Raw genomic sequence first — 57,671 nt, 5'->3', positions numbered from 1 at the left:
TCCGGCGGCGAACCGGGCACCGTGCCCGAGGACGAGCGCGAGCTGTTCGCCGACTCCTACCGTGGCATCGTCGACTGGCTCGTGGAGAACGAGGACGAGCACCGCCTCGCCTACGCGTTCCATACCGGCGACCTCGTGCAGAACCACACCATCGCCACCGACGACGAGGAGTGGATGGGGCTCATCCACGACGAGTACCGGTTCGCGAGCGAGATGCAGTCGATCCTCGACGACGCCGGAATCCCGAACGGCACCCTCCCGGGCAACCGCGACAGTATCTACGGCGCGAACAACGATATGTTCAACGAGTACTTCGGCCCGGAACGGTACGGGGCGCTGTCCGATGGCTGGGAGAACGCGGAGTACGGCGGACCCTGGCAGCCCGGTGACAATTCGGCGCACTATGACCTGTTCACGGCCGGGGGCCTGGACTTCATCGCGGTCCACCTTCCGTACTGGACCTCGGACGCCCAGCTGACCTGGGCGCGCGAGATCCTCGCCGAGCACCCCGACCGCAACGGCATCATCGCGACGCACATCTACATCCGCTCGTCGTCGTCACGCGACGGGCGCGGCGCGGCCTTCGGCACTCCCGACGGTCAGCGGATCTTCGACGCGGTCGTCTCGCAGAGCCCGAACGTTTTCCTCACGCTGAACGGCCACATCGGCGGGGTCGGCACGAACGTTCGGACGGACGTGGCCGAGCCCGGGCACCACGTGGTCGAGCTGTTGGCGAACTACCAGAACTACGAGGTCGACGACCTGCGCGCCACTGGGTTCTTCCGGCTGCTGCAGTTCGACGTGGACCGGTCCGAGATGACGGTCGACACCTACTCGCCGCGTCTCGACGATCACGGCGCGACCGAGTTCGACACCCACAACCGCTACAACGCGACGGCGGACGATATGACGCTCCCCGTCAACCTCACCTCGCGGACGACCTCGATCGCGACGGACGCCGTCTCGGTGGCCGTGCTGTCGGACGAGACCATCGGTGCCGACGAGGTCGCCTCGGGCGAGACGGCGTCGGTCGAGTGGACCGGTCTGGCGCCCGGGACCACGTACGGCTGGTACGTGGTGGCGGAGAGCGAGAACGAGGACTCGGCCGTGTCGCCGGTGGCGACGTTCACGACGACGGGTGACGCCGGTGAACCGGGGGAACCGGGGGAACCGGGGGAGCCAGGTGAGCCGGGTGAGCCGGGGGAGCCGGGGGAGCCGGGGGAGCCGGGGGAGCCGGGGGAGCCGGGGCCGGGTGAGTCGGTGGTGCCGGCGCCGGGGATCGGGTTCTTCCTGAACAACGGTTGGGATGGCGTTGCGGACGTGGTCTTCGAGTTTGGCCGCGTCAGCGATGAGGTGTTCGTGGGGGACTGGGACGGGGACGGGACCGACACCCTGGCGCTGCGCCGGGGGAATGCGATCCACGTGACCAACGACCCCGCCGCGGCGACCGCGGAGCCGGCGTTCACGTACGGGCGTGCGGGTGATGTGCTGCTGGCGGGGGACTTCGACGGCGACTCGGCGGACTCCTTCGCCGTGCGGCGGGGGAACGAGTACCTCGTGCTCAACACCCTCGTGTCCGGCGATGCGGACGTCGAGGTGGCCTACGGGCGAGCTGATGACGAGGTGCTGGTCGGTGACTGGGACGGGGACGGCCTGGACACCTTCACGGTCCGGCGGGGCAATGGGTTCTTCGTGGCCAACGAGGTGCGGGACGGGTGGGCCGACCAGGTCATCTCCTACGGCCGCGCCGGCGACGTCGTGCTGGTCGGTGACTGGGACGGTGACTCGGTGGACTCGTTCGCGGTGCGTCGTGGGAACGCGTACTTCGTGAAGAACGAGATCGCCGGCGGGTACGCGGACATCGAGCTGACCTATGGCCGCGCCGGTGACCAGGTGCTCGTGGGTGACTGGGACGGCAACGGCACCGACACTCTCGGAGTCCGCCGCTGACCACCTCTCACGAGTGAGGGGAGTTTTCCACGAGTGAGCGGACGTCCGCTCCACCGATGAGCGCCGCCCGGACCGTGGTCGGGGCGGCGCTCATGTATCGGGCAGGCCCCGCACCCATCAGGATGCGGGGCCCGCCCCTCGTCGTCGTGCCCGGCGCCGGCCCGGTCTGGTCGGTGAGTCAGCGAGGTAACCACCGAGGCAGTTCCCCGGGGGGACTGCCTCGATGGTTACCCGATTGACTGGGCGACGGCGACACCGCGCGACACCGCGACCCGCTCCCCGATGAGCAGAAGTCCGCTCACTCGCCACTCGCCACCCGGAACGCACCGCGCTCACTCGTCAGGTGGAGCGGACCGAACCCCGCTCATTCGTCATCCGGAGCGGACAGAAGTCCGCTCACTCGTCGGAGACGAGGCGGGAACGCTGCTGGCCTAGGCCGGACACCCCCATCTCCATGACGTCCCCGGCCGCGAGGTAGGGGAAGCGACCCGACAGCGCGACGCCCTGCGGCGTTCCGGTGCTGATGAGGTCGCCGGGCTCGAGCCGGACGTACTGCGACAGCTCCTGGACGATGGTGGGCACGTCGAAGATGAGGTCGGCCGTGGTCGAGTCCTGCCGCGCCTGCCCGTTCACCGTCGACCAGATCCGCAGGTCCCCCGGGTCCACCTCGTCGGCGGGGACGAGCACGGGCCCGACGGGGCAGAACGTCGGCGCGGTCTTGCCCTTGGACCACTGTCCCAGCGAGGTGACGAGTTGGTGCTCCCGCTCCGAGACGTCGTTGCACACGACGTACCCGGCGATCGCGGCCTCGGCCTCCTCGCGCGAGGTGAGCCGACTCGCGGCGCTCCCGATCACCACGCCGAGCTCGACCTCCCAGTCGACCTTCTCGGCGCCCGGGGGGATGACGACGTCGTCGAAGGGCCCGACGACGGTGTTGGGGTGCTTGAGGAAGACGATGAGCTCGCTGGGCGGCTCGGACCCGGACTCCGCGGCGTGCGCCGCGTAGTTCTGGCCGATGCAGAGCACCGCGGTGGGACGGGCGATCGGCGCACCGACGCGTTCGCCCTCGACGTCCACCTGGGGCAGCTCCCCGGCGGCGAGCGCGCGGGCGACGCGGCCGATCCCGTCGTCCGCGAGGAAGGCGCCGTCGATGTCTGTCGTGAGGCCGTCCAGCGCGTAGGTGGTGCCGTCCTGCCGGACGACGGGCCGTTCGCTGCCGGCCGCGCCGATGCGCATGAGCTCCATGCGCGTCACGCGCCCGGAGACAGGGCGACGACCGCATCGATCTCGACCAGGAAGCCGCTGAGGTCGGCCTGGATCGACGTGCGCGCCGGGTAGGGCTCGGACAGATGCTCCTTCGAGACCTCGTTGAACTCGGGCCAGTCGGCCATGTCGTTGAGGTAGACGCCGATGCGGACCGCGTTCGTCATCGACGTGCCCGCCGCATTGGCGACAGCCTCGAGGTTGGCGAACGTCTGCCGGACCTGGTCCGCGAACGTCTCACCGACCAATTTGCTGTCGGCGTCGAACGGGCCCTGCCCCGCGAGGAACAGGAAGCCGCCGCTGACGATGCCGGACGAGTAGGGGCCGGCGGGTGCCGGTGCGGTGGGTGCTGAGATCTGCTGCAACGTGGTTCCTTCCTAGTGGCGGCCCAGGACGGGCCAGACGTCGACGACGATGCCGCCGTCGACGGCGAGGACGTGGTCGTGCATGTTCGTGAGCCCGCAGGCGTGGTTCGGGCGGATCCGGACGAGGTCACCAACCCTCAGTGGCGATGCGCCGCGGAGCACCCCGTGCTCCTCGTAGCCGGTCGCCAGCACACCCCCCGAGTCGGAGACGACGGTGCCGATCCTCCCGTCGCCGTGCAGGGAACCGTCCGAGCTCATGGCCTTGATCCCGGCGTCGACGACGACCGGATCGCCGCGCTGCGTGCTGACGACCCGGCTGAGCACGGTCGACGCGGTGTCGGCAGGGTCGACCGTGCCGATGGCGACCTGGTTCTCGTCGCCGTAGACGTACGTGCCCGGGCGGGCCTCGGTCACGCCCGCCGCGCTCGGGGCGGAGCGCGCGCCGGCGGTCGAGCCGACCGAGACGCTTTCGGGCGCGAGCTCGTCCGCCCGCAGCCGCTCGGCGACCTCCGCGAGCAGCCGACCCGCCGCCGTGCCGACCTCCATGCGGCGCTCGGGGTCGGCGCCGAGCCCCTGGACGTGCCCCTCGTGCGTGAAGACCCCCTCGAGCATGAGCCCCGGCAGGGCCGCGAGGCGCCGGGCGACCGGCAGCGCGTCGTCGGGGTCGACCCCCGTGCGCCGCAGCCCGGTGTCGACCTCGAGGCGGACCTCGACGTCGACCCCCTCGGCGGCGGAGGCCTCGGCGAGCGGACGGGCCGACTCGAGCGAGTCGACCCCGACGATCAGCCGCGTGCGCCGGGCGGCGCGCAGCGCCGTCCCGACGCGGTGGGGACCCACGGGCGGGTACGCCCAGAAGACGTCCCCGATCCCGGCGTCGACGAGCGCCTCGACCTCCGCCGCCGTCGCCGCCGTCAGCCCGACCGCCCCCGCCTCGAGCTGCATGCGCGCGACCTCGGCGCACTTGCTCGTCTTCCAGTGCGGGCGCAGAGCGACGCCGAAGTCGCGCGCGACCTGCGCCATCTGCGCGATGTTGCGACGCACCGTGGGCACGTCGATCAGCACCGCGGGGGTCGGCAGCTCGTCGATCGGGCGCCCGACGAGGTCGGGCAAGGCGGTCGTGGTCACAGACACTCCAGGGCTGATGGTCGTGGTCGTGGTCGTGGTCGTGGTCGCGGTCGGACGATCAGTCGACCGGGAACTCCCGGCGCACGTCGAACTGGGAGTACGCCACGTGGCGCGTGAGCGGGTCGGCCGCCTCGGCGTACTCCGTCAGCGGCAGCAGCGACCGGGTCTCGGCGCGGAACCGGACGTAGGGCTCGGCGAGCGCCACTCCGGCGGAGCGTCCGAACTCGCCGTTGCTCGCCTCGATGAGCTTGCGGGCGAACGGGCCGTCGTAGCCCTGGCTGGTGAAGCAGTCCATCGCCGCGATCTTGCGACCGACGACCGAGCTGATGTCGATGAAGAGGTCGTTGCGGACGCCGTAGGTGGACAGGGCGTCGCTCGCCATGACCGGGAGGCCGCCGAGGAACACCTGCTTGACGTTGACCTCCTCCTTGCCGTCGATGTTCTTGAGGAACTGGGACGCCCGGTCGAGCGCGGCGATGAGCGTCATCGTGGCGATGGTGTGGGCGGAGTTCGTCACCGCGGGGTTCTGCGGGTAGTCGGCGATGATGACGTCCGGCCGGTGCTTGGCGATGAGCTCGGCGACCTCGTCGACCATGTCCTCGCGGACGACGCTGATGGCGTCGTCGTGGTCGAGGAACTCGATCGTGCCGATCCCGACGAACTCGGCGGCGCGGCGCAGCTCGCCCTTCTTGTTCTCGATGATCTCCGCCCGGTCGGCCGCGAGGAGCGCCTGGTCGGCGTCCGACTTGCGTGCCTCCTCGGCGTAGACGTTGGGGTGGATGCGGCCGCCGTGCGTGAGGATCACCGCGACGATGTCGTCACCGGCGTCGGCGTGCAGCGCGAGCGTGCCTCCGCAGTTGGTGATGGTGTCGGCGGGATGGGCGTAGACGGTCATGACGCGCATGGGTGTGCTCCTTGGTCGGACTGCTTGGACTGCTTGGACTGCTCGGACCGATCAGGCTGATCGGACTGCTCGGGTGGATCGGCCAGCTCGAACTGCGCCGGCCGATCGGACTACTCGGACGGTGTTAGACGGTGACGGTGTGGCGGGCCCGCTGACGGGCGGGGTCGGGGATCGGCGCGGCGTCGATGAGGCGGCGCGCGTACGCGGTCTGCGGGTCGTTGAGGACCGAGCCCGCCTCGCCCTGCTCGACGATCTGCCCGTGCTGCAGGACGACGACGCTCTCCGAGAGCAGCTCGACGACCGCGAGGTCGTGACTGATGAAGAGGCACGAGAAGCCCAGGCTCTGCTGGAGCTCCTGGAACACGTCGAGCACGGCGGCCTGGACCGAGACGTCGAGCGCGGAGGTCGGTTCGTCCGCGATGAGCAGCTCGGGATCGAGCGCCAGTGCGCGGGCGATGCCGACGCGTTGCCGCTGGCCGCCGGAGAGCTCGTGCGGGAAGCGCGTGCTCCACGCGGCGGGCAGCTGCACCTGCTCGAGCAGCTCGACGACCCGGGCGCGGCGCTCGGCGCGGGACATCTCGCGCCGGTGCGCCACGAGCGGCTCGGCGACGCACTCGCCGATCGTCATCCGTGGGTTGAGGGACGACGCCGGGTCCTGGAAGACCATGCCGTAGTTCGCGCGTGATCTGCGCGCGGCACCGCCTCGCAGGTCCTTGAGGTCGACGTCGCCGACCCGGATGCTGCCGGACGTGATCGGGGCGAGCCCGACGATCGCCTTGCCGATCGTCGACTTGCCCGATCCCGACTCGCCGACGAGCCCGACGACCTTCCCCTCGGGCACCGAGAAGCTGACGCCGTCCACCGCGGTGATGCCATGCTTGCGCCAGCCGCGTCGGTACTGCACGACGAGGTCCCTCACCTCGAGCGCGGTCGGTTCCGCGCTTTCCGGCCCGCCGTGCTCCGCCACCTCGCCCGACGGCTGGGGGACGGCGTCGAGCAGCTTGCGCGTGTACGGGTGCTGCGGGGAGGCGAAGAGTGCCTCGGCCTCGCCCGTCTCCACGACCTTCCCGTCCTTCATCACGACGATGCGGTCGGCCATGTCGGCGATCACTCCCATGTCGTGCGTGATGAGCATGATCGACAGGCCCCGTCGCTCGCGGAGCTCGCGGAGGAGGGTGAGGATCTCCGCCTGGATCGTCACGTCGAGGGCCGTGGTCGGCTCGTCGGCGATGATGAGGTCCGGGTCGTTGATGAGCGCCATCGCGATGACCGCCCGCTGGCGCATGCCGCCGGACCACTGGTGCGGGTACTGCTTCGCCCGGTCGGCGGGGTCGGGCACGCCGACCCGCTCAAGGGTCTCGACCACGCGTGCGCGTGCCTCCGACCGGGAGGCACGCGGGTGGTGGATCCGGTACGCCTCCGCGATCTGCGCGCCGATCGAGATCACGGGGTCGAGGGTCGTCATGTGGTCCTGGAAGACCATGGCGATGCGGCGTCCGCGGATCCTGCGCATCCGGCCCGAGCCGAGCGTGGCGAGGTCGACGCCCTCGAAGTCGATGCCTCCGCCGACGATGCGCGCGCCGGGTGGCAGGATCCTCAGCACGCTGAGGGCGGTCATGCTCTTGCCGGAGCCGGACTCGCCGACGACGCCGACGATCTCCCCCTCGTTGACCTCGAGCGCCACGTCCTCGAGGATGCGCGCCTTGCCGTGCGGGGTGGCGATGTCGAGCGTGAGGTCGCGCACGGCGAGCAGGGGCCCGGATGAGGTCTCGTTCGTCATGTCAGCTGTTCTTCCGCGGGTCGATGGCGTCTCGGACGCCGTCCCCGATCGCCATCGCCGACAGGACGGTGACGGCGATCATGAGACCGGCCGGCACCCACAGCCACGGCATGGACGACAGGACGGTGAGGGACTGCGCCTCGTTGAGCATGTTTCCCCAGCTCGACTCCGGCGGCTGGACGCCGGCGCCGAGGAACGACAGGGAGGACTCCAGCAGGACGGACTCGGCCACGAGCAGGGTCGCCGAGACCACGATGGGGGGCAGCACGCCCGGCACGAGGTGCCGGAAGAGGATGAACCCGGTCCGCGAGCCGAGCGCCCGGGCGGCCTGGACGAACTCCTCCTCGCGCAGGCTGAGGACCACGCCCCGGGCGATGCGGGCCGGCGTCGGCCACGCGAGTCCGGCGATGACGATGATGAGCATCGGCACGCTCGGGCCGATGATGCCGGCGAGGACGATGATCACCAGGACCGGCGGCACCGACAGCATGATGTCGATGACGCGGCTGATGATCCCGTCGACGATCCCGCCGAACCACCCGGCGACGACGCCAGCGAGCGTGCCGATCACCACCGCCATGAGGGCGGCGAGGAAGCCCACCATGAGGGAGATCTGACCGCCCGCGAGCAGGCGGCTGAAGACGTCGCGGCCGGTCGAGTCGGTGCCGAGCCAGTGCTCGCCGGACGGCGCCTGCCGGGTGTTCGTCAGGTCGATCTCGTTGGGCGGGTACGGGCTGATGAACGGGGCCAGCGCGCTTGCCAGCACGATGATCACCAGGGCGACCACGCCGATCACCGCGGCCGGGTTCTTGAGGAACCGACGCAGGGCGAGCTTGTCCGGCGAGGACTCCTGCGGGGTCGGGGCGAGGTCGACGGTCGAGGCGGGGAGCTGGTCGTTGCTCGTCATCGTGCTTTCCTCACCCTCGGGTCGATGATCGTGTAGGACAGGTCGGCGATGAGGTTGCAGATCAGGACGAGCACCGCGATGTACAGCCCGAACCCGATGAGGACCGGGTAGTCGCGCTGCCCGAGGGCGTCGATCGCGAGCTGCCCCATCCCGGGCCACGAGAAGATCTGCTCGAGCACGACCGCGCCGGACAGGGCGACCGGGATCGTCATCGCCAGCACCGTGACGAGCGACATGAGGCTGTTGCGCAGCGCGTGCCGCAGCGCCCGCGCCTGGGTCCCGCCTTTCGCGATGATCGTGCGGACGTAGTCCTTGTTCAGCTCCTCGAGCACGCCGCTGCGGACGTAACGGATGAAGTTGGCCGCGTTGGCCAGCGCGAGCAGGCCGACCGGCATGACCATGTGGCGCAGCAGGTCGCCGATGTCGTCCCGGCCGCTGCTGTACATCCCCGAGGAGGGGAGCCAGCCCAGCTGCACCGCGAAGACGTAGATGGCGAGCATGCCGAGGAAGAAGCTCGGGACGGCGATGGCGACGACGCTCACCGAGCTGATCGTGTAGTCCGCGACGGTGTTGCGTCGCACGGCAGCGATGACGCCCGCCGGGATGGCGACGATCAGGCCGATGGTCATCGCGCTGCCCATGAGCAGGGCGGTCGGGCCGAGCCGGTCGGCGAGCAGCTCGCCGACCGGCCGGCCACCGTTGTACGAGTATCCGAGATCTCCCGTCATGAGCCCGCCGAGCCAGTGCCAGAACTGCACCACGACCGGCTGGTCGAGACCGAACCGCTCGCGGACCGACGCGATGTACGCGTCCCGCTGGGCCCCCGCCAGCTCCGGCGGCACCATCATCTCGATGGGGTCACCGGGCGCGAGCCGGGTGAGGGCGAACAGTCCGACGGCGATGAGCAGGAAGACGGCCACGCTCGAGAGGAGACGTGGGACGAGAGCTCTCAGCATGCAATCAGTCCGTCACGGTCCACTCGGCGGCGTTCCAGAAGCCGTTGGCGAAGTCGCCGTGCGGCTCGAAGCCCTGCAGGCGGTCACTCACCGCCCAGGGGGTGTCGGGGACGTAGAGCCACAGGTAGGGCACCAGCTGGTTGTCGAGGCGGACGGCGTCCTGGTAGATCGTCTCGCGCTCGGCCTCGTCGGCCGTGACGGCACCCTGGTTGAGCAGCTCGTCGAGCTCCTCGTTGCAGAACAGGGACGTGTTGCCGCCGGCCGGGAAGATGGCGTCGCAGCGCAGGGCGTTGGCCGAGACCGTCGGGTCGGGGGTGTACGTGCCGCCGCCCGAGATCATGAGGTCGTACTCGGCGTTCTCGATCATGCTCAGCTGGTTCGCCTCCTCGATCTGGTTGGCCACGACGTTGATGCCGATCGCGCCGAGGTTCTCGATGACGACCTGGACGGCCGCGTCACGGTCGGCGGTGCCCGGGATCCAGCTGATCCGGAGCTCCTGGTCGAAGTCGAAGCCGGCCTCCTCGAGCAGGGCCGTGGCCTCCTCGGGGTTGTAGTCGTAGGTCTCGAGGTCGTCGGGGATCGCCCAGGGCGTCATGATCGTGCTGTTGAGGACCTCGCCGTGGCCCCCGAGGATCCCGTCGATGATGCCCTGGCGGTCGATGGCCATGAGGAGTCCCTGGCGGACCCGCTCGTCGTCGTACCGCTCGAAGTTGACGAGCAGGCGGAGGAACCCGGGCGACGGCGCCGAGCTGACGGTGACGCCGTCGAGCCCCTCGACCGTCTCCAGGTCCTGCGGCGCGATCTGGACGAGGTCGGTCTCGCCCGTGGCGAGCTGGGCGGTCGCGACGTCGCTGGTGAGCATCTGGAGGTAGAGCGTGTCGATGCCGACCTCTGTCCAGTAGTTGGGGTTCGCGTCGAGGACGACGTTCTGGTCGACGTTGAACTCGCGCATCACGTAGGGCCCGGAGCTGACGGGGGGCAGGTCGAAGAACTCGTCCTCCATGATCGAGGCGGGCTCGACGTCGCCCAGGACGTGCTCGGGGAGGATCCCGAAGCCGCTGCCGAACAGGGCGAGAAAGCCGGGGGTGGGCTCGGTGAGGTTGATCGTCACGGTCTGGTCGTCGTCCGCCACGATGCCCTCGAGCGTGTCGGCCGCGCCCTCCTGGACCTCGTCGAAGCCCACGACGCCCTGGAAGGGCGCGGTGTTGGGGCTGGCGACGTCGGGGTTGGCGAACAGGTTGTACGTGAAGACGACGTCGTCCGCGGTGATCTGCTCTCCGTCGCTCCACTCGAGCCCGTCGCGCAGGTGGAAGGTGTAGGACGTGGCGTCGTCGTTCACGTCCCACGACTCCGCGATCCGGGGGACCGGCTCGAAGTCGGGTCCCACGTTGAACAGGGCGTCGTACACCAGCGTCATCGTCAGCTGCTCGGCACCCTGCCCGGGTGCCAGCGGGTTGAACTGGACGGGGGACTGGTACAGGTAGAGGTTGGCGGACGTCGGGTCGCCCCCGTCCGATCCGGCCTCGCCGCCGCCGTTGTCGTCGCCACCTCCTCCGCAGGCGGTCAGCAGGGCTGTGGAGAGGCCGAGTGCGACGGCCGTCCTGGCGATTCGTGATCGCATGATTGCTCCTCGTGGTGGGTGGAACAGCCTGATCTGCGTCGATCAGGCCCGGGGGCTCCGGGCGGCGGCTACGCCGCCACGACTGGGGTGGTGAGGGACCCGAGTCCCTCGACCGCGGCGACCATGGTGTCGCCGGGCTGGAGGAAGACGCCGGTGGTGGCACCGACGCCGGACGGTGTGCCGGTGAGAATGATGTCCCCCGGGTTGAGGGTCATGAGCCGCGAGCTGAACGACACCAGCTCGGCGACGGTGTGGACCATGTCGGACGAGCTGCCCTGCTGCATGACCTGGCCGTTGAGCTCGAGCGTGAGCCCGAGGTCCTGGGGGTCCGGCACCTCGTCGCTGGTGACGAGGTAGGGGCCCAGGGGCGCCGAGCCGTCGAGCCACTTGCCCTCGAGCCAGTCGAAGAAGCCGGTCATGGCCTCGCCGTCGCGGGGCACGCCCAGGTCGAGGCTGCGCGCCGAGATGTCGTTGCTCGTGGCGTAGCCGAACACGTGGTCCAGCGCGTCGCCCACCGGCACGCCCTGCGCGCGCCAGCCGATCACCGCGGCGATCTCCACCTCCCAGTCGAGCTGGGTGGTGATGGGATTGAGGGCGACCGGGGCGTCCGGGCCCGTGATCGCCGTGTCGGGCTTGAGGAAGAGGCGCGGCGTCGCGGTCGTCTGCTTCCGCGCCTCGAAACCTGCCTCCTTGACGTGCTCCTGATAGTTCGCGGCGACCGCGAGCACCTTGCCCGGCGCCAGCAGGGGAGCGAGGAGGCGCGCGCCGGCGAGCGGGCGGCGCCCGACCTCCGTCGCGCCGGTCTCGCCCCGGACCACGGCCGCCAGGTCGCCGTCGCCGGCCACGACGATCTCGTCACCCTCGACGTACCCGTGCCGGACGGTGCCGCCGTCGTCGAACGTCAGCCACTTCATGTCCTGTTCTCCCTCACCAGTTGGTCGTTACCGTGCGGCCCGACCGCGCGGAGTCGGCGATCGCGGACAGGGCGTCGGTCGTGTCCTCCGGCGGGACCTGCGCGCCGGGCACCCCGAACGGCACCCGCGTGGTCCCGGCCGCGGTGCGGACGTCCAGCAGCGGGCGCAGCAGGTCCACGACCACGGAGCCGTGCGTGCCGACGAGCCGGATCGCCGCGTAGAGGTGCTCGCCGCCGTCGCCGTCGACGAGCGAGAGGTGCGCGCTCACGGCGATCCCGTGGCTCGCCCGCCCGAGGAACGTCGTCGCGCCCCCGTCCGCGGCGGAGTGCGCCTGGAAGTCGACCGACGTCGGGCCGGTCGCGGCGCGCAGGACGCCGATCGCGTCCGGGCCGAGCACGCTCAGCGCGTCCCCCTCGCCGACCGCGACGACGTCGAGCGCCGCTGCCCGCAGGAGCCCGAGCTCGCCGGAGTGCATCGCCGCGAGCGCGCGGACGAGTCCGGGCCGGGTGGTGAGCGTGCCGGTCATGCCGTTGCTCCGATCGTCATCGTGCGGCCCTCGCGGAGCGAGGCCTCGGACGCGGCGGCGACGTCGACGGCGTGGATCGCCGCCGACACGGGTGGGACGACCTCGACCTCGCCGCGCGCCGCGGCGGCGAACGCCTCGAGCTCGCGGACGAAGGTGCGGCCGCCGGAGCCGTCGACGCCCCACGCCGTGAGGCCGGTGTCGGTCCAGGCGAGGACGCCCTCGGCGTCCCACGAGCGTGAGAGGACGCCCTCGGTGCCCACGACGGTGAGCTCCAGGTAGCCGGCGCTGCGGGGGAGCTCGCCGCGGCTGATCTCGCACACCCCCGAGGCACCGCTCGCGAAGCCGAGGCCCATGACCAGGTAGTCGTGGATCTGGAGCGCCTCGCTCGTGGCGTGCTGCCCGACCGAGAAGACGCTCGTCGCCGGCTCGCCGATCCACCAGCTCGCGAGGTCGATGAGGTGGACGCCGTTGTGCAGCGAGTGACCGCCGGAGAGCTCGGGGTCGAGCACCCAGGCCTGCCAGCCGGGCCAGATCCAGCCGCCGTTCATGACGACGCGGACGAACCGCGGCGTGCCGATGTCGCCGGAGTCGATGACCTCGCGGATCGCCAGGCTCTGGTCGGTGAACCGGTGGCTGTGGCCCACGGCGAGCGCGAGGCCGCGTGCGTCGGCCTCGGCCGCGACGCGTCGCGCACCCTCGGGCGTCAGCGCCAGGGGCTTCTCCATCAGCAGGTGCCGACCCGCCGTGAGGACCTGGAGGCCGAGCGCCTCGTGCGTCATGTTCGGGGTGCAGACGATGACGGCCTCGACGGCGTCGTCCGCGAGGAGCTCGTCGACCGACCCGTAGCCGGCGCACCGCTCCGTGTGCGCCACCTCGGCGGCGCGGTCGGCGTCCAGGTCGCACACGGCGACGAGCCGTGCGCCCGTCATGGTGCGCAGCGCGGCCATGTGGGACAGCGCGATCCCGCCGACCCCCACGATCCCGACGCCCAGGGGCGTTCCTTGCTCGGTCACTGCTGGCCCTTCCTGATGAGAGTGCCCGGACGCGCACCGGTGCGGCGCCCGTGCTCGGTGACGGCCGTGCCGCCCACGTAGACGTGGTCGAGCCCCACGGAGGTCTGCGCCGGCTGGGCGAACGTCGCCGCGGAGTCGAAGGTGAGGTCGTCGAGCACGACCAGGTCGGCGCGGTGGCCCTCGACGATGCCGCTGGTGAGGCCGGCGCGCGCCGCCGGCGCGGTGGTGAGGCGTCGGACGGTCTCGCCGACGGGCGTGCCGCGTCGCCGCATCCGCCGGTAGCCGGCGGAGAAGGCGCCCCAGGAGCGGGGGTGCGCGACGGACGACAGGTGCGTGCGGTTCAGCGCCGTGCCGTCGGAGGCGACCGAGATCCAGGGGGTGTCGAGCGCCAGGTCGACGTCGCTCCACCGTCCGCTCTCCACGGCGACGTCGACGAGCCCGTCGTTGGCCACCAGCAGGTCGGCGAGCCATACCCAGGGGTCGCCGTCAATCTCGGTCAGATCCTTGCCCACGGCCTCGGGCGTCGCCGTCGCCTTCATGACGAGGATCTGGTGGAGGGCGTAGCCGGCGGCCGCGAGGAGGTCGGCGATCGCGCCCGGAGAGGTGAGGCAGGCGTCGACGACCGCGTCCGGTCCGGCCGCGCGCAGCTCCGGAGGCAGCAGCTGGATGAGCGTGGTGTGTCCGTGGACGTACGGGTACGCGTCGGCCGCGATGTCCGCCGACCCCTGCAGCGTCTCGACGTGGTCGAGCACCTCCGGGAATCCGTCCTCCCCGCCGATGCCCCGCAGGTGCGAGATCTGCAGCCGCGGTCCGCCGTCGTGCACGGCGCCGGCCACCTCGTCGATCGACCCGCGCAGGGCGCTCGTGCGGTAGTCGCGCAGGTGCGCCGACAGCAGTCCGTCATGGGCGGCGACGATGCGCGCCACCGAGGCGAGCTCGTCGGCGCGCGCCGACTCGCCGGGGGCGTACATGAGCCCGAGGCTGACCCCCACGACGCCGGCCGCGAAGGCGCCGGCGACCTCGCGCTCGAGCGCGGCCAGCCCCGCGCCGTCGAGGGCGTCCGTGCTGGTGCCGGCCACGGCGAACCGCGCGGACCCGTGGCCGACGTGGGCGGCGACGTTGGTCGCGGTGGGGCAGTCGTCGAGCGCCTGGAGCCAGCCGGCGACGTCGCTCCAGGTCCACTCCAGGTCGGGCGTGACGTCGATGGTGCTGATGACCTTCTGCAGGCCGGTGAGGTCGGCGCCCACCGGGGCCGGAGTCATGCCGCAGTTCCCGACCACCTCGGTGGTCACGCCCTGGCCGATCCGGCTCTCGTTGTCCGGGTAGGCGAGCAGGCTGAGGTCGGAGTGGCAGTGGATGTCCACGAAGCCGGGGGCGACGACCCGCCCCGCGCAGTCGACGATCTCCGCGTCGTACCCGCCGGCGGGTCGCTCGCCCGCCGGGACGACGGCAGCGATCCGCTCCCCGGCGACGACGACGTCGCCGAGGAAGGGGTCACCACCGAGCCCGTCGGCGACGAGGCCTCCGCGCAGCACGGTCGTCGGAGTCGGGGACATGTCAGACCGCGGCCTTCGGGTGCGCGAACAGCCCCTCGTGCGCCATGGCGACGAGGACCTCCTCGGCCTGCGCGAGGGTGCGGTCGACGTCCGCCTCGGTGTGCGCGAGCGAGATGTGGTTCCGCTTGAGCGCCATCGGGTACATGAACGAGCCCTTGTCGATCATGCGCCGCTGGAACGTGGCGTAGGCCTGGTCGTCGTTGCGCAGCAGGTCGCGGTACCCGCGGACCTCGCCGTCGAGGAAGTACGGGATGAACACGGAGCCGAGCCCGGTGATGTGCGCGGCGATGCCGTGCTCGTCGGCGATTCCCTGGAGGCCCGTGCGCATGCGGTCACCGAGGCGGCCGACGTGGCCGTAGAAATCGACCTCGGGGTCCTTGAGCACCTCGATGGTGGCGATCGCGGCGGCCATCGACGCGGCGTTGCCGTTGAACGTGCCCGCCAGCATGACCGTGCCGCCCGCGGGCGTGAAGTGCGACATGACGTCGCGGCTGCCGGCCAGCCCCGCGACCGGGAACCCGTTGCCCATCGCCTTGCCGAACGTGGTGAGGTCCGGCGTGACGCCGCACAGCTCCTGGTAGCCGCCGAGCGCGTGGCGGAAGCCGGAGATCACCTCGTCGAAGATGAGGACGCTCCCGTGCGTCCGGGTGAGAGTGCGCAGGCCCTCGAGGAAGGACTGCTCGGGCAGGAGCGCGCCGACGTTGTGCGGGACGGGCTCGAGGATCACGGCCGCGATCTGCCCGGGGTGCTGGGCGAACAGCTCCTCGACCGAGGCGAGGTCGTTGAACTCGGCGACGAGCGTGTGGTCGATGGCGTCGTCGAGGATCCCGGACGAGTTCGGGTCGCGCTTCCACGCGAGCTCGGGCGCGGAGATGACGTTGCGGGCGAGCGCGTCGTAGGACCCGTGGAAGTTGCCCTGGAACTTGAGGATGTACGGGCGCCCCGTCGCGCCGCGCGCGAGGCGGACCGCCTGGAACGTCGCCTCCGAGCCGCTCATGGTGGAGATGGTCATCTCGGCGCTCGGGATGGCGTCGACGACCAGCCGTGCCAGCTCCACCTCGAGCTCGGTCGTGCCGACGCCCACGAGGTCGATGTCGGCGATGGCGCGCGTGACGGCGGCGTTGACCCGCTCGTCGCTGTGCCCGAGGAGGATCGCGCCGAACGCGGCGTGGTAGTCGGTGTAGACGCCGCCGTCCATGTCGGTGATCGTGGCGCCGTGCGCGGATCGCCAGGCCCAGGGGGCGCCGATGCTGCGGGTGGCGGAGTTGACCCCGCCCGGGATGAGGCGCTCTGCCGCCTCGGCGAGGCCGCGGGAGACGGATGTCACGTGGTGCTCCTTGGTGTCGACGACCGGGCGTCGACCTGGTCGGTGCTGGTTCGGGGGTCGGCGAGCCCGAGCATCTGCAGGGCGTCGCAGTGGATGATCCGTTCGACCGTGTCGTCATTGACGAACGGCAGGTTCCCGGCGCGGAACGTGGCGATCGAGCGCAGGTTCGCGAGGGCTTCGACGGGCGTCCAGAGCGGGTAGTCGGAGCCGAACACGAGCTTGTCGACCGTGCCCCACTCCTGGGCCCCGACGAGCGCGAAGAAGGCGTCCATCGGGCGCGAGGGGACCCCCGAGACGTCGGCGAACACCCGCCGGTTCTTGCGCAGCACCACGTTCGTGTCGCGCTGCCACGGGTGACCCATGTGCGCCATCACCTGGGTGAGGTCCGGGTGCCGGCGGGCGACCTCGTCGATCACCATCGGCTGGCTCACCGCGAGACGGCCGACCGGGCTCGGCGTGGCGCCCATGTGCCACAGCGCCACCATGCCGTGGGACCTCAGCGTCGTGTAGAACTCGTCGAACTCCGGGGCGAGCGGGTCGAACAGCGAGAGCACCGGGTAGAGCTTCACGCCCTGGAACCCGAGCCCGATCGCCTCGTCGAGCTGGTCGCGCCAGTCGGTGTCGAGCGGGTCGATCGAGCAGAACGGGATCGCCGGTGTCCGCATCCGCGAGACGAAGTCGGCGACGAAGGCGTTCGGCGTGCGCACGCCGGCCTGTGACGCCGAGAGCCCGAAGACGACCGCGACGTCGACCCCCGCGTCCTGCATCACCTGGTCGTACGACTCGGGCGTGACCACCGGGTACGGCTCGCCGCCGTAGGCGCCCTGCCAGTGGTCCTCGTGCTCGCGGCCCCAGTGCTCCGGCTGGTGGCAGTGGCTGTGGACGTCGACGATCATGCGACGGTCATCCTGGTGCGCAGCGGATCGAGCGCCGCATCGAACCCCGGCCGGGCGACGAGCTCGGTCGCCGCCGCCCTCAGGACGGGCAGGAGCTGCTCGCGGGCGGGATCCTCGAGCTCGGCGCTCGGGGCGGAGACGGACAGGGCGAGCGTGGGAGTGCCGTGCGTCGGCAGCAGGACGGCCATGCAGGTGACGCCGCGGTTGCGTTCCTCGTCGTCGACGCTGTAGCCGGCCTGCCGGATCCGCTCGAGCTCGGCGACCATGCCGGCCCGCGTCGTGATGGTGCTCGCGGTCCAGCTCGAGTAGGGCTCCGACTCCGGCAGGTGCGCGTCGATGTCGTCCTCGGGGAGCACGGACATGAGCAGCTTGCCGAGCCCGGTGCAGTAGGCGTAATCGAGTGTGCCTCCCGTCGCGAACCGGAGCGCACGTTGCGGCTCGGCCACGTGCAGGTGGAGGACCGAGGGCCCTTCGAGCACGCCGAGGTTCGCCGTGAAGCCCACCTGGTCGGCGAGCCGGGTGAGGACGGGAGCCGCGACGTCGGACATGCTCGGCGGCCGGTAGCCCTCGGCGATCTCGTGGACGGCGTGCCCGATCGAGTAGGCGGGGTGCTCGCCGGACCTGCGCACGAACCCCTCCTCCTCCATGACGAGCAGGAGGCGCACGGCGGTCGACTTCGGCAGCTTGAGCTCCGAGGCGATCGCGGCGAGCGTCAGCGGGGTGCTCGCCTTGCCGAGGAGTCGCAGAATCGCAAGGGCTCGGTAGAGCCCCTGCGAGTGATACGACTTGGCACGCTGTTCCATGTCGGGGAACGTAACAGTCGACCGCTGACATGGAAAGTCATTCCATGTCACGAAGCGATCACGCGACATGGCACACTGCCAGGCCCGCGGCGCGGCGCTGCGCCGGCTCGGCGGGGGGTTCGGATGGTCGATTGGCCGGTGAACGTCACGATCAGATCACGCAACATGGGGCTCTCGACATGGAACGGCGGTCCATGCTGATAGTTGCGCCTCAAAGGTCGGCAAAGGAGCCACTCGTGATCACCCATCCCCTGGACAGTGACAACCATTCGAGCCGGCACCGGCCCGGGCGCCGGCGCCGGACGCCGGGCATCGCCACCGCCGCGCTCCTCGGCCTGGCCCTGACGGTGCTGCCGGGCGGTGTGGTGCCGGGCTCGCCCGCCGCGGCAGCGCCGGCCGACGGCGCCGTGCGCACGTTCGATGACGAGCCGTTGGGGGAGCCGCCCGCGGACTGCCGGATCATCGGCGACGTCACCGTCGCCGAGGCCGAGTTCGGCGGAGCGGCCGAGGGCAACCGCGCCATGCGCGTCGTCGACCAGAGCAGCGCCGTCTACACCCGCGCATGGTGCGACTATCCGCAGACGGCCGAGCGGTCGGTGTCCTACCGCTTCTCGCCCGCCGAGTTCAACGCGGGCCCGTACGTGGCGATCCAGGGCGCCGAGGGCACCAGTGCCAACGGTGTCTGGCGGTTCACCTTCAACCGGGACGGGGACGACATCCGGATCGCGGCCTACGACGGATCGAGCTTTGCCGACGTCGCCCGGGTCGCGGGTGGTGCGGCGCTGGGCGAGTGGGTGGACGTGACGATCAACGCCACCACCGAGCGCGCGGAGATCATCGTCGACGGTGTCCGGTTCGAGACCGAGCGCCGCAACGCGGCCTCGCCCACGATGGGCGAGATCTACTTCGGCTCTGCCGGATTCAGCGCCGTCGGCGTGGACTACTACATCGACGACCTCGCCGTGTCCGGCGAGCTGCCCGACGACGCCTTCGCCGGCCTCGCCGTCGAGCCCCTCCTCGACGACTTCATCGACGCCGGCGAGATCGTGGCCGAGCCCGTCGCGCGCGTCCAGCTCCCCGAGGGGGCCGACGTCGCGGACTACACGGCGGCGGTGGAGTGGCAGGGCCAGACCGTCCCGGCCGAGCTCAGCGGCCCGGACACCGACGGCTGGGCGACCGTGTCGGTGACGCACACCTTCGAGGACGGGGACCGCGGGATCCTGCGCACCGTCGTCACCGGCCCGGACGGGACCGAGTCGGTGGCCGCGCAGTCCGTCGGCGCGAGCTCCAGGATTCAGCCGGACGTCATCATCGCGGAGGGCGACGGCGACGAGCGGCCCTTCTTCCCGGAGGTCGCACGCCTCGACGACGGACGCCTGGTCACCGTCTACTACTGGTCGAACGGGCACTCGCCGGGCGACGGCGGTGATCCCGGTCAGATCCGGTGGACCGAGAGCACCGACGGGGGGCTGACCTGGTCGGATCCTCGGGTCATCATCGACTCGGCCCACGACGACCGCGACCCGCAGATCACGCAGCTGCGCGACGGGACCATCGTGCTCACCTGGTTCCAGACGGACTGGACCGACTACCCGGCCGAGGGCGCCACGATCGACACCTACGTGGCGCGCTCCGAGGACGGGGGCCAGACGTGGTCCGATCCGGCCCTCGTGGAGTCGTCGATGAGCTGCGGCTGCGGGCCCCGCAGCGGCCACTACCTCCTCGGCTGGGCCGCCGAGTCCGGCAACGTCGTCGAGCTGGACAACGGCGACCTCCTCGTCCCCCTGTACGGGACGCGCCCCGACGCCGCGCTGGGCCGCGCCAGCGTCGTGCGCAGCACGGACGGCGGGCGGACCTGGCCCGTGGAGAACGAGGTGATGATCCCCGCGGAGCCGGGCGTCGGCCTCTCCGAGACGGAGGTGGCGGTCCTGTCCGACGGGCACCTCACCGCAGTCATCCGGCCCGGCCTCGTCAGCGAGTCGTTCGACCACGGTCGCACGTGGTCCGTCGCGAGCCCGGTCCCGTGGAGCATGCAGGCTCCCGACATCCTCACGCTGCCCGGCGGCCGGATGCTGCTCACGTACGGCGGCAACGACTACGGGTCCAGCGAACCCGTCGTCGGCCGGCTCGCGCACCCGGGGCAGGCCTGGACCGACACGACTCCCGTGCTCCTGTACATGTCGCGGCAGAACGTCGACCAGGGCGATCCGAGCTCCGCCGTCGTCTCCGGCGACGAGTACCTCACGGTGAGCTACGACACGAACATCAACGCCGTCGTCGGCACCTTCAGCTCCCTGGGTGACTATCCCGCGGACCCGAACGAGCCCGAGCCGGTGGCGGGGTCGATCACGGCGTCCGTCGAGGACGTTGACGGTGCTGCTGTCGCGGGTGGTGCGATCACGGTCGCGGGCGCCGAGGACGAGTTCACGGTGGCCGATGGCGCCGAGGCCGACCTGGCCGAGGACGACGGCACCATCACCGTGGCCGTCGAGGGTGCTGGGGACTACGACGTCACGCTCTCCGGTGTGCCGGAGGGCTACGAGCACGAGGCGGTGGCCCTGACTGCGTCCCTCACCGAGGAGACGCCGGACGTCACGCTCGACCCCTTCGTCGTCACGCTCATCGACGACGAGGAGCCGGGCGAGCCTGGTGAGCCGGAGCCGGTTCCGCCGTCGCCGGGTCGTGGGTTCTACCTCAACGACGGGTGGGGGATCTGGGCTGATCATGAGTTCAGCTTCGGTCGCCCGGGTGATGAGGTGCTGGTCGGTGACTGGGACGGCGACGGCAGCGACACGCTCGCCGTGCGCCGCGGGAACGCCTACTACCTGTCCAACACCCTCTCCGGCGGGACGGCGGACGTGGAGCTGACCTTCGGCCGCTCCGGCGACACCGTGCTCGTGGGCGACTGGGACGGCGACGGCAGCGACTCCTTCGCCATCCGACGTGGGAACAGCTACTTCCTCACCAACCGGCTCACCGGTGGGAACGCGGAGACCGAGCTGGACTACGGCCGGGCGGATGATCAGGTGCTCGTGGGTGACTACGACGCCGACGGTGCGGACACCTTCGCCGTGCGGCGCGGGAACACGTACTACGTGTCCAACTCGCTGACCTCTGGTTGGGCGGACGCGCAGTTCGACTATGGCCGGTCTGGTGACACGGTGCTCGTGGGTGACTGGGACGGTGACGGGGCGGACACGTTCGCCTCGCGTCGCGGGAACCAGTACCTCGTGTCCAACAGCCTGACTGGTGGTTGGGCGGACATCGAGCAGTTCTACGGCCGGGCCTCCGACGAGGTGTTCGTCGGCGACTGGAACGGCGACGGCTCCGACACCCTCGGAGTGCGCCGCTGACGCGCGTCCCCCGATCACCGATGCCCCCACCGCCTCCGGGCGGGCCCACACCCCCCACGCATGACCGAACGCGCCGCCACGCCGTGCCGGCCGCATCACCGAGGAGGAAGTGGAAGAGATGAAACTCCGCCAACCGCGTCCACGACGCGCCGCGCTCGCAGCGGCCGCCGTGGCCGCCTGCGCCCTGACGCTGGTGTCGGGTGCTGCCGTGCCTGGTGCGCCCGCCGCGGCGGCGCCGGCCGACGGCGCCGTGCGCACCTTCGACGACGAACCGCTCGGCGAGCCACCCGCGGACTGCCGGACCATCGGGGACGTCACCGTCGCCGAGGCCGCCTTCGGCGGCGCCGCCGAGACCAACCGGGCGATGCGCGTGGTCGACCAGGACAACGCCGTCTACACCCGCGCCTGGTGCAACTACCCCCAGACCGAGGAGCGGTCGGTCTCCTACCGGTTCTCGCCCGCCGAGTTCAACGCCGGCCCGTACGTGGCCATCCAGGGTGCCGAGGGCACCAGCGCGAACGGCGTCTGGCGGTTCACGTTCAACCGCGACGGCGACGACATCCGCGTCGCCGCCTACGACGGGTCGAGCTTCGCCGACGTCGCCACGATCCCGGGAGGTGCCACCCTCAACGAGTGGGTCGACGTCACCATCAACGCGACCACCGAGCGCGCCGAGCTCGTCCTCAACGGTGTCCGGTTCGAGACCGAGCGACGCAACGCCGAGTCGCCCACGATGGGCGAGATCTTCTTCGGGTCCGCCGGACAGAGTGCCGTCGGTGTCGACTACTACATCGACGACCTTGCCGTCTCCGGCGAGCTGCCCGAGGACGCCTTCGCCGGCCTCACCATCGAGCCCCTCTTCGACGACGAAGGTCTCGCCGTCGGCACGGAGGTCACCGACGAGCCTGTCGCGCGGTTCTACCTCCCCGAGGGAGCGGAGCTCGCGGACTACACGGCGGTCGCCGAGTGGCAGGGCGAGACCATCCCGGCCGTGCTCAGCGGGCCCGACGAGGACGGCTGGGTGACGGTGTCGATCTCGCACACCTTCGCCCAGGCCGGCGTCAACACGCTGCGCACGGTCGTCACCGACACCGCCGGCAACGAGTCCGACAGCACCCAGGAGGTCACGGTCGCCGGCGAGTTCAGCACACTGACGTTCGAGAACGACGACGTCGGCTCCGTGCCGGCCGAGTGCTCCACGCTCGACGGCTACGACCCGGCGCTCGTCAGCGACGAGGCCGCGTCCGAGGGCGAGCGCTCGCTCCGTGTGCAGGACACGAGCTCCGAGGCGGCGGTGGGCATCTCGTGCCCGGTCGCCCCCCAACAGGGCGCCTACCTCTCCTTCGACGTCAACCCCACGGCACTCGAGGGATTCACGTTCGACATCGTCGGCGACTCGCTGCTCCCGACCGGCCACCCGGCCAACTCGCTCTTCCGCCTACGAGTGATCGACGACGGCAGCATCGAGTGGTACGAGCAGTGGACCCGGACCTGGCGCGAGCTGGCTCCGGCCGGCAGCGTCCCGCTCGGCGAGTGGTCGCAGATCGAGGTCGCGGTGCCGAGTGACAACGCCGCCGCGCGGGTGAGCGTCGGAGGCGAGTACGTCGGCTCCGCGGGGTCGACCATCGGCAACAACTCGGGTGCGACCAACGAGGTCACGGCCATCACCGGGCTCGCCTTCACCACGGGCTCGACCGGCGTCGGGGCTGCGGTCGACGATCTCTTCATCGACGACGTCACGTTCGGCACGGCCGAGGAGACCCCGGCCGAGGCGGTCGGCACCGCGCCGTTCACCATCGGCGACACCGTGACGATCGACGACGACGGCGAGGATCTCGGCTTCCCCCTCGGCGGGATCCTCGTCCCGACCGACGACGGCGGACGTCGCATCATCTTCCCGTACTCGGCCAGCCCGGACCGCATCGACGCCTCCGGCTTCCTCTTCGGGATGTCGGACGACGACGGCGCGAGCTGGACCCCCGCCGTGGACCTCAACCCCATGCCGGACGCCTCGGGCATCACCGTGTCGAGGCTCCGCAACGGCGACATCATCGCGGTCGACTTCAACACGTTCATGGTGGAGGGCAGCGACAACCGCCAGGCCACCGTGGAGACCGCGATCTCCTCCGACGGCGGCACGAGCTGGGAGCACCGCGACGGTGTGCTCGACACGCCCGAGCCGATGCGGCCGATCGGCGCCACCTCACCGCGGCCGGGGACAACGCTGGGCGGCTTCGTGCTGCTCCACACCCTGCTCGAGGACCCCGACGGGACGCTGTACATCTCGGCCTACGGGTACTACGAGGGCGACGAGAACTACCGCCAGCTCCTGCTCGTCTCCGAGGACGGCGGCATCAACTGGAGCGTCCGCGGCACGGTCGCCGTGGAGGACCCGGAGCTCGCCGACGTCACGGCCTACGACGGACCGAGCGAGGGCGCGGTCGAGCGGCTCGCCGACGGTTCGCTGTACATGGTCATGCGCACCGGCTGGCACCTGCCGATGCTCCACTCGCGCTCGACGGACGACGGCGCGACCTGGAGCGAGCCGGAGCCGATCGACGTCGGCCCGGCCGGGCAGGACCTGGAGAGCGTCCAGCCCACGATGGAGATGCTCCCCTCGGGCGAGCTGCTCCTCATGGTGGGGCGGCCCGGGCTCGTGCTCACGATGTCGGAGAGCGGGCGCGGGGACGACTGGAGCGTCCCGGTCGGCGTCGACTACAACAACTCCGAGAACGGCGCCTTCACGGTGCTCGACTCGATGAACGTCGTCGTCGCCGGTGACCGCGGGCGTGTGGCGCCGTGGGAGGTGTGGTCGAGGAACGTCTCGATCGCTCCGCCGTGCGAGCAGACGATCACCGGCGCCCACGACGGATCGGTCACCGCCGGCGCGGGCGGGCTCTGCCTCGACGACGCGAACGTCTCGGGCGACATCACCGTCTCCGACGGGGGCCGGCTCATCGTGCAGGACTCCGAGGTCACCGGTTCGATCACCAGCGACGGCGCCTCCGTCGTCGCGATCTGCGGGTCCGGCGTCACCGGACCGGTGAGCATCGCTGGTACGACCGGCCAGGTCTCGGTGGGCGACACGACCGCCGGGTGTGAGCAGTCGACGATCGGGGGCACGCTCAGCGTCACCGGCACGGCGGGCCCTGTCGTCATCGACCGCTCGGAGGTCGCCGACGACGTGACGATCGCGGACAACAGCGGCCGGATGGCGACCATCCTCGCCGGTCTCACCGTCGACGGCTCGCTGGCATGCACGGGCAACGCGGTCGTTCCGACGGACTCGGGCGTGCCGATCGCAGGGGACGGTCCTCGCTACGGCCAGTGCGGCGACGACGAGGAGCCGGGCCCGGTCGACGGCTCGATCACCGCGTCCGTCCAGGACGAGGACGGTGCTGCGGTGGCCGGTGGCGAGGTCACGGTGTCCGGTCCTGAGGGGCAGGAGCTCGTGGTGGCCGATGGCACCGAGGCGGACCTGGCCGAGGACGGCGGCGTCGTCACGGTGGCTGTCGAGGGCGCCGGGGACTACGAGGTCACGCTGACCGGTGTGCCGGAGGGCTACGAGCACGAGGCGGTGGCCCTGACCGCGACCGTCTCAGAGGAGACGCCGGACGTCACGCTCGAGCCGTTCGTCGTCACGCTGATCGACGACGAGGAGCCGGGTGAGCCTGGTGAGCCGGTGCCGCCGACGCCGGGTCGTGGGTTCTACCTCAACGATGGTTGGGGGATCTGGGCGGACCACGAGTTCTCCTTCGGTCGCCCGGGCGACGAGGTCCTGGTCGGTGACTGGGACGGCGACGGCAGCGACACGCTCGCAGTCCGGCGTGGGAATGCCTACTTCCTGTCGAACAACCTGTACGGGGGCAACGCGGATGTGGAGCTGACGTTTGGTCGTGCATCCGACACGGTGCTGGTCGGTGACTGGGACGGTGACGGCGCGGATTCGTTCGCGGTGCGTCGTGGGAACAGCTACTTCCTCACCAACTCCCTGTCTGGTGGGAATGCGGAGGCCGAGCTGGATTACGGCCGGGCGGATGACCAGGTGCTGGTGGGTGACTACGACGCCGATGGTGCGGACTCGTTCGCGGTGCGCCGGGGGAACACCTACTACGTGTCCAACAGCCTGTCCTCGGGTTGGGCGGATGCTCAGTTCGACTACGGGCGGGCCGGTGATCAGGTGCTCGTGGGGGACTGGGACGGTGATGGGGCGGATACGTTCGCCTCGCGTCGCGGGAACCTGTACCTGGTGTCGAACAGCCTGACCGGTGGGTGGGCCGACATCGAGGTCCGCTACGGCCGGGCCGGCGATGAGGTGTTCGTCGGTGACTGGAACGGCGACGGCTCCGACACACTCGGAGTCCGCCGCTGACCAGGAGCTGGTGCCGATAGTTCGCGAGTGAGCGGACTTCCGCTCCACGGATGAGCGCCGCCCGGATCTCGGTCCGGGCGGCGCTCATCTGACGGGCGGGCCCCGCACCCTGATGGGGGTGCGGGGCCCGCCCTTCGCCGTCGTCGTGCCCGTCGCCGGCTCGGACTGGTCGGTGAGTCAATGGGGTAACCATCGAGTCAGTGCCCCCGGGGGACTGCCTCGATGGTTACCCGATTGACTGGGCAACGGCGACGGCGACGGCGACGGCGACGGCAACGGCAACGGCAACGGCAACGGCAACGGCGACGGCGGGACGGCGCGACACCGCGACCCGCTCCGCAACGGGCAGAACCCCGCTCACTCGCCACACGGACCGGAGCGAGCAGAAGTCCGCTCACTCGTCCGGGCCGACAGAGCCGAGCAGCGTCGTCGTGACGTCGAGGAGCCGGGCGCGCAGGGGAGCGGCCCGCTCGGCCATGTCCCGTTGGCGGCGGGCGTACTCGGCCCGCCCGGACGGTTCCTCGATGCGCACCGCCGCCAGGCCGTAGGAGGCGACGTCGTACGGGGCCGCGGCCATGTCGAGACGGCGCACGTCCAGCGCGAGGTCCGCGCAGTCCAGCAAGAGCTCCCCGGGCACCGCCGGCCCGAGCGTGAGGCCCCATCTGAGCAGGTCCATCGTCACGTGCAGGCAGCCGGGCTGGTCGAGCTCCAGCTGCCGCTCGCGGGTCGGGCTGATCGTGTTGAGCGGTTCGGCGTCGGGGGTGAAGAACCGGTACGCGTCGAAGTGGCTGCAGCGGATCGTCGCCGACTCGACGGCGGCGTCCGTGCCGGCCTGCCCGAGCCGGAGCGGCAGCGGGTGGCGGTGCTTCTCCTGCCGGTAGACCATCGCCCACTCGTGCCAGCCGAAGCAGCCGAGCGTGGGCGGGCGTCCGGCCGTGCGCTCGAGCAGGGCGTGGACCCAGCGCACGCCGTCGCCGCGGTCGGCGAGGAAGGACCCGGCGTCCAGCACCACGCCACCCCGCTGCGTCGCCCGGTGCCAGCGCCAGGCCGCCCGCTCGCTGAGGTCGGGAGCGTGCTGCGCGGCGTCGTCGGGGAGGAGCTCGACGCCCACGCCCGGGTGCCACCGGCGCGCCTTTCCCGGCTTGAACGGGTAGTACTCGTAGAGGAAGTCCTCCACCGCGTGCTTCTCGTGGCGGGAGCGCCGCGCGCGGTGCCCGGCGGTGAAGGCGTCCGCGCGGGCGGCGTGGTCGGCCGCGCGCGCCCGCCAGGTCGTCGCCGTCAGCTGCACGGCACCCAGGGTAGGCACGCGAACCCGGGCCCGCGACGACGGCGAACCGCACGCTCGACGACGGCGAACCGCACGCTCGGCGACGTCGAACCGCACGCTCGACGACCGAGCCGCGGCGGGGCTCATAGGATCGCCTCATGCGCATCGCCCGCTTCGTCACCGACGGCAACCCCCGATACGGGATCCTCGACGAGGACTCCGCCGAGCTCGTGGTCCTCAGGTCCGACCCGTTGTTCGCCGGGTTCGACACCACCGGGGAGCGGGTGGCGCTCGACGACGTCCGACTCCTCTCGCCGGTCATCCCGCGCTCGAAGGTCGCCGGGCTCGCCCGCAGCTACCGGGTCGACGGCGGACCGGACCCCGATCCGGTGGTGTTCCTCAAGCCGAACACCTCGGTCATCGGCCCGGACGACCCGGTCGTGCTCCCGCGCTGGAGCCAGGAGGTCTGGTACGAGGCCGAGCTCGCCGTGGTCATCGGGCGGATGGGCAAGGACGTCCCCGTCGAGCGCGTGGACGAGATCGTGTTCGGCTACACGGCGGCGAACGACTACACCGCCAAGGACCAGCTCGCCCCCGGGGACCCGTGGGCGCGCGCCAAGGGCTGGGACACGTCCACGCCGATCGGCCCGTACCTCGCCGTCGACCTCGACCCGGACGACCTCGCGGTCCGCGCCTCCGTCGACGGCGTGCGCACGCAGGACGGTCGGACCTCCCAGCTGGTCACCGGCGTGCGCGAGATCGTCGCCCAGGTCTCCGAGATCTTCACCCTGCTGCCCGGCGACCTCGTGCTCACCGGCACGCCCGCGGGCAACGGGACGGTCGAGGCCGGGCAACGGGTCGAGGTCGAGGTCGAGGGCATCGGGTCGTTCGTCAACCCGATCCTGCGCCGGGACTGAACAGGACGGAGCGGACTGAACAGGACTGAGCGGGACTGAGGAGGTGGGCTGCCGGCGGGGCCCGCCGGCCGACGCCGTCGCGTCGGCCGGGACCGGTCGCCTCCCGGACGGGGCCGGTCGCCTCCCGGACGGGGCCGGCCGGGCGCCCGACTACCCTGGGACGCACCATGACTGAGTCCTCCTCCGGCGCCGCCCGGTCCGACGTCCGCGTCCGCTTCTGCCCCTCGCCGACCGGCACGCCCCACGTCGGGCTCGTGCGCACGGCCCTGTTCAACTGGGCGTGGGCCCGGCACACGGGCGGGACGTTCGTGTTCCGCATCGAGGACACCGACGCCGCGCGCGACAGCCAGGAGAGCTACGAGCAGCTGCTCGACACGATGCGGTGGCTCGGCATGGACTGGGACGAGGGCGTCGAGGTGGGCGGTCCGCACGGCCCCTACCGGCAGTCGGAGCGGTCGGAGATCTACGCCGACGTCGTCGCGCGCCTCACCGAGGCCGGGTACCTCTACGAGTCCTTCTCCACGCCGGAGGAGGTCGAGGCACGGCACCGCGCCGCGGGCCGCGACCCCAAGCTCGGCTACGACAACTTCGACCGCGACCTCACCGACGAGCAGCGGACCGCGCTGCGGGCGGAGGGGCGCGAGCCCACCCTGCGCATGCGCATGCCGGACACCGACGGCACCTTCACCGACCTCGTGCGCGGCGAGATCACCTTCACCGCCGGGTCCGTCCCGGACTTCGTGGTCGTCCGCGCCAACGGGCAGCCCCTGTACACGCTGGTCAACCCCGTCGACGACGCGCTCATGGGCATCACGCACGTGCTGCGCGGCGAGGACCTGCTCTCCTCGACGCCCCGCCAGCTCGCCCTGCACGCCGCGCTCGTCGAGCTCGGCATCTCCGAGCGGGTGCCGGAGTTCGGGCACCTGCCGTACGTCATGGGCGAGGGCAACAAGAAGCTGTCCAAGCGCGACCCGGAGTCGAACCTCTTCCTCCACCGCGAGCGCGGGATGATCCCCGAGGGCCTGCTCAACTACCTGGCCCTGCTCGGATGGTCCATCGCCCCGGACAACGACCTGTTCACGCGCGAGGAGATGGTCGAGGCCTTCGACATCCGCGACGTCCTGGCGAACCCCGCGCGCTTCGACAACGACAAGGCCACCGCGATCAACGCCGAGCACGTGCGACGGCTCGACGTCTCGGACCTGGCGCGTCGCCTCGTGCCGTTCCTGCACGCCGGCGGGTTCGTCGGGGCCGAGTCCTACGACGGCCTGGGGGAGCGCGAGCGCGAGGTCCTCGACGCCGCGGCACCCCTGCTCCAGACCCGCATGCAGGTCCTCGGCGAGGTCACCGACCTGGCCGGCTTCCTGTTCGTCGCACTCGAGGACCTCACCTACGACGAGAAGGCGGTCGGCAAGCTCGCCGACACCGCCCCCGACGTGCTCGCCGCCGGTCGCGCGGCCCTCGCCGCGCTCCCGACCGACGGTTTCACGACGCCGGAGATCGAGGCCGCTCTGCGGGCCGCGGTCGTCGAGGGGCTGGGGATCAAGCCCCGGCACGCGTTCGGGCCGCTGCGCGTGGCCGTGACCGGCAGGGCGATCTCCCCGCCCCTGTTCGAGTCGATGGAGATCCTCGGCCGGGACGAGACCCTCGCCCGGATCGACCAGCTCGCGGCGCGGCTGGGGGAGTAGCGGGGTCGGGCGCCCGGCGGCGGGCGCGGGCTCGGGCGCGCGAATCGTCCCGGCCACGCGCGGGGGCCGGTGGCTCCTCGGCGGCGACGGCGGAGAACCACAGGTGGCCCTGCCGCTCCGCGGGGGACCGGCGTCACGGCGGGCCCGTGAGGTCCCTCACCGCGGGCCCGATCCGGTTGGCCCGCCCGGTTCGAGAGGGTAAAGTTCAACGCCGGTACGAGGTCGTGGATGCGCGCTCGGGGAAGCCCCCGCAGCACGCGTCGGAGGACGACCGACTACCCCCTTGGGGTATGGTGTAATTGGCAACACGACTGGTTCTGGTCCAGTTATTCTAGGTTCGAGTCCTGGTACCCCAGCCATCCGGCGCCTCGGCGTCGGGGACACCGCTCACGCGGTGGTAGGCCCCCATCGTTTAGCGGCCTAGGACACCGCCCTCTCACGGCGGCGGCGCGGGTTCGAATCCCGCTGGGGGTACGCGGTGACTGACCTCACCGCCCCGTGGTTCGCTCAGCGAGTGACGACGGGGGTGCCGGTCCGGTAAAGTCTCCCGGGCGCCGCGGCGCACAGCACGACCTGACAACAGCACAACGCAGGCCCCCATCGTTTAGCGGCCTAGGACACCGCCCTCTCACGGCGGCGGCGCGGGTTCGAATCCCGCTGGGGGTACAGATCGACGGCCCCGGACCATCTGGTCCGGGGCCGTCGTCGTGCCCGGTCCCGGGCAGTCCTGCGGCCGCGCCTGCTGGGCAGGCCTGCGGCCGCGTCCGCACCGGGAGTCGCGGGCCCCCTGGGCCCGACGCCGGCCCGACCCGACCTAGTCCTCGGAGTCCTCGTCCGTGCTGCGCACGACCTCGCTCAGCCGGTTCCCCGCGGCGATGAGCGCGGGCGCGAAGTGCCGGCCGGGCTGGCGTCCCATCCGCTCGATCGGGCCGGAGACGGACACCGCGGCGACGACGCGGCCCGACGGCCCGCGCACGGGCGCCGAGACGGAGGCGACCCCCGGCTCGCGCTCGCCGACGGACTGGGCCCAGCCCCGGCGTCGGACCTGGGAGAGCATGGTCGCGGTGAAGGTGGCGCCGTGCAGCCCGCGGTGGAGCCGGTCCGGCTCCTCCCAGGCCAGCAGCGTCTGCGCGGCCGAGCCGGCGAGCATCGACAGCGTCGCGCCGACCGGGATCGAGTCCCGCAGGCCCACCGGGCGGTCGGCGGCGGCCACGCAGATGCGCTGCTCGCCCTGGCGGCGGAACAGCTGCGCGGACTCGCTGGTGTGGTCGCGCAGGGCGAGCAGCACCGGCCCGGCGGCGGCGAGGAGGCGGTCCTCGCCGGCGGCGGACGCGAGCTCCCCGAGGCGCGGGCCGAGGACGAACCGGCCCTGCATGTCCCGCGAGACGAGCCGGTGGTGCTCGAGCGCCACGGCGAGGCGATGGGCCGTCGGCCGGGCGAGGTGCGTGGCCGAGACGAGCTGGGCGAGGGTGGCCGGCCCCGACTCGAGTGCCGCAAGAACAGCCGCGGCCTTGTCAAGGACGCCGACTCCGCTAGAGTTGTCCATGGATCAAGACTACTATCTCAGACCCTGAGATGCACGCGCTTCCCCGTGAGACGCGGGACGGACCGGACGAAGGAGCAATCGATGAGCGGGACGCTCGCCGAGAAGGTATGGCAGGAGCACGTGGTGGCGCGTGGTGACGACGGCGCCCCCGACCTTCTCTACATCGACCTGCACCTCGTGCACGAGGTGACCAGCCCGCAGGCGTTCGAGGGCCTGCGGCTCGCCGGTCGCCAGGTGCGCAGGCCGGACCTGACGATCGCCACCGAGGACCACAACACGCCCACGGTGAACATCGACCTGCCGATCGCCGACCGCACCTCGCGCAAGCAGATCGACACGCTGCGGGCGAACGCCGAGGAGTTCGGGGTCCGCATCCACTCGCTGGGGGATGCCGAGCAGGGGATCGTGCACGTCGTCGGCCCCCAGCTGGGCCTGACGATGCCCGGCATGACCGTGGTCTGCGGCGACTCGCACACCTCGACGCACGGTGCCTTCGGCGCCCTCGCGTTCGGCATCGGCACCTCCGAGGTCGAGCACGTCCTCGCCACCCAGACCCTGCCGCTGGCGCCGTTCAAGACGATGGCGATCAACGTCGAGGGCGAGCTGCGCCCCGGCACGACGTCGAAGGACATCATCCTGGCCGTCATCGCCAAGATCGGCACCGGTGGCGGGCAGGGGTACGTCCTGGAATACCGCGGCGAGGCCATCCGCTCCCTGTCGATGGAGGCGCGGATGACGATCTGCAACATGTCCATCGAGGCCGGCGCCCGCGCGGGCATGATCGCGCCCGACGAGACCACCTTCGAGTACGTCAAGGGCCGCCCGCACGCGCCCCAGGGCGCGGACTGGGACGCGGCGGTCGAGCACTGGCGCACCCTGCGCACCGACGACGACGCTGTGTTCGACGCCGAGGTCACGCTCGACGCGGACGACCTGGAGCCGTTCGTCACGTGGGGCACCAACCCGGGCCAGGGCCTGCCGATCTCCGGCGCCGTCCCGGACCCCACGGACATCGCCGACGAGAACTCCCGCAAGGCCGCCGAGCGCGCCCTGGAGTACATGGCGCTGACCCCCGGCACGCCGCTGCGGGACATCGCCGTCGACACGGTGTTCATCGGCTCGTGCACCAACGGGCGGATCGAGGACCTGCGGTCCGTCGTCGAGGTGATCAAGGGCCGGAAGAAGGCCGAGGACGTCCGCGTGCTCGTGGTCCCGGGCTCGGCCCGGGTGCGGCTGCAGGCCGAGGCGGAGGGCCTGGACGAGGTCTTCGCCGAGTTCGGCGCCGAGTGGCGCAACGCGGGCTGCTCGATGTGCCTGGGCATGAACCCCGACCAGCTGGCGCCGGGGGAGCGGGCGGCGTCGACGTCGAACCGCAACTTCGAGGGACGCCAGGGCAAGGGCGGCCGCACGCACCTGGTCTCGCCGCTCGTGGCCGCCGCCACGGCGATCCGCGGCACCCTGTCCACGCCGGCCGACCTGGAGCCGGTCGGCGCCCCCGAGCCCGTCGCGGCCGGGGTCTGAGGAGGAGCACGCCATGGAGAAGTTCACCACCCACACCGGCGTCGGCGTCCCGCTGCGGCGCAGCAACGTCGACACCGACCAGATCATCCCGGCCGTCTACCTCAAGCGCGTGACCCGCACGGGCTTCGAGGACGCCCTGTTCGCCGCCTGGCGCGGCGACCCGGACTTCGTCCTCAACCAGCCGGCCTACGCGGGCGCCTCGGTGCTCCTGGCCGGCCCGGACTTCGGCACCGGCTCCTCGCGCGAGCACGCCGTGTGGGCACTGAAGGACTACGGGTTCCGGGTCGTCCTGTCGACGAAGTTCGCCGACATCTTCCGCGGCAACTCCGGCAAGCAGGGGCTCGTCGCCGGTCAGCTGTCCGAGGAGGACGCCGAGCTGCTGTTCAAGGTCCTCGAGGGCGACCCCGGCACCGCCGTGACCGTGGACCTCGAGGCGCGGATCGTCACCGCCGGCGATGTCACGGTGCCGTTCCAGATCGACGACTACACGCGCTGGCGCCTGATGGAGGGCCTGGACGACATCGGCCTCACCCTCCAGAAGGAGGACAGCATCACCGCCTACGAGCAGACCCGCGCCGACTGGCGCCCGAAGACGCTCCCGGCGCGCACCCTCGGCCCGGGCGAGGTCACGCTGGCCCGCCCGGTGGGCGAGGAGGCCGCGCTCGGCTGAGTGCGGGGGCCGTGCAGAACGGCAGGTCGCGTGCGGCGCGGCGACGCACGGGGCGCGCCGACAGCACGGCGCGCCGACAGCACGGCGCGCCGACCGAGCGCGATCCCCGGTCGTCGATGAACCCGGCGTGAGAGGTCTCTCCCGCTGACGCACCGGTGAGCACGCTCACCGCGCCCGGCGGCGCCCGGACGTATCCTGAACGCCGTCACGCACCGCCTGGTGCGCGGCCACGGCCCCGGGGAACCGACGGGGTGACCTGAGTCCGGGGTCCGCCGGGCGGCAAACGAGCGGAGGCTCGATGAGCGACGTGCTCACGAAGAACGACGTCCTGACGATCGAGGGCGGACGCCCGCTGACCGGGGAGATCACCGTCCGGGGCGCGAAGAACTTCGTCTCCAAGGCGATGGTGGCGGCCCTGCTGGGCGAGTCGCCGTCGGAGCTGCACAACGTCCCCGACATCCGGGACGTCGAGGTCGTCTCCGGCCTGTTGAGCATCCACGGGGTGGGCATCCAGCACGACCACGAGGCCGGCGTCCTGCACATGGACCCGAGCAACGTGGAGTCCGCCCACGTCGCCGACATCGACGCGCACGCCGGCTCCTCACGCATCCCGATCCTCTTCTGCGGCCCGCTCCTGCACCGCCTCGGGGAGGCGTTCATCCCCGACCTGGGCGGCTGCCGCATCGGCGACCGCCCGATCAACTACCACCTCGACATCCTGCGGGAGTTCGGGGCCGTGGTGGACAAGCAGCCCTCCGGCATCGCGCTCACCGCGCCGCGCGGGCTCCGCGGCTCGGTCATCGACCTGCCCTACCCGTCGGTCGGGGCCACGGAGCAGACGCTGCTCACGGCGGTGCGCGCCGAGGGGCGCACCGAGCTGCGCGGCGCCGCGACCGAGCCCGAGATCATGGACCTCATCGCCGTCCTGCAGAAGATGGGCGCGATCATCTCGGTCGACACCGACCGCACGATCCGCATCGAGGGCGTCGACCGGCTCGAGGGCTTTAGGCACCACGGCATCTCCGACCGCATCGAGGCCGCCTCCTGGGCATCCGCCGCGCTCGCGACCGGTGGCGACATCGTCGTCAAGGGCGCGACCCAGCCCGAGATGATGACGTTCCTCAACACCTTCCGGAAGGTCGGCGGGGCGTTCGACGTGCGCCAGGACGGCATCCGCTTCTGGCACCCCGGCGGAGCCCTCAACCCCATCGTCCTCGAGACGGCCGTGCACCCCGGCTTCATGACGGACTGGCAGCAGCCCCTCGTCGTCGCACTCACCCAGGCCGAGGGCCTGTCGATCGTCCACGAGACCGTCTACGAGAACCGCTTCGGCTTCACCGAGGCGCTGCGCGGGATGGGCGCCGAGATCCAGGTCTACCGCGACTGCCTCGGCGGCTCGCAGTGCCGGTTCGGCCAGCGCAACTTCTACCACTCCGCCGTGGTCTCGGGCCGCACGCCCCTGAAGGCGGCGGAGATCATCGTGCCGGACCTGCGCGGCGGCTTCTCCCACCTCATCGCGGCGCTCGCGGCCGAGGGATCCTCCCGGGTCCGCGGCATCGACCTCATCAACCGCGGCTACGAGCACTTCCTCGACAAGCTCACCGCGCTCGGTGCCGCCGCCCGCATGACCGACTGACGACGCGGCCGGGGAGCCCGCGCGCCCGGTACCCACCTCCGGCGAGGTCGTGCCTCACGTGGCGAGGTCGTGCTTCCGACGCACCACCTCGACGCTCCAGGCACGACCTCGGTGGTGGCCAGATCCTGCCCGACGCCGGTGCGCACCTTCGCGCACCGGCGTCGGTCGCGTCCGACGGCGAACCGCACGCCCGGCCGCGAACCGCACGCCCGGCCGCGAACCGCACGTCCGACGGCGATGACAAACCTCATGCCCCGGCCGTGACGGCAGCAGGTGAACCGGTGCGCGTACGCACGTGAGGGGGCGCTGATCGGGCGGCATCGTTGATGCCATGACACCGACGACCTCCTCCACCGCACCCGACCGTCACTCCGCCGCGCCCGCGACCGACGCCGTCATCGAGGCGGTCGGCCTGCGCCGTTCCTACGGCAGCCGTTCCGAGCGCTTCGAGGCGGTGCGCGGCATCGACCTCACCGTCCACCGCGGCGAGCTCTTCGCCCTGCTCGGCACCAACGGCGCCGGCAAGACCTCCACGCTCGAGGTCCTCGAGGGCCTCGGTCGGGCCAGCGCCGGCACCGTCCGCGTGCTCGACGGCGACCCCGTCGCGGACCGCGCGCGCATCCGTCCCCGCACGGGTGTCCTCCTCCAGGAGGGCGGGTTCGTCTCCGAGCTCACGGTGGCCGACACCGCGCGCTCCTGGCACGGCACGCTGCCGAGCTCCATCGGGCCGGAGGCCGCCCTGTCGATGGTCGAGCTCGACCACCGCGCCGACGTGCGCGTCCCGTCCCTGTCCGGCGGCGAGCGCCGCCGGCTCGACCTCGCGCTCGCCCTCATGGGTGACCCGGAGCTGCTGTTCCTCGACGAGCCCACCGCCGGCCTCGACCCGCAGTCTCGCGCGGTCCTGTGGGACATCGTGCGCGCCCGGCTGGCGAGCGGGACGACCGTGGTCCTCACCACCCACTACCTCGAGGAGGCCGAGTCGCTCGCCGACCGGATCGCCATCATGCACGGCGGCGAGATCGTGCGCGAGGGCACGCTCGCGCAGATCGTCGCCGACGAGCCGGAGCGGATCTCCTTCACCACGGCGGGGACCGAGGACCTGCCGGTGGCGGGCCTGCCGCACCTGCTGGCCCGGCCGAGCACCGCGGCCGGACGCACCGTCCTCGAGACGCACGACCTCCAGGCCACGCTCACCGCGCTGCTGACCGCGGCGGCGCAGGCCGGGGTCCGGATCGACAACCTCGACGCCCGGCACGCGTCGCTCGAGCAGGTCTTCCTCGCGATCGCCGGCTCCGAGCTCGACCAGGCGGCCGCCGCGTGAGCGGGCGGCCCACCACCGACCGTCACCACATCGCTGAGGAGCACCCCATGACCACGCAGCAGACCACCACGACCGCCCCCGACGTGGCAGGCCGGCCCCCGGCGGCCGGCTCGACCCAGCGGCGCGAGCTGCCGCCCGCCACCCCGCGGCGCAGCGGGCCGCTCGGCCGGATCGCCTCCCTCGCGGCCGCCGAGCTCAAGGTCCTCGGCCGCAACTCCGTGGCCGCGTTCTACGCCGTCCTCATGGCGCCGGCGATGGTCCTGCTGATGACGACGCTCCCGATCTGGGAGGACATCGCCGGGACCGCGGGCCCCGCGATGTCTGTGCGCGTGCTGGGGATGCTCGTCGTGTTCGGCATCGTCATGGCGATCTACTACAACCTCACGACGGCGGCGGTCGCCCGGCGCGAGTCCCTCGCCCTCAAGCGGCAGGTCTCCGGCACGGCACGCCCCTGGGAGGTCCTGACCGCGCTCGCCGTCCCGAACGTCGCGGTCTTCCTCGCACAGGTCGTCGTCGTCCTCGGCGTGGTGATCTGGCGGATGGAGATGCCGGCGATGACGAACCCGCTGATCGCCGTGGTCGGGATCCTGCTCGGCGCCGTCGTCTTCGCCCTGCTGTCCTACGTCACGACGATCGTCACCCGCACCGCCGAGTCGGCGCAGCTGACGACGATGCCGATGATGCTGGTCGGTCTCGTGATCTCCGGTGCCCTCGTCCCGATGTCCGTGCTGCCCGACCGGGCCCAGACCGTCCTCGAGCTCCTCCCGGTGCTGCCGGTCACCGAGCTCGTGTCGATCGGGTTCGGCGGTACGACCCTCGCCGGCCAGGACCTGTCCCTCGCGCAGACCTTCGCCGAGGCCGGGCGGCCCGTCGCGGTCCTCGCCGTGTGGGCCGTGGTGCTCGCGGCGGTCGTCTCGCGGAGGATGCCGTTCGAGCCGCGCCGCTGACCCGGCGCCGCCGGCACCGCGCCGCTGACCCGGTGCGGCCGGCATCGCGCAGCAGCCGGCACCACGCCGGCCCCCGGGCCGGGCCCGCCGCCGACGGTGGCGGGCCCGGCCTGGAAGACTGACCGCCTCGGGAGGAAGGACGACGATGAGGGTGCTGGATCGCTGGCGGAGCTCGACCGACGCCGCCCGGTTCGAGGCGTACACGTGGTGGTCGATCGCGGTCCTGCTGTGGATCGTCCCGTTCTTCGCCCTGGGGGTCGCGGGCGCGTCCACCGCGGACCTCGCCGTCGCAGACTCCGACGCACGCCTCCCGCTCACCCGGACCTGGACCGTCGTCGTCGTCGTGGGGGCGGCCGCCCTGCAGACCTGGTCGGCCACCCGCACGGCGCGGGAGTCCTGGTCCGTCCGTCTCGGACGCGGCACGCCGAGGCCGTCCACGCTCGTCCTCCTGCTCGCCTCGACCGTCCTCCTGGTCGCCGTCTCCGCGCTCGTCGTGCCGAGCTCGGACTCGTGGGTCAGCAGCGCGGAGTTCCTCGCCCTGGTGGCGATCACCGCGGGGGTGGCCGCGTACGGCGCGCGCTGGACCTTCCGGAAGCTCGTGATCGCCGTGGTCCCGGCCGCGATCGTCAGCGCCCTCACCAACCTGCTCATGAGAGAGATGGGCGTGCGGGACCTGCTCGTCATGGCGGTAGCCGACGGCCTCGTGATCCTCGGGTTCGGCGCCTCGGTCTGGCTGTCGGCCTGGATGGTCGAGGTCGTCCGCAGGCTCGAGCAGGCCCGGCACGTCGAGGGGCGCCTCGCGGTCGCCGAGGAGCGCCTGCGGTTCTCCCGCGACCTGCACGACACGGTGGGCCGGTCCCTGTCCGCCATCGCCGTGAAGTCCGAGCTCGCCGCCGAGCTCGCCCGGCGGGGGAGGAGCGAGGCGCCCGAGGAGATGACGAGCGTGCGGGACCTCGCCCACGAGGCGCTCGCCGAGGTCCGGTCCGTCGCCGCCGGCTACCGCACGGTGAGCCTGACCGACGAGCTCGAGGGGGCCCGCTCGCTGCTGCGCTCCACCGGCGCGGTGACGACGATGACCGGCGACGCCGACGGCGTGGGTCCCCTCGCGCAGGACGTGCTCGCCTGGGTGGTCCGCGAGGGCGTGACCAACGTCGTCCGGCACTCCTCGGCCCGCGCGGTCGGGCTCACCCTTGTCCGTGAGGAGGACGACGCGGTCCTCACGCTCGTCAACGACGGCGCCACCCCGGCGCCGGGCGCGCAGGACGCCGGGCTCGAGAACGGCGAGGCCTCCGACGACGACGATGCCGCCGTCGTTCGCGGCAACGGCCTCGCGGGCCTGGCCGAGCGCCTCGGGCGGATCGGCGGCACCCTGCGCACCGAGCGCTCGGGGCGCCGGTTCGTCCTCGTCGCGCGCGTGCCGGCCGATGCCACCGGAGGTGGTTCCTCGACCGCCGGGAGCGCGCCGTCGCCCACCGAGGCGACCGTGCCTGCGGAGACGACGGGCGGCCCCGCCGAGGCGGCCGCGCCTGCAGCGTCCTCGTCCGTGGGGACGGCGTCGTCCCCCGCTACCCCGTCGTCCCCGAACGCCGCGGAGGTGGCGCGATGATCCGGCTCCTGCTCGCCGACGACGAGACCCTCATCCGGGACGCCCTGGCCTCGCTGCTGCGCCTCGAGGACGACCTCGAGGTGGTCGCCGTCGCCGCCTCGGGCACGGAGGCACTCGACGCCGCCCGCAAGCACGAGCCCGACGTCGCCGTCCTCGACCTGCAGATGCCCGGCCTCGACGGCATCGCGGCATCCGAACAGATCCAGGCGGCCGTGCCCGGCTGCCGGTCGATCATCGTCACCAGCCACGGACGGCCCGGCTACCTCAAGCGCGCGCTGTCCGCCGGCGTCGCCGGGTTCCTGCCGAAGACCGTGTCCTCGACCGTGCTCAGCCAGGTCGTGCGGCAGGTCCACGGCGGGGGCCGCTACGTCGACCCCCAGCTGGCCGCCGAGGCCATCGGCGCGGGCGACTCACCGCTCACGCCCCGGGAGGCCGACGTCCTCGAGCTCGCCGAACAGGGGGCGCCCGTCGAGGAGATCGCCGAACGGGCGCACCTCTCGGCCGGCACGGTGCGCAACTACCTCTCCTCGGCGACCAGCAAGCTCGGTGCGGCCAACCGGCACGAGGCGGCGCACCGCGCCCGCGAGCACGGCTGGATCTGATCCGCGCCGCGTAGCATCGCCCGGTGCCCCGACCCGTCCCGCCCGCGCTCGGCGCGATCGCGGCGCTCCTCCTGCCGCCGCTGCGCACGCTGGTCGGCCGCCGCTGGTCCGGCACCCGGAACCTCCCGCGATCCGGCGGTTTCGTCGTCGCCGCCAACCACGTCTCCAACCTCGACCCGGTGCTGGTGGGCGACCTCCTCCTCACGCACGGTGCGCCGCCCGCGATCCTCGCCAAGTCCGAGCTGTTCGCCCGACCGGTGCTCGCGGCGATCCTGCGGGCCGCGGGCCAGGTGGAGGTGCGCCGTGACTCGGCCGACGCCGCGCGGGCCCTCGACGACGCACGGGCCGCGCTGAGGTCCGGCCGGTGCGTCCTGGTGTTCCCCGAGGGGTCCTTCACGCGGGACCCCGACCTGTGGCCGATGACCGGACGCACCGGGGCTGCCCGACTGGCGCTGGAGGCCGGCGTCCCCCTCGTGCCGGTCGTCACCTGGGGCGGCCAGCGTGTCCTGCCCCCGTTCACCTCGCGCTTCCGGCCCTGGCCCCGGGTGACGGCCGAGGTCGTCGTCGGGCGGCCGATGACCCGCGAGGACCTCCTGCCCGACGCTCCTGCGGCCCCGGAGGCGGCACCGGGTGCGGGGCCCACACCGGGGGCGACGCCGGGTGCGGACCTGACCGCGGACGAGCTCGCCGGGGCGACGGCACGGATCATGGACCGGCTCGCCGCGATGCTCGGGGTCGTGCGCGGCGAGACGCCGCCGCTCCGCCTGTGGGACACCCGCGTCGACGGCGACCCCCACCCCCGGCGGCGGCGCGGACGCTGAGGCGACCGCTCGTTCCCGCCCTCGACGTCCCGGCGGAGCGGGGGGCGACGCCCCGACATGCCGACCGGCCGGACCCGTCCTCGGGTCCGGCCGGTGGGGTTCGGGGTGGTCAGCCGGCGATCTCGATGTCGATGACCAGTCGCAGCGGGTCCGGCAGGACGAACACGCGGTACGGGCGGGCCGAGTCCACGCCGAGCACCACCTGGATCTGCCCCTCGAAGGGGGAGGACACGTACGCCTCGGTCACACCGGTGCCGGTGACCGGGATCACGCCGTCGACGAACTCCTCACCCTCCTCCGGGTACCGGAAGCCGGTGACCGACACGTGGAGGAACGCGTTGCCCTCGATGTCGATCGGCGCGCCGGAGCCGTCCTGGACCGGGTCGCCCGTGTAGTCCGCGTACCAGCCGGGGTTGCCGCCCTCGCCCTCGAGGTCCACGACCACACGGTCGTAGTACGGGTGGATGGCGGATCGGACGTCCACCGCCAGCAGCGGGCCGCCGGCCAGGTCGCCGGCGCCCTCGTCGGAGCTGCCGGGGGAGATCCACTGCGCGTCGGTGCCGCCGGGCTCCTGCTCGTCGCTCGCGCCCTCGTCCGGCGCCTGGGCACCGTCCTCGGACCCCGCCTCACCGTTCCCGGTGCTCGTCTCGGGTGGTTCGTCGCCACCGGTGGCCGCCTCGTCGTCGGTGGTCGAGGACTCCTCGTCCGCCCCACCGGGGGCCTCCTCGGTGGTGTCGGTGCCGGCCGTGGGCGCCTGCTGGGAGGGGGTGTCGACGTTCGCGCTGTCGTCCGTGCCCTGGTCGTCCTCGGACGAGCAGGCGACGAGTGTGGCGAGGAGGGCGGCGGTGGCGGCAGCGGCTGCCGCGCGACGTGCGCGCACGTGTTCTCCTTCGTTCTCGGGAGGGGGGCGGTCGGGGGCCCGCCGGGTCGGCATCGATCCTGCCCCACGTCAGGCGCTCGTCCGTCACGGCGTGGTCACAGGACAGACGCGATCGGGCGGCCGTTAGGCTTCGGGCGATGACTATCGAGAGCCGGGCCACAGACCGCAGGATCCGCGTCGCGCTGGTGTTCGGCGGGCGCAGCGGCGAGCACGAGATCAGCTGCGCGACGGCCGCCGGTGTGATGCGTGCGCTCGACCCGGATCGTTACGAGATCGTGCCCGTCGGTATCACCCGCGAGGGCCGCTGGGTGCTGGGACCGGCGGACCCGGCGGCGCTCGAGCTCGCCGCGCACGGGGCTGTGACCGAGGGCGCGGACGTCCTGCTCCGGCTCGACGGCGGTCGTGAGCTCGTCGTCGCCGACCAGCCGGACGCGGTCGCCGCCGCGCAGGGAGGCGTGCCGGGTGGTGACGACGCCCCCGTGGCGGTGGACGGCCTGCGCGCGCTCGGTGGCGTCGACGTCGTCCTGCCTCTCCTGCACGGTCCGTTCGGCGAGGACGGGACCCTCCAGGGGCTGCTCGAGATGGCGGACCTGCCCTACGTCGGCTCCGGGGTCCTCGCCTCGGCGGCAGGGATGGACAAGGACGCGATGAAGGCCATGCTGGCTGCGAGCGGACTCCCGGTCGGCCCGTACGTGTCGGTGCCTGCGCGTCGGTGGGAGACCGAGCAGGAGGCGGTCCGCGCGGAGATCGCGGACCTCGGGCTCCCGCTCTTCGTCAAGCCGGCCCGCGCCGGCTCCTCGATCGGCATCAGCAAGGTCGAGAACCTCGCGGACCTCGACGCCGCGATGGCCGAGGCCCGGCGGCACGACCCGAAGGTCGTCGTCGAGGCCGGCGTCCCGGGGCGCGAGATCGAGTGCGGCGTCCTCGGCGGGCACGGCACCGACGCGCCCCGGCCCTCCCTGCTCGGCGAGATCGTCCTGTCCGAGGCGCCCGCGGGCTTCTACGACTACGACGCGAAGTACGTCGACACGGACGGCCTGGAGATGTCGGTCCCCGCCGACCTGCCGGGCACCGTGGCCGACCGCGTCCGTGAGCTCGCGGTCCGGGCCTTCGAGGCGCTCGGCTGCGAGGGGCTCGCCCGCGTGGACTTCTTCGTCGACGGCGAGACGATCGTCGTCAACGAGATCAACACGATGCCGGGCTTCACGCCGTTCTCCATGTTCCCGGTCGTGTGGGAGGCCACGGGCCTGCCCTACGCGGAGCTCCTCGACGAGCTCATCGCTCTCGCGCTCGAGCGGCCCGTCGGTCTGCGCTGACACGTGCGCGCGGCGCGCGCGGGCGGGTCACCGGCCGTCGTCGGTGCCCGTCTCGTCGATGCCCGCGTCGTCGGTGGCCGTGTCGCCGGTGCCCGTCTCGCCGGACCGGGCACCCGCGGAGCCCGCCTCGGCGGACTCGACCTCGGCCGCGCCCACGCAGCTCGCCACGTGCTCCGTGGCCTCGACCGCGCCGTCGAGGTCGACGAGGACCGCGGAGGCCTGGTCGGACAGCTCCGCCGGAACCACCACCTCGATCGCGGGCCGGCGACCGTAGGACACCCAGCTCGACTCCACGCCCTCCGGCGCACCGTCCTCGAGGACCGCCCCGGCGTCGGTGTGGATCCAGTCGTGCACCCGGCCGTCCGGCAGTTCGATCGACAGGCACTCGGCCGTGGTCGGCGGCGGTGGTTCTACCCCGCAGCGCAGCGTGATCGCGGGCTCCCCCCACGCCGTGGAGGCCTGGGAGTCGGTGGACCGGCGCTCGCCGTCGGCCAGCACGTCGGGGGTGGCCTGGAGGACGTCGCCGCAGTCCGGTGCGGCGGCCGACGGCGCCGGCTCCAGGGAGACGGGCGTGCCGCACGCGCCGAGGAGAAGTGCGGTCGCGGTGGCCGTCAGGGCGAGCGGGCGACAGCGAGGCATGCCCGAAGGGTACGTCCCGCCCTGGGTAGCGTGGCCGGGTGACCACCGATCCCGCGAGCCCCGGGCCACACGTCGACACCGACGCCACCAGCGCCGACGACCCGGGCGGGCACGCCACCACCGTGCGCGACGTCGGGGAGGACGGGGTGCTCGCCGTCCTGCTCCCCGAGCTCCCGGTCGGGGACCGCACGCTCGTCGGCCCGGGCGACGACTGCGCCGTCGTCGCCTCCAGCGACCCCCGGCTCGTGGTCAGCGCCGACATGCTCCTCGAGGGCCACCACTTCCGCACCGACTGGGGCACGGGCATCGACGTCGGGCGGCGGGCCGCCGCGCAGAACCTCGCCGACGTCGCGGCCATGGGCGCCGACCCGCTCGCCCTCGTGGTCTCGCTGGGGCTGCCGGGGGACACGCCGCTGGCCCGGGTGCGCGACCTCGCGCGCGGGCTGGCCCTGGCCTGCGGACCGATCGGCGTCGGCGTCGTCGGCGGGGACCTCACCGCCTCCGAGCGGCTCGTGATCTCGGTGGCGGTGCACGGCGACCTGCGCGGCGGCGAGCCCGTGCTGCGCAGCGGCGCCCGACCCGGCGACGTCCTCGCGCACGCCGGCGTCCTCGGCCGGGCCGCCGCCGGCTACGCGCTGCTGTCCGCCGGTCGGACCGGTGGCGACGGTACCGACGCGCTCGTGGCGGCCTTCCTCAGCCCCGATCCGCCGATCGCCCTCGGTCCCGTGGCCCGTGAGGCCGGCGCCACCGCCATGATCGACGTCTCCGACGGCCTGCTGCGGGACGCCGGCCGGATCGCCCGGGCCTCCGGCGTCGTCGTCGACGTCGACTCCCGTGCGGCCGGCGAGGCGGACCTCGACGCGCTCGGCCCCGTGGCGGCCGAGCTGGGCAACGACCCCATGGAGTGGGTGCTGCGCGGCGGCGAGGACCACGGGCTGCTCGCCACCTTCCCGGCCGGCGCGCCCCTGCCCGAGGGCTTTCGGGCCATCGGGCGGGTGCGCGCGCTCGACGACGTGAGCGGGATCGAGGCGCCGACGCCGACCGTGGACGGCCTCGGCGCGTCCGTGCTCCTCGACTCCGGGCCCGTGGGCGGGATCGGCGGCTGGGACCACTTCGTGTAGCCGCGGGTCCCGCGCGCCGGGGGAACGACGAAGGACCCCGCCCGACGGGCGAGGTCCTTCGCGGCGGGGCCGGCTGCGCGCCGGCGCGGGGGTCAGCTCTTGACGTAGCGCGTGACCTTGTCGGCCTTGAGGCACGACGTGCACACGTTCATGCGCTTGGGCGCACCGTCGATGTTGGCGCGGATGCGCTGGATGTTCGGGTTCCAGCGGCGCGACGTGCGCACGTGCGAGTGCGACACGGTCTTGCCGAAGCTGGGGTGCTTGCCACAGATGTCGCAGGTCGCAGCCACGGTGGATCTCCTGAGCTCGTACGGGACGGCCGCGACGGGAGCCGCGGGCCGATGGTCGGCACGCCCATACGACGGCCGAGGGCCGGACGGGCAACCGGGACAGCGTACCCGAGTGGCTACCGCGGCCCCAAGGGGCGGCGGCGCCCGGTCGCGTGCGTTGAGACACAGACCTCGCCACGTCGCCGGACCCGGACACGCAGGTCCCGGGGCAGGCAGGCGCTGTGGAGGAGCAGGTCCGGGCGGAGGTGGGGACACGCAGGTCGCGGCGTCGGTGGCCGGACGTAGCCTGGCCCCGTGACCAGTGCTGCGGACGAGCGGGGCGGCCCGGACCCGGCCGGCCTCGAGGCCCCCGTCGGCCGACTCGTGCGCAAGGCCGCCGCGGACAAGTTCGCCCGGCTCGGCGTGCGCACGCAGCGCGACCTCCTGCGCCACTACCCCTTCCGCTGGGTCGCGCCCGGCCGGCTCTCCTCGCTGGCCGACCTGCACCCCGGTGAGCAGGTGACGGTCGTCGCCGAGGTGGTCGGCGCGGAGACCCGGGTCTCGCGCGCGGGCGGGCGCGGGGGCTCCCGCCTGGTCGTGACGATCACGGACGGCTCGGCGTTCCTCACGCTCGTGTTCTTCGGCTCGAGCCCCCGTTCATTCGGGATGCACACGCGACGGCTCCGCGCGGGAGTGCGCGGCCAGTTCACCGGCGAGGTGTCGGTGTTCCGCGACGAGCTCCAGCTCACCCACCCCGACTACCAGACCTTCGAGCCCGACGCCGAGGGCGCGGCCGCCGAGGCGCTCGCCGCCGAGGAGGCCCTGCGCCCCACGCCGATCTACCCGGCCACGCGCGGTCTGCCCTCGTGGGTCGTCGCCGGCACCGTGCGCTCGGTCCTCGACCCCCTGCGCCCGGGCGACCTGCCGGAGCCGCTGCCCGAGGCCTACCGAGCCGAGCACGGGTTGCTCGGCTCGCTCGCGGCGCTACGCGCGATCCACCACCCGACCGACGAGCGGGAGGTCGCCGCCGGCGCGCGCACCCTCCGCCACGAGGAGGCGTTCCTCGTCCAGACGGCGCTCGCCCGGCGCCGGGCCGTGGCCGCCGGGGACGGGGCCGAGCCCAACGCGCCGGTCGACGACGGCCTGCTCGCCGCCTTCGACCGCTCCCTGCCGTTCACGCTCACCAGCGGTCAGGACGAGGTCGGCGCCGCGGTCGCCGAGGACCTGGCCGGCACCTCGCCGATGCAGCGACTCCTGCACGGCGAGGTCGGATCGGGCAAGACCGTGGTCGCCGCCCGTGCCATGCTCCAGGTCGTCGACGCCGGGGGGCAGGCGGCGCTGCTCGCCCCCACCGAGGTCCTCGCCCAGCAGCACCACCGCGCGCTCACCGAGCTCCTGGGGCCGCTCGCGCGGGCCGGCCGGCTGGACGCCCCCGACGGGCCGGCCACCCGGGTCGGCCTGCTCACCGGCTCCCAGCCCGCGGCCGTGCGGCGCGACGAGCTCGCCCGGCTGGCCTCGGGCGAGACCGGCGTCGTCGTCGGGACGCACGCGCTGCTCACGGACACGGTGCAGATCCCGTTCCTGCGCCTCGTCGTCGTCGACGAGCAGCACAAGTTCGGGGTCGAGCAGCGCGACGCCCTGCGCACGCGCGGCGAGGCCGTGCCCCACCAGCTGATCATGACGGCGACGCCGATCCCACGGACCGTGGCGATGACCGTCTTCGGTGACCTGGAGACCTCGGTCCTGGGGGAGCTGCCCGCGGGGCGCTCGCCGATCGCCACCACGCTCGTCCCGGCGGCCAACGAGAGGTGGATGGCACGCGTGTGGGAGCGCGTGCGCGAGGAGATCGACGCCGGGGGGCGGGCCTACGTCGTCGTGCCCCGGATCGATGCCGGTGACGACGACGAGCCCGCCCAAGGGGCATCCGGCGCAGCGCCCGACGACGCACCCCGCCCGCTCCCGTCCGCGTCGGTCGAGGAGACCTCGGCGCGACTGGCCGCGGAGCAGGCGCTGGACGGCGTGCGGGTCGGTGTCCTGCACGGGCGGATGGCCGCCGAGGACAAGGAGGCCGCGATGGCCGACTTCGCCTCCGGGGCGACGCCGGTGCTCGTGGCGACGACCGTCGTCGAGGTCGGTGTGGACGTGAGCGAGGCGAGCATCATCGTGGTCCTCGACGCCGACCGGTTCGGCCTGTCCCAGCTGCACCAGCTGCGCGGACGGGTGGGCCGCGGCTCGCGGCCCAGCCTCTGCCTCGTCGTCAGCGCCGCGGAGCCCGGGACGCCCGCGTGGGAGCGCCTCGAGGTGTTCGCGTCGACGTCGGACGGCTTCGCGCTCGCCGAGGCCGACCTGTCGATGCGCCGCGAGGGTGACGTCCTCGGCACCGCCCAGTCCGGGCGCACGAGCGGGCTGCGGCTCCTTCGCCTCGCACGCGACGCCGACGTCATCGCCGCCGCGCGGTCCGCGGCGCGCGAGCTCGTGGCGGACGACCCGGACCTCGAGCGCCATCCCGGTCTCAGGGACGCGATCGCGATCGAGCTGGCCGACGGCGAGGACGAGTACCTCGACAAGACGTGAGCAGTCGTGGGCTCCGTGCTCAACGCCATTGCCTTAGCGTTGAGCACAGCGGCGTCGCGCCTGCGCGCGCTCGCCGGGAACGGTGCGGCCCGCAGCGTGGTCCGGTCGGTGAGGCAGCGGGGTAGGTGCCCGGTCAGCGGCCACGGGGGGGCTGACTCGCCGCATACCTCACTGACTCGGCGACGGCGCTCCGCGGGGTCACCGCACCGCACCGCACGGGGCAGAACCGCGCTCACTCGTCACCGTTGGGACGGGCAGCTAGTGCTCGTACGGGGGTGGCGGGGAGGTCACCACCGCCGCCACGAGGAGCGAGACGGCGAGCGCGACCGCGGTGAGGAGGCCGAGCGGCGTGCCCGCCCAGATCGCGAGCCCCACCGCGACGGAGGCGACGACGGCGACGTCCGGTCCGGTGAGGAGCAGCATGATCGACCCGACCGGGACGGGCCCCATGGGGGAGGGGGCCACCGGGCCGGTGCCGGTGTCGTCCTTGCGGTAGGCCCAGCGCAGTGCGGCGCCCGCCCAACCGAGCGCTGCGGCGGCGAGGACCGGGACCCACATCAGGACGTCGAGGACCGGCCCGCGGCCGCCGCCCGCGTGCGTACCGACCACCACGGCGGCCCCGACGACGAACGGCGCGAGCGCCACCCACGACCACACGAGGCGGGTCACCCGGTGCGCGCGGGCACTCATCGGCAGGTGCGCGTCGAGCCCCTCGTGGGTGCGGGCGATGCGGGCGCCGGTCGCGCTCGCGCACGCCGAGACGTAGCCGAGCGCCCCGACGGCGACCGGCAGGACCCAGCCCGGCGCCGCGCGGACGTCGGCGACGAGCGCGAGCGCGAGCACGGCGAGCAGGGGCCGGAGCGCAAGGGAGGGGCGCCGCAGGGTGGCGACAGCGTCGGCCGCGACGAGCGCCGCCGGCGCTCGGACCGCGCGAGGCAGGCGGGCGAGCAGCCCCCATCCGGCCCGGCGACGCACGACCGTGGCGCCCTCTCCGACGGCCAGGGCGCCGAGCGTGCGGGTGTCGAGGGTGGTGAGCGCGAACCCCGCGGATCCTGCGACCCCTCCGCCGCGGGCGAGCTCGGCGTCGGGGATCCGGGCGACGCTGCTCCGCGCGAGCACGCCGGCCACCACGGCCGCCGCGAGACCGAGGCCGGCGACGGCGAGCAGCACGGGCACCGGCGGCAGGGCCGGGACGTCAGGCGCCGCCACGAGCACCACGAGCGCACCCGCGACGACGACGAGAAGAGCCCCGCCCGTGGCGACCTCGACCGCCCGGCCCGTGGCCCGGCGTCGGAAGCGAGACTCCGGTGCGGACGCGTGACCGCCACTCGGACCGCCGTCGGCCTCGCCTGCGGTGTCGGCGTGCGCGGCGGGCCCCCGGGCCTGGGCCGGGACGAGGGCGAGGCAGGCCGCTCCGGTGAGCGCGGCGGCGAGCGCGGCGGCGGAGGCGACCGGCCCGGCGGCGACGTCCTGCCCGCCGAGGGCAGCCGCCGCGACGGCACCCAGCCCACCGCCGACGACCGCCCCCAGGGCGGGCCAGCGCCACGCCGCCGGACCGATGAGCGAGAGCCGGTCCACCGGGAGCGGCAGCCACCACCGCACCCGCTCGCGGTCGAGCCCCACCGGGCCCAGGCGGCGCGAGAAGCGGACCACCGAGAGCAGGGCGGCCGCCAGCGCGAGCAGCCACACCCAACCGGCGTCGATCCGCCCGGCGCCGCCTCCCGCGCCCGCCGAGAGCGCCCCGGCGTCCCGGGCCGCGTAGAGCGCGGAGGCCAGGGCAATCACCGCTGCCAGGACGCCCATGTAGACGTCCGCCAGGGTGTCGGCGAGCGTCGTCGACGCCCCCAGGGAGCGCCGCCGGTCCGTCCAGCGCCGCACGGCACGGCCCGCAGGCGCGGGGCCCGACGCGGGGAGGCAGGGCGCCGGGTGGCCGGCCCCGGGAGCGGGCGTCGTCACAGGCCGGCCACGACGTCGGCGCCGTCCTCCGCGTCGGTGAGCCGCACGCCGTCGTCGGACAGCACGAGCACCGAGGTGGCGGCGAGCTGCACGGTGGCCGGGTCGTGGGAGGCGAAGAGCACCGTCCGCCCGGCCTCGCGCTCGTCGGCGAGCCGGTCCGCCACCCGGTGCCGGGCCGCGGTGTCGAGCCGGGACTCGGGCTCGTCGAGGACGAGGAGCTCGCGCGGCCGGGCGAACGCCGCCGCGAGCAGCAGGCGGCGGCGCTGCCCGGAGGACAGCGCGGCCGGCACGGCCCGGGAGCGCTCGGCGAGCCCGAACTCCGCCAGCAGCTCGGCCGTCAGCGTCCCGGGGTCCGAGACCCCGTGCCCGAGCGCGGTGAGCTCGAGGTGCTCGGCGGCGGACAGGCCGGGGAAGAACACCTCGTCCCCCAGGTCGTGGGAGACGGCCGCCCGCTGGCGGGCCGAGCGGGGGTCCGGCAGCCCGTCGTCGATCCGGGCCTCGCCGCCGAGGGCAGGCAGCATGCCGAGCACCGTACGCAGGACGGTCGACTTCCCCGTGCCGTTGACGCCGACCACCGCGAGCGCCTCGCCCGGTCCCACCGAGAACGACACGGGCGGACAGACCGGGAACGCGTAGCCGACCTCCAGGTCCGTGGCCTCCAGTCGCATCCGTGCAGGTTACGGCGTGCGGGCATCTCCGCGGGTGTGCGGTCACGCAGGTGCGTGGGCCCGCGGGTGTGGCGACCGTCGGCCGGACGGCACCGTCGTCGGACGTAGGGTGCTGACGTGACTCGGATCGTGGCGGGCAGCGTCGGCGGACGCACGCTCAAGGTCCCCCGTTCGGGCACCCGCCCCACGTCGGAACGGGTCCGCGAGGCCCTCTTCTCCTCCCTGGGCTCGATGGGCGCGCTCGAGGACGCCGTCGTGCTCGACCTGTACGCCGGCTCCGGCGCGCTCGGGCTCGAGGCCGCCTCCCGCGGCGCCCATGGCGTCACCCTGGTCGAGCGTGCGGCACCGGCCGCCGCCGTGATCCGGGACAACGTCCGCACCCTCGGGTTCGCCGGCGTCACCGTCGTCACGGCCGACGTCGCCGCCTTCGCCGCCGCTCCGGCCCGCGCGTCCGCCGACCTCGCGTTCCTCGACCCGCCCTACGACCTGGCGGCGGCCGACCTCGACGCCGTCCTCGCCGACCTGACCACCCACGGCCACCTCGCGGACGGGGCGATCGTCGTCGTCGAACGGGACCGGCGGGCGCCGGAGCCGACCTGGCCGGCCGGGCTCGCCGCCCTGCGCACCCGCCGCTACGGCGACACCACCGTGCACCTCGCCGTCCACGAGCCTGCGGCGGCTACCGTGGACGCACCATGAGTCTTGCCGTCTGCCCCGGATCCTTCGACCCGGTCACCCTCGGTCACGTCGACGTCGTCCGGCGGGCCCGAGCGATGTTCGACCACGTCGTCGTCGCCGTCGCGACGAACGCCACCAAGCGCTACCTGTTCACCGACGCCGAGCGCGTCGACCTCGCGCGCAGCGCGGTCGCCGACCTCGACGGCGTGCGGGTCGAGCTCGTGCCCGGGCTGCTCGCGCAGTACTGCGCGGACGTCGGCGCGAGCGCCATCGTCAAGGGCCTGCGCGGCGCCGCCGACGTCGACGCCGAGCAGGCGATGGCCCTGATGAACCGGCACCTGACCGGCGTGGAGACCGTGTTCGTCATGGGCGACCCGCGGCTCGGCCACGTCGCCTCCTCGATGGTCAAGGACGTCGCCCGCAACGGCGGCGCCGTCGACGACCTCGTACCGGCCGACGTCGCCGCCGCGCTGCCCCACGCACTTCGCCGATCCGCCGGTGGTCCCGGCGCGCGGCCGGTCCCCGCCTCCGGCGGCTCCGGTCCCGACGCCGCGCCGCCCCGACACCCAGGAGTCCAGGTATGACCTCCGAGCCCATCGACGCCACGCACGACGCCGGAGAGTCGCTCCTTGCGATCCTCGACGAGCTGCGCCGGATGGTCACCCAGGCGCGGTCGATGCCGATGTCCTCCTCCGCGATCGTCAACCGGGCCGAGGTCCTCGACCTCATCGCGTCGGCCAGGTCCGTGGTCCCGGAGTCGATCGCCGCGGCGGACACGATCGTCGCGGACGCCGACGCCGTCCTCGAGCGCGCCCGCACACAGGCCGAGGAGATCGTCGCCGAGGGCGAGCAGCAGGCCGCGCGCCTCGTCCAGGACGAGCCCGTCCTCGCGCAGGCGAACGAGCAGGCCCGGCGCATCGTCGCCGAGGCCGAGCAGCAGGCCGCCCGCCGGGCCGCGGACGCCGACTCCTACGCCGCCGAGCACCTGAGCCGGTTCGAGAAGGAGCTCGACCAGCTCACCCAGCAGGTGCGCGCGGGCCGCCAGTACCTCGCCGGCGGCGCCGGCCTGCGCCAGGAGTCGCGTGGGCCGGGGGACGCCGAGCGCACCGCCGAGCAGGGTGAGCGTCGCGAGCACCGGCCCGAGCACGGACGGCCGGAGAGCCGATGAACGCGCCGCTGACGATCTCGGTCCGCGACCTCGCGCGGCGCCCGGGGTCCGTGCGTCAGCTCGAGCTGACCGCGCCCGCCCCGGAGGAGATGGGCACCGCCGTCCTGCAGGTCGCGCCCGGCTCCGACCTCGACCTCGACCTCACCCTGTCGGCGGTGTCCGACGGGATCCTCGTCACCGGCCCCGTGCGTGCGCGCCTGACGGGTCAGTGCGCGCGGTGCCTGGACCCGATCTCGCCCGAGATCGAGGTCGAGCTCACCGAGCTCTTCTACCACCCGGACGTCCGCGCCCGTCTCGTCGAGGACGGCGACGAGGACGCGGAGGACTACCCGGTGGTCACCGGCGACGACCTCGACCTCGAGGCCGCCGTGCGTGACGCCGTCGTGCTCGATCTGCCGTTCACGCCGCTGTGCCGGCCCGACTGCCAGGGTCTGTGCTCCGTGTGCGGCATCCGGCTCGACGACGCCGAGCCCGGCCACGCGCACGAGGATCTGGACCCGCGCTGGGCGGCGCTCGCCGCGTTCTCGAGCGAGGGCACCGAGGGCGGGGCCGACGGTGGGTCCGACGCCGACGACGGGACCGCCGGAGAGGCGACGTCCGACGCCGAGGGTGGGGCACACGGCGCTGGGTCCGACGCCGACGCCCCCGACCGGCGAGGCAGCGAGTGACCCGGAGCAGGTCCAGGCGCTCCCCCGACGAGGGCCCGGCCCGCCGCTCCGACGTCGAGCGACTGACCGAGGCCCTCGGCGTCGAGATCGATCCGGAGCTCCTCGTCCTCGCCCTCACGCACCGCTCGTTCGCGCACGAGGCAGGCGGTCTGCCGACGAACGAGCGCCTCGAGTTCCTCGGCGACTCCGTCCTCGGCGTCGTCGTCACCGAGCACCTGTACCGCGGCCACCCGGACGTGCCCGAGGGGGACCTGGCCCGCATGCGTGCGGCCAGCGTGTCCCAGAAGGCGCTCGCCGTCGTCGCCCGGGACCTCGGCCTGGGGGACTACGTCCTGCTCGGCCGGGGCGAGCGGACCTCCGGCGGGCGGGAGAAGGACTCGATCCTGTCCGACGCCGTCGAGGCGCTCATCGGCGCGGTCTACCTCGGGCACGGTCTCGAGCGCACGCGCGAGGTCGTCACCCGGCTCGTCGGCCCGATCCTCGACCGCGCGAGCTCGCTGGGTGCCGCCCTGGACTGGAAGTCCTCCCTGCAGGAGGCCGCGGCCGCCGCCGGCCTGCCGGCCCCGACCTACGAGCTGAGTCACGTGGGTCCCGACCACGCTCGGGTCTTCACCGCCGTGGTCACCTTCGACGGCGCGGTCGCCGGCACCGGTGGGGGAGCGTCGAAGAAGGTCGCCGAGGCCGAGGCCGCCGAGGCCGCCTACGGCTGGGTGACCGCACGGGGCGCCGGGTCGACCGGCGGAGAGGATGCCGGATCGCACGACGACGGCGGACCGCTCGACGACGCCGAGACGACCCGCGACGCCGGACCCCACGATGCCGGAACCCCGTCGGACGACGCGCCCGAGGAGCCGACCGCGTAGTGCCTGAGCTGCCCGAGGTCGAGGTCGTGCGTGCGGGCCTGGTCCCCGCGCTCGTCGGACGGGAGATCGCCGACGTCGAGGTCCGCCACCCGCGTGCCGTGCGGAACACCGCCGGCGGGTCCGCCGCGTTCGCGGCCCTGCGGGGCCGGGAGGTCGTCGGCGTCGTCCGCCGTGGCAAGTACCTGTGGCTGTTGCTCGACGACGGCAAGGACGCCCTGCTCGCCCACCTCGGGATGTCGGGCCAGATGCTCGTCCAGCGGCCCGGGACCTCCCTGGAGCCCGGCCCCCACGTGCGGGCCCGGCTCGTCGCCGACGACGGCGGCGAGGTGTGGTTCGTCGACCAGCGCACCTTCGGCTACGTCGACCTCACCCCGACCGTGGCGACCCCGGACGGCGGCCCCGGTGGGCGAGGCTCCCCGGCGCGCGTGCTGCCCCGGCCGGTCGCCCACGTGGCCCGCGACCTGCTCGACCCCGACCTGGACATGGCAAGCCTCGTGGCGCGTACCCGGCGGCGCCGCACCGAGGTCAAGCGGGCGCTGCTGGACCAGACGCTGGTCTCCGGCGTCGGGAACATCTACGCGGACGAGGCCCTGTGGCGCGCCCGGCTGCACGGGACGCGGGCCACCGACGCCCTGCCGCCCGCCCGGCTGCGTGAGCTGTACACGGCGGCCGGCGACGTCATGGCCGAGGCGCTCGCCCAGGGCGGCACGAGCTTCGACGCGCTCTACGTCAACGTCGCCGGCACGCCCGGCTACTTCGCGCGGTCGCTGCACGCGTACGGCCGAGCGGGGGAGCCGTGCGACCGGTGCGGCACCCTGCTGCGAATCGAGCCGTTCATGAACCGGCGCTCCGTCTCGTGCCCCAGGTGCCAGCGGCGGGCGCCGCAACGATCGGGCTGACGACGAGCACGTTCGCGCCGGCTGAGGTCGCGCTCGAGAGGGGTACCGCGCAGGTCTCCTTCGGCGTAGCGGGCTCGCCTACCGTGGACCGATGGACAACCGAGCAGAAGTGAGGGAGTTCCTCACCACACGGCGCGCACGGGTCACCCCGGACGACGTCGGACTGCCCCCCGGCGGGAACCGCCGTGTGGAGGGCCTGCGCCGCACGGAGGTGGCGACGCTTGCCGGTGTGAGCGTGGAGTACTACACGAAGCTCGAGCGCGGTGCGATCAGCGGCGCGTCGCCGGAGATCCTCGACGCGATCTCGAAGGCGCTGCGCCTCGACGACGCCGAGCGGGCGCACCTGTTCGACCTCGCCCACGCGGCCGGCCCGGTCGCTCGGCCGCCGCGGCGACGCAGTGTGAGGTCCTGGCGGCCGCACCCGAGCCTGCAGTGGATGCTCGATGCCGTGACCGGTGGCCCGGCATTCGTCCGCAACGGCCGGATGGATGTCCTGGCCACCAATGCGCTGGCGCGGGCGTTCTACACGGACGTCTACGACATGCCCGGCCGCATTCAGGGGCAGCCGCCGAACATCGCCCGGTTCACGTTCCTCGACGAGCGGGCCCACGACTTTTACCCGGACTGGGACATGTTCGCCGATGTGACGGTGGCAATCCTGCGCACCGAGGCGGGCCGCGACCCGCACAACAAGGAGCTGCACGACCTGATCGGTGAGCTGTCCACCCGCAGCACCGAATTTCGGACCCGGTGGGGCTCGCACAACGTCCGCCACCATGGCACCGGCTTCAAGTCCTTCCGCCACTCGGTGGTCGGTGAGATGACCTTGGCCTTCGAGGGCATGGAGATGGAGTCCGAGCCCGGGCTGTCGGTCACGGTCTACGCCGCCGAGCCGGGCTCGGAATCAGCGGAGAAGATGCAGCTGCTGGCCTCCTGGTCCGCCGTCGAGGACCCCACGGCGTCCCGGGAGCCCGCGCGCGAGGCGGAGAGCTCCGAGCGCTGAGTGCGGGCCCCGGACGGTGGTGGTACTACCAGGGACTCCCTCGTGCGCGCTCGCGTGCCTAGCGGGGGTGGGCCGGGCGCTGCCTGCTGGACCACTGTCGACGGAAGAGGACTCCATGCCCACGATCGCCATCATCGGTGCCGGCCCGGTAGACGCCGGACGGGCCCATGACGCCGGCGTTGTGGATGACGGCGTCGAATCGGCCGTGCTCGTTCGCCTGCACGGCGACCAGGCGGGTCTCGTCGTCACGGGCGAGGTCGCCGAGGACGGAGCCGAGCGCCCCGGGTATGACCGATTCCTCGAGCCGCTCGCGGCCACGTGCGTGCACGACGACCTCGTGGCCCCGTTCGACGATTGCCTGCGCGGTCAGCCGCCCGAGGCCGGCCGCCCGGGAGACCCTCGGGGTACCCCTCACAGACGGGACTCCCTCGGTCGAGCCGGCCGACGTAGCGTCGAGCGCATGACCGACACCACGATGGAATACCGCCACCTCGGACGCTCGGGCCTGCTGGTCAGCCGGATCGGACTCGGCTGCATGAACTTCGGCGACGCCACCGGCAAGCAGGAGGCGTTCGAGATCATGGACCGGGCCATCGAGCTCGGTGTGAACTTCTTCGACACCGCCGACGTCTACGGCGGCCCCCAGAAGCCCGACATGGAAAAGGGGTACGGGACGTCGGAGGAGATTGTCGGGAACTGGCTGAAGGCGTCCGGCCACCGCGACGACATCGTGCTGGCCACCAAGCTGTACCAGCCAATGGGTCTCGGTCCGAACGACCGCCGGCTCTCCGCCTACCACATCCGCCGGGCCGTCGATGCGAGTCTGCGGCGGCTGCAGACCGACCACATCGACGTCTACCAGATGCACCACGTCGACCGGGCCACCCCGTTCGACGAGATCTGGCAGGCCATGGAGCAGCTGGTCGCCGCGGGCAAGATCAGCTACGTCGGCTCCTCCAACTTCGCCGGCTGGGACGTGGCGACCGCGCACCTGACCGCCCAGCACCGGAACTTCTTCGGGCTGGTGTCGGAGCAGAGCCTGTACAACCTCGCCAACCGGGCCGTCGAGCGGGAGCTGATCCCGGCACTCGAGCACTTCGGCATCGGCCTGATCCCCTGGAGCCCGCTGGCGATGGGCGTGCTCGCCGGCCGTCCTGAGGCGGGGGAGAAGACCGAGCGGCGCGCCCTGCAGGGTGAGGTGTATGACGCCGTGTCCGACCAGCTCGACGCCTTCGAGGCGCTCTGCGTGAGGCTGGGTCACAGCCCGGCCGCGGTCGCCCAGACATGGCTGCTGCACCAACCGGTCGTGTCGACCCTGATCGCCGGCTCCCGCACGAAGGCCCAGCTCGAGGCGGCTGTCGACGCCGTAGCCGTGTCGTTGGACGCCGACGCGCTGGCCGCGATCGACCGCATCTGGCCCGGCCCGGGTGTGGCCCCGATGTCCTACGCCTGGTGAGCGTGGGAGCTCGCGTAGAAGCAGCGCAGTCGTGCGACGTCTGTCCCGGTGAGGATCTGCTGACCGGGCCCGTCACCGGGCGACGGATAGGCTCGGCCCCATGACCAGCGAGGCGACCGGTGACGTCCGCGTGATGATCGTCGACGACCACGAGGTCGTCCGCCGCGGGATCGCCGAGGTGGTCGAGCGGGCCGAGGGGCTGACCGTGGTCGCCGAGGCCGGGTCGGTCGCCGACGCGCTGCGGCGCGCCGAGCTCGTCCGGCCCGACGTCCTCCTCGTGGACCTCCAGCTCGGCGACGGGTCGGGCATCGACCTCATCAGGACGCTGGGGGAGCGGCTGCCCGGTGCCCGGCCGATCGTGCTGACGAGTTTCGACGACGACGACGCCCTTGCCGCAGCCCTCGACGTCGGGGCCAGGGCCTACCTGCTCAAGACCGTCCGCGGAGCAGAGATCGCCGATGTCGTGCATGCCGTCGCCCAGGGACGCACCCTGCTCGACGCCCGCACCGTCACCCGGCGCCGCGCCGCGCACGACGACCCGACGGCGGACCTCACTCCCTCGGAGCGCAAGGTCCTCGAGCTCATCGGCGACGGCCTGTCGAACCGGGAGATCGGCGAGAGGCTGGGCGTGGCGGAGAAGACCGTGAAGAACCACATCACGAGCCTCCTGAGCAAGATGGGCCTCCAGCGGCGCACGCAGGTTGCCGCGTGGGTGGCCGGCCAGCGCGCGGCGGGCTGGCGCGGCTGAGCGATGGTTGGCGGCTCATCGCCCGGGCCGCCGGTCGCACGGAGGCGCCCCGGCGCTGCTCGTCGAGCTCCTCGGTCACGTCCGTGCGGGAGGAGGGGTCGGTCGTCGGCGGCTCCCGGAGCATCCGTTGGGTCGCCGGACGACGACGAGACTCTCACGTCCGGCCGGTCATCAGTCCTCGGAGGAGTCGGGGACGTCCCGGGATCGGACGTCGGATGCCTTGTCCTTGCCGATGACGCCGAGATGGGTGCTCCGGAACGAGTCCGGCAGCTTCAGCCCGTAGCCGAGGGCGCGGTCGACGCCGACGTGGAAGGCCCATGCGCAGGCGACGACGCCGATTGCCGTCGAGGCGACCGGCGACACCGGCTCCAGAGCCAGTGCCGTCACCGCTGCCAGGGCCGGGAGCGCGTAGTTGTGGACCGTGTTGTAGGACGCCGCCCCGGCTGCGGGCGACCGCGCGTAGCCCAGCATCGAGAAGTCGAAGACGAGGAACGCTGCGAGAACGACCCACCACCATTCGGGGTAGAGCACGAGGACCGCGATGAGGGCGAACAGGGCGATGGCCCCTCCCTCGATCCGTTGGATGGCATGA

49 protein-coding genes and 3 tRNA genes (2 of these 52 cut by a window edge) are annotated in these 57,671 nt (G+C 72.9%); 28 read left to right on the top strand and 24 right to left on the bottom strand.

Annotated elements, in window-relative coordinates; genetic code table 11:
- Positions 1–1,950 carry the 3' portion of a metallophosphoesterase family protein gene (locus tag AC24HA_RS13955; RefSeq protein WP_425709826.1) on the top strand. 1,767 nt of this gene lie to the left of the window's left edge, so 1,950 of the gene's 3,717 nt are visible here — the last part of the coding sequence; its start codon lies beyond the left edge, outside the window; it ends in the stop codon at positions 1,948–1,950.
- A 396-nt stretch (positions 1,951–2,346) separates the two neighbouring features.
- On the opposite strand, the gene AC24HA_RS13950 is transcribed toward AC24HA_RS13955, so the two are convergent.
- The 15 genes from AC24HA_RS13950 to AC24HA_RS13880 all read right to left on the bottom strand — a co-directional run bounded on the left by AC24HA_RS13950 (position 2,347) and on the right by AC24HA_RS13880 (position 17,906).
- Positions 2,347–3,195, bottom strand: a complete 849-nt coding sequence (locus tag AC24HA_RS13950; protein WP_425709825.1) for a fumarylacetoacetate hydrolase family protein — start codon at positions 3,193–3,195, stop codon at positions 2,347–2,349.
- Positions 3,196–3,200: 5 nt separating this feature from the next.
- Entirely contained in the window at positions 3,201–3,578 is a 378-nt protein-coding gene (locus AC24HA_RS13945; protein ID WP_425709824.1) for a RidA family protein, read from the bottom strand.
- 12 nt (positions 3,579–3,590) lie between these two features.
- Positions 3,591–4,703 carry an alanine racemase gene (locus tag AC24HA_RS13940; RefSeq protein ID WP_425709823.1) on the bottom strand — a complete coding sequence of 371 codons (1,113 nt, stop codon included), beginning with the start codon at positions 4,701–4,703 and terminating at the stop codon, positions 3,591–3,593.
- Between the two features lie 58 nt (positions 4,704–4,761).
- Positions 4,762–5,607, bottom strand: coding sequence for a PIG-L deacetylase family protein (locus AC24HA_RS13935; RefSeq protein WP_425709822.1), 846 nt, complete (start codon positions 5,605–5,607; stop codon positions 4,762–4,764).
- A 124-nt stretch (positions 5,608–5,731) separates the two neighbouring features.
- Positions 5,732–7,387 carry an ABC transporter ATP-binding protein gene (locus tag AC24HA_RS13930; RefSeq protein ID WP_425709821.1) on the bottom strand — a complete coding sequence of 552 codons (1,656 nt, stop codon included), beginning with the start codon at positions 7,385–7,387 and terminating at the stop codon, positions 5,732–5,734.
- Between the two features lies 1 nt (position 7,388).
- Positions 7,389–8,294 carry an oligopeptide ABC transporter permease gene (gene opp4C / locus AC24HA_RS13925; RefSeq protein ID WP_425709820.1) on the bottom strand — a complete coding sequence of 302 codons (906 nt, stop codon included), beginning with the start codon at positions 8,292–8,294 and terminating at the stop codon, positions 7,389–7,391.
- Entirely contained in the window at positions 8,291–9,250 is a 960-nt protein-coding gene (locus AC24HA_RS13920) for an ABC transporter permease (protein ID WP_425709819.1), read from the bottom strand. Before AC24HA_RS13920 ends, opp4C begins: the two co-directional genes overlap by 4 nt.
- 4 nt (positions 9,251–9,254) lie before the next feature.
- Positions 9,255–10,871 carry an ABC transporter substrate-binding protein gene (locus AC24HA_RS13915; protein ID WP_425709818.1) on the bottom strand — a complete coding sequence of 539 codons (1,617 nt, stop codon included), beginning with the start codon at positions 10,869–10,871 and terminating at the stop codon, positions 9,255–9,257.
- A gap of 68 nt (positions 10,872–10,939) precedes the next feature.
- Entirely contained in the window at positions 10,940–11,785 is an 846-nt protein-coding gene (locus AC24HA_RS13910; RefSeq protein ID WP_425709817.1) for a fumarylacetoacetate hydrolase family protein, read from the bottom strand.
- 13 nt (positions 11,786–11,798) lie between these two features.
- Positions 11,799–12,311: a hypothetical protein gene (locus tag AC24HA_RS13905; RefSeq protein ID WP_425709816.1), complete on the bottom strand. Its 513-nt coding sequence runs from the start codon at positions 12,309–12,311 to the stop codon at positions 11,799–11,801.
- Entirely contained in the window at positions 12,308–13,324 is a 1,017-nt protein-coding gene (locus AC24HA_RS13900) for a Gfo/Idh/MocA family protein (RefSeq protein WP_425709815.1), read from the bottom strand. Before AC24HA_RS13900 ends, AC24HA_RS13905 begins: the two co-directional genes overlap by 4 nt.
- Entirely contained in the window at positions 13,321–14,880 is a 1,560-nt protein-coding gene (locus AC24HA_RS13895; protein ID WP_425709814.1) for an N-acyl-D-amino-acid deacylase family protein, read from the bottom strand. Before AC24HA_RS13895 ends, AC24HA_RS13900 begins: the two co-directional genes overlap by 4 nt.
- A gap of 1 nt (position 14,881) precedes the next feature.
- A complete protein-coding gene (locus AC24HA_RS13890; protein ID WP_425709813.1) occupies positions 14,882–16,207 on the bottom strand; it encodes an aspartate aminotransferase family protein in 1,326 nt (441 codons plus the stop codon).
- Positions 16,204–17,103 (bottom strand): amidohydrolase family protein, encoded by a 900-nt coding sequence (locus tag AC24HA_RS13885; protein ID WP_425709812.1) that lies wholly within the window; start codon positions 17,101–17,103, stop codon positions 16,204–16,206. Before AC24HA_RS13885 ends, AC24HA_RS13890 begins: the two co-directional genes overlap by 4 nt.
- Positions 17,100–17,906 (bottom strand): IclR family transcriptional regulator, encoded by an 807-nt coding sequence (locus AC24HA_RS13880; RefSeq protein ID WP_425709811.1) that lies wholly within the window; start codon positions 17,904–17,906, stop codon positions 17,100–17,102. The genes AC24HA_RS13885 and AC24HA_RS13880 overlap by 4 nt, the downstream gene beginning before the upstream one ends.
- 236 nt (positions 17,907–18,142) lie before the next feature.
- Here AC24HA_RS13880 and AC24HA_RS13875 point away from each other — a divergent pair, with 236 nt between their 5' ends.
- Together AC24HA_RS13875 and AC24HA_RS13870 are read left to right on the top strand one after the other, a co-directional pair.
- Positions 18,143–21,259, top strand: coding sequence for a sialidase family protein (locus tag AC24HA_RS13875; RefSeq protein ID WP_425709810.1), 3,117 nt, complete (start codon positions 18,143–18,145; stop codon positions 21,257–21,259).
- Between the two features lie 118 nt (positions 21,260–21,377).
- Positions 21,378–25,631: a sialidase family protein gene (locus tag AC24HA_RS13870; protein ID WP_487563522.1), complete on the top strand. Its 4,254-nt coding sequence runs from the start codon at positions 21,378–21,380 to the stop codon at positions 25,629–25,631.
- A 394-nt stretch (positions 25,632–26,025) separates the two neighbouring features.
- Here the strand turns inward: AC24HA_RS13870 and AC24HA_RS13865 are convergent, their stop codons facing one another.
- Positions 26,026–26,913 (bottom strand): 3-methyladenine DNA glycosylase, encoded by an 888-nt coding sequence (locus tag AC24HA_RS13865; RefSeq protein ID WP_425708609.1) that lies wholly within the window; start codon positions 26,911–26,913, stop codon positions 26,026–26,028.
- Positions 26,914–27,056: 143 nt separating this feature from the next.
- Here AC24HA_RS13865 and AC24HA_RS13860 point away from each other — a divergent pair, with 143 nt between their 5' ends.
- The 5 genes from AC24HA_RS13860 (at position 27,057) to AC24HA_RS13840 (ending at position 30,169) form a co-directional block, all read left to right on the top strand.
- Complete coding sequence (locus tag AC24HA_RS13860; protein ID WP_425708434.1) at positions 27,057–27,815, top strand: fumarylacetoacetate hydrolase family protein; 759 nt, start codon at positions 27,057–27,059, stop codon at positions 27,813–27,815.
- A 167-nt stretch (positions 27,816–27,982) separates the two neighbouring features.
- Positions 27,983–29,503, top strand: a complete 1,521-nt coding sequence (gene gltX / locus AC24HA_RS13855) for a glutamate--tRNA ligase (protein ID WP_425708433.1) — start codon at positions 27,983–27,985, stop codon at positions 29,501–29,503.
- A gap of 284 nt (positions 29,504–29,787) precedes the next feature.
- A tRNA-Gln gene (locus tag AC24HA_RS13850) sits at positions 29,788–29,862 on the top strand.
- A gap of 42 nt (positions 29,863–29,904) precedes the next feature.
- Positions 29,905–29,977 (top strand) — tRNA-Glu (locus tag AC24HA_RS13845).
- Between the two features lie 119 nt (positions 29,978–30,096).
- Positions 30,097–30,169 (top strand) — tRNA-Glu (locus AC24HA_RS13840).
- 148 nt (positions 30,170–30,317) lie between these two features.
- On the opposite strand, the gene AC24HA_RS13835 is transcribed toward AC24HA_RS13840, so the two are convergent.
- Positions 30,318–31,049 carry an IclR family transcriptional regulator gene (locus AC24HA_RS13835; protein ID WP_425708432.1) on the bottom strand — a complete coding sequence of 244 codons (732 nt, stop codon included), beginning with the start codon at positions 31,047–31,049 and terminating at the stop codon, positions 30,318–30,320.
- Positions 31,050–31,130: 81 nt separating this feature from the next.
- On the opposite strand from AC24HA_RS13835, the gene leuC reads away from it, so the two are divergent.
- The 8 genes from leuC to AC24HA_RS13795 all read left to right on the top strand — a co-directional run bounded on the left by leuC (position 31,131) and on the right by AC24HA_RS13795 (position 40,173).
- A complete protein-coding gene (gene leuC / locus AC24HA_RS13830; protein ID WP_425708431.1) occupies positions 31,131–32,570 on the top strand; it encodes a 3-isopropylmalate dehydratase large subunit in 1,440 nt (479 codons plus the stop codon).
- Positions 32,571–32,583: 13 nt separating this feature from the next.
- Positions 32,584–33,240, top strand: coding sequence for a 3-isopropylmalate dehydratase small subunit (gene leuD / locus AC24HA_RS13825; RefSeq protein WP_425708430.1), 657 nt, complete (start codon positions 32,584–32,586; stop codon positions 33,238–33,240).
- 298 nt (positions 33,241–33,538) lie between these two features.
- Positions 33,539–34,876 carry a UDP-N-acetylglucosamine 1-carboxyvinyltransferase gene (gene murA, locus AC24HA_RS13820; RefSeq protein ID WP_425708429.1) on the top strand — a complete coding sequence of 446 codons (1,338 nt, stop codon included), beginning with the start codon at positions 33,539–33,541 and terminating at the stop codon, positions 34,874–34,876.
- Between the two features lie 331 nt (positions 34,877–35,207).
- Positions 35,208–36,197, top strand: a complete 990-nt coding sequence (locus tag AC24HA_RS13815; RefSeq protein ID WP_425708428.1) for an ABC transporter ATP-binding protein — start codon at positions 35,208–35,210, stop codon at positions 36,195–36,197.
- A gap of 47 nt (positions 36,198–36,244) precedes the next feature.
- On the top strand, positions 36,245–37,144 hold the full coding sequence (locus AC24HA_RS13810) for an ABC transporter permease (RefSeq protein WP_425708427.1): 900 nt from the start codon (positions 36,245–36,247) through the stop codon (positions 37,142–37,144).
- A 145-nt stretch (positions 37,145–37,289) separates the two neighbouring features.
- The gene (locus tag AC24HA_RS13805) at positions 37,290–38,750 is read left to right on the top strand and encodes a sensor histidine kinase (RefSeq protein WP_425708426.1); all 1,461 of its coding nucleotides are present in this window, start codon (positions 37,290–37,292) and stop codon (positions 38,748–38,750) included.
- Positions 38,747–39,352, top strand: a complete 606-nt coding sequence (locus AC24HA_RS13800) for a response regulator transcription factor (protein WP_425708425.1) — start codon at positions 38,747–38,749, stop codon at positions 39,350–39,352. Before AC24HA_RS13805 ends, AC24HA_RS13800 begins: the two co-directional genes overlap by 4 nt.
- A gap of 23 nt (positions 39,353–39,375) precedes the next feature.
- The gene (locus AC24HA_RS13795) at positions 39,376–40,173 is read left to right on the top strand and encodes a lysophospholipid acyltransferase family protein (protein WP_425708424.1); all 798 of its coding nucleotides are present in this window, start codon (positions 39,376–39,378) and stop codon (positions 40,171–40,173) included.
- 109 nt (positions 40,174–40,282) lie between these two features.
- On the opposite strand, the gene AC24HA_RS13790 is transcribed toward AC24HA_RS13795, so the two are convergent.
- On the bottom strand, positions 40,283–41,053 hold the full coding sequence (locus tag AC24HA_RS13790) for an AMIN-like domain-containing (lipo)protein (protein ID WP_425708423.1): 771 nt from the start codon (positions 41,051–41,053) through the stop codon (positions 40,283–40,285).
- A gap of 137 nt (positions 41,054–41,190) precedes the next feature.
- On the opposite strand from AC24HA_RS13790, the gene AC24HA_RS13785 reads away from it, so the two are divergent.
- Positions 41,191–42,369, top strand: a complete 1,179-nt coding sequence (locus AC24HA_RS13785; RefSeq protein WP_425708422.1) for a D-alanine--D-alanine ligase family protein — start codon at positions 41,191–41,193, stop codon at positions 42,367–42,369.
- 27 nt (positions 42,370–42,396) lie between these two features.
- Here AC24HA_RS13785 and AC24HA_RS13780 read toward each other — a convergent pair whose 3' ends face one another.
- Complete coding sequence (locus tag AC24HA_RS13780; RefSeq protein ID WP_425708421.1) at positions 42,397–43,008, bottom strand: DUF3515 family protein; 612 nt, start codon at positions 43,006–43,008, stop codon at positions 42,397–42,399.
- 38 nt (positions 43,009–43,046) lie between these two features.
- Between AC24HA_RS13780 and AC24HA_RS13775 the strand changes: the two genes are divergently transcribed.
- Positions 43,047–44,129, top strand: a complete 1,083-nt coding sequence (locus tag AC24HA_RS13775) for a thiamine-phosphate kinase (RefSeq protein ID WP_425708420.1) — start codon at positions 43,047–43,049, stop codon at positions 44,127–44,129.
- Between the two features lie 92 nt (positions 44,130–44,221).
- Here AC24HA_RS13775 and rpmB read toward each other — a convergent pair whose 3' ends face one another.
- On the bottom strand, positions 44,222–44,419 hold the full coding sequence (rpmB, locus tag AC24HA_RS13770; protein ID WP_425708419.1) for a 50S ribosomal protein L28: 198 nt from the start codon (positions 44,417–44,419) through the stop codon (positions 44,222–44,224).
- Between the two features lie 294 nt (positions 44,420–44,713).
- Between rpmB and AC24HA_RS13765 the strand changes: the two genes are divergently transcribed.
- A complete protein-coding gene (locus AC24HA_RS13765) occupies positions 44,714–46,972 on the top strand; it encodes an ATP-dependent DNA helicase RecG (RefSeq protein WP_425708418.1) in 2,259 nt (752 codons plus the stop codon).
- Between the two features lie 258 nt (positions 46,973–47,230).
- Here the strand turns inward: AC24HA_RS13765 and AC24HA_RS13760 are convergent, their stop codons facing one another.
- Together AC24HA_RS13760 and AC24HA_RS13755 are read right to left on the bottom strand one after the other, a co-directional pair.
- Positions 47,231–48,850: a DUF6297 family protein gene (locus AC24HA_RS13760; protein ID WP_425708417.1), complete on the bottom strand. Its 1,620-nt coding sequence runs from the start codon at positions 48,848–48,850 to the stop codon at positions 47,231–47,233.
- A gap of 74 nt (positions 48,851–48,924) precedes the next feature.
- Positions 48,925–49,596, bottom strand: coding sequence for an ABC transporter ATP-binding protein (locus AC24HA_RS13755; RefSeq protein ID WP_425708416.1), 672 nt, complete (start codon positions 49,594–49,596; stop codon positions 48,925–48,927).
- Between the two features lie 117 nt (positions 49,597–49,713).
- Here AC24HA_RS13755 and rsmD point away from each other — a divergent pair, with 117 nt between their 5' ends.
- From rsmD to AC24HA_RS13720, 7 genes are all read left to right on the top strand, one after another.
- The gene (gene rsmD / locus AC24HA_RS13750; protein WP_425708415.1) at positions 49,714–50,295 is read left to right on the top strand and encodes a 16S rRNA (guanine(966)-N(2))-methyltransferase RsmD; all 582 of its coding nucleotides are present in this window, start codon (positions 49,714–49,716) and stop codon (positions 50,293–50,295) included.
- Positions 50,292–50,858: a pantetheine-phosphate adenylyltransferase gene (coaD, locus tag AC24HA_RS13745; RefSeq protein ID WP_425708414.1), complete on the top strand. Its 567-nt coding sequence runs from the start codon at positions 50,292–50,294 to the stop codon at positions 50,856–50,858. The genes rsmD and coaD overlap by 4 nt, the downstream gene beginning before the upstream one ends.
- A complete protein-coding gene (locus AC24HA_RS13740; protein WP_425708413.1) occupies positions 50,855–51,442 on the top strand; it encodes an ATP synthase subunit B family protein in 588 nt (195 codons plus the stop codon). Before coaD ends, AC24HA_RS13740 begins: the two co-directional genes overlap by 4 nt.
- Positions 51,439–52,110 carry a YceD family protein gene (locus AC24HA_RS13735; protein WP_425708412.1) on the top strand — a complete coding sequence of 224 codons (672 nt, stop codon included), beginning with the start codon at positions 51,439–51,441 and terminating at the stop codon, positions 52,108–52,110. Before AC24HA_RS13740 ends, AC24HA_RS13735 begins: the two co-directional genes overlap by 4 nt.
- Complete coding sequence (rnc, locus tag AC24HA_RS13730; RefSeq protein WP_425708411.1) at positions 52,107–52,973, top strand: ribonuclease III; 867 nt, start codon at positions 52,107–52,109, stop codon at positions 52,971–52,973. The genes AC24HA_RS13735 and rnc overlap by 4 nt, the downstream gene beginning before the upstream one ends.
- On the top strand, positions 52,973–53,872 hold the full coding sequence (mutM, locus tag AC24HA_RS13725; RefSeq protein WP_425708410.1) for a bifunctional DNA-formamidopyrimidine glycosylase/DNA-(apurinic or apyrimidinic site) lyase: 900 nt from the start codon (positions 52,973–52,975) through the stop codon (positions 53,870–53,872). The genes rnc and mutM overlap by 1 nt, the downstream gene beginning before the upstream one ends.
- A gap of 91 nt (positions 53,873–53,963) precedes the next feature.
- Positions 53,964–54,875 carry a helix-turn-helix transcriptional regulator gene (locus AC24HA_RS13720; RefSeq protein WP_425708409.1) on the top strand — a complete coding sequence of 304 codons (912 nt, stop codon included), beginning with the start codon at positions 53,964–53,966 and terminating at the stop codon, positions 54,873–54,875.
- Positions 54,876–54,933: 58 nt separating this feature from the next.
- Here the strand turns inward: AC24HA_RS13720 and AC24HA_RS13715 are convergent, their stop codons facing one another.
- Positions 54,934–55,290, bottom strand: coding sequence for an SDR family NAD(P)-dependent oxidoreductase (locus AC24HA_RS13715; RefSeq protein ID WP_425708408.1), 357 nt, complete (start codon positions 55,288–55,290; stop codon positions 54,934–54,936).
- Positions 55,291–55,350: 60 nt separating this feature from the next.
- Here AC24HA_RS13715 and AC24HA_RS13710 point away from each other — a divergent pair, with 60 nt between their 5' ends.
- On the top strand, positions 55,351–56,331 hold the full coding sequence (locus tag AC24HA_RS13710; RefSeq protein WP_425708608.1) for an aldo/keto reductase: 981 nt from the start codon (positions 55,351–55,353) through the stop codon (positions 56,329–56,331).
- Between the two features lie 100 nt (positions 56,332–56,431).
- A complete protein-coding gene (locus AC24HA_RS13705; RefSeq protein WP_425708407.1) occupies positions 56,432–57,079 on the top strand; it encodes a response regulator in 648 nt (215 codons plus the stop codon).
- A gap of 171 nt (positions 57,080–57,250) precedes the next feature.
- Here the strand turns inward: AC24HA_RS13705 and AC24HA_RS13700 are convergent, their stop codons facing one another.
- On the bottom strand, positions 57,251–57,671 hold the 3' portion of the coding sequence (locus tag AC24HA_RS13700; protein ID WP_425708406.1) for a DUF4260 family protein. It continues 14 nt past the right edge of the window; 421 of the gene's 435 nt are visible here — the last part of the coding sequence; its start codon lies off the right edge, out of view — the gene reads right to left on this strand; its stop codon occupies positions 57,251–57,253.

It is taken from the genome of Georgenia sp. Z1491 (assembly GCF_057652395.1).
Note: the sequence above shows the minus strand (reverse complement) of the source record. Positions and strands in the feature narration are given on the sequence as shown.

Excerpts from the sequence above, each read along its gene's own strand:
- AC24HA_RS13950 (WP_425709825.1), bottom strand. The coding sequence starts at position 3,195 with ATGGAGCTCATGCGCATCGGCGCGGCCGGCAGCGAACGGCCCGTCGTC.
- AC24HA_RS13935 (WP_425709822.1), bottom strand. The coding sequence starts at position 5,607 with ATGCGCGTCATGACCGTCTACGCCCATCCCGCCGACACCATCACCAAC.
- AC24HA_RS13930 (WP_425709821.1), bottom strand. The coding sequence starts at position 7,387 with ATGACGAACGAGACCTCATCCGGGCCCCTGCTCGCCGTGCGCGACCTC.
- opp4C (WP_425709820.1), bottom strand. The coding sequence starts at position 8,294 with ATGACGAGCAACGACCAGCTCCCCGCCTCGACCGTCGACCTCGCCCCG.
- AC24HA_RS13920 (WP_425709819.1), bottom strand. The coding sequence starts at position 9,250 with ATGCTGAGAGCTCTCGTCCCACGTCTCCTCTCGAGCGTGGCCGTCTTC.
- AC24HA_RS13915 (WP_425709818.1), bottom strand. The coding sequence starts at position 10,871 with ATGCGATCACGAATCGCCAGGACGGCCGTCGCACTCGGCCTCTCCACA.
- AC24HA_RS13910 (WP_425709817.1), bottom strand. The coding sequence starts at position 11,785 with ATGAAGTGGCTGACGTTCGACGACGGCGGCACCGTCCGGCACGGGTAC.
- AC24HA_RS13905 (WP_425709816.1), bottom strand. The coding sequence starts at position 12,311 with ATGACCGGCACGCTCACCACCCGGCCCGGACTCGTCCGCGCGCTCGCG.
- AC24HA_RS13895 (WP_425709814.1), bottom strand. The coding sequence starts at position 14,880 with ATGTCCCCGACTCCGACGACCGTGCTGCGCGGAGGCCTCGTCGCCGAC.
- AC24HA_RS13885 (WP_425709812.1), bottom strand. The coding sequence starts at position 17,103 with ATGATCGTCGACGTCCACAGCCACTGCCACCAGCCGGAGCACTGGGGC.
- AC24HA_RS13880 (WP_425709811.1), bottom strand. The coding sequence starts at position 17,906 with ATGGAACAGCGTGCCAAGTCGTATCACTCGCAGGGGCTCTACCGAGCC.
- AC24HA_RS13870 (WP_487563522.1), top strand. The coding sequence starts at position 21,378 with ATGAAACTCCGCCAACCGCGTCCACGACGCGCCGCGCTCGCAGCGGCC.
- AC24HA_RS13860 (WP_425708434.1), top strand. The coding sequence starts at position 27,057 with ATGCGCATCGCCCGCTTCGTCACCGACGGCAACCCCCGATACGGGATC.
- gltX (WP_425708433.1), top strand. The coding sequence starts at position 27,983 with ATGACTGAGTCCTCCTCCGGCGCCGCCCGGTCCGACGTCCGCGTCCGC.
- AC24HA_RS13835 (WP_425708432.1), bottom strand. The coding sequence starts at position 31,049 with ATGGACAACTCTAGCGGAGTCGGCGTCCTTGACAAGGCCGCGGCTGTT.
- leuC (WP_425708431.1), top strand. The coding sequence starts at position 31,131 with ATGAGCGGGACGCTCGCCGAGAAGGTATGGCAGGAGCACGTGGTGGCG.
- leuD (WP_425708430.1), top strand. The coding sequence starts at position 32,584 with ATGGAGAAGTTCACCACCCACACCGGCGTCGGCGTCCCGCTGCGGCGC.
- murA (WP_425708429.1), top strand. The coding sequence starts at position 33,539 with ATGAGCGACGTGCTCACGAAGAACGACGTCCTGACGATCGAGGGCGGA.
- AC24HA_RS13815 (WP_425708428.1), top strand. The coding sequence starts at position 35,208 with ATGACACCGACGACCTCCTCCACCGCACCCGACCGTCACTCCGCCGCG.
- AC24HA_RS13810 (WP_425708427.1), top strand. The coding sequence starts at position 36,245 with ATGACCACGCAGCAGACCACCACGACCGCCCCCGACGTGGCAGGCCGG.
- AC24HA_RS13805 (WP_425708426.1), top strand. The coding sequence starts at position 37,290 with ATGAGGGTGCTGGATCGCTGGCGGAGCTCGACCGACGCCGCCCGGTTC.
- AC24HA_RS13800 (WP_425708425.1), top strand. The coding sequence starts at position 38,747 with ATGATCCGGCTCCTGCTCGCCGACGACGAGACCCTCATCCGGGACGCC.
- AC24HA_RS13785 (WP_425708422.1), top strand. The coding sequence starts at position 41,191 with ATGACTATCGAGAGCCGGGCCACAGACCGCAGGATCCGCGTCGCGCTG.
- AC24HA_RS13780 (WP_425708421.1), bottom strand. The coding sequence starts at position 43,008 with ATGCCTCGCTGTCGCCCGCTCGCCCTGACGGCCACCGCGACCGCACTT.
- AC24HA_RS13755 (WP_425708416.1), bottom strand. The coding sequence starts at position 49,596 with ATGCGACTGGAGGCCACGGACCTGGAGGTCGGCTACGCGTTCCCGGTC.
- coaD (WP_425708414.1), top strand. The coding sequence starts at position 50,292 with ATGAGTCTTGCCGTCTGCCCCGGATCCTTCGACCCGGTCACCCTCGGT.
- AC24HA_RS13740 (WP_425708413.1), top strand. The coding sequence starts at position 50,855 with ATGACCTCCGAGCCCATCGACGCCACGCACGACGCCGGAGAGTCGCTC.
- AC24HA_RS13735 (WP_425708412.1), top strand. The coding sequence starts at position 51,439 with ATGAACGCGCCGCTGACGATCTCGGTCCGCGACCTCGCGCGGCGCCCG.
- AC24HA_RS13720 (WP_425708409.1), top strand. The coding sequence starts at position 53,964 with ATGGACAACCGAGCAGAAGTGAGGGAGTTCCTCACCACACGGCGCGCA.
- AC24HA_RS13710 (WP_425708608.1), top strand. The coding sequence starts at position 55,351 with ATGGAATACCGCCACCTCGGACGCTCGGGCCTGCTGGTCAGCCGGATC.
- AC24HA_RS13705 (WP_425708407.1), top strand. The coding sequence starts at position 56,432 with ATGACCAGCGAGGCGACCGGTGACGTCCGCGTGATGATCGTCGACGAC.